We start from the raw sequence: 52,733 nt of genomic DNA on the forward strand, positions 1-52,733 counted from the left end.
AAGCGCCGGCACGGCCGCATCGTCTCCATCGCCTCCATCGTCGGCGTCACCGGCAATGCCGGCCAGGCCAACTACGCCGCCGCCAAGGCCGGCCTCATCGGGATGAGCAAGTCGCTGGCGCAGGAGGTGGCGACGCGCGGCGTCACGGTGAACGTCGTGGCCCCCGGCTTCGTCAAGACGGCGATGACCGACGCCCTGCCCGAGGCCGCCCGCACCAAGCTGCTGGAGCGCATCCCCGCCGGCCGCATGGGCACGCCGGAGGACATCGGCGCCGCCGTCGTCTACCTCGCCAGCGCCGAGGCGGCCTGGGTCACCGGGCAGACGCTGCACGTGAACGGCGGCATGGCGATGATCTGAGCGGCAGCGGCCCGCTCGCCCGTCGCTTTTTGTTGCGTCGCCGCCCGCGCAACCCGAGACTGCCTCGCCCGCTTCAGCCGCAGCAGCCGAGGCAGCGATGGTGCGTCTCAATCCGCCCCGATTCCCCCGCGACTCCCTGGTCGGCCCCTGGCCGGACGGGCCCTGGTGGCTGCTCGGCGCCGCCGCCGTCGCCGCCCCCTTCGCCGTGCTCGCTCAGGGCGCCGACCTACATCTGGCGATCGCCACCGGCCTCGCCTGCCTCGTCTCGCCCTCGGCCGCCATCGAGGCGATGATGGGCGTGGCCCGCCTGGCACAGCTGGCCGCCCCGCCGCGCTGATGCTGCGCCGCGTCATCCCTTCGGGCCGGGCGGAAGCCACCAAAGGGACTTGCCAGCATCGCCAACACCGCCTACGCCCCCTCCGGGTTCCGCGTTGACCAACCGACCGCCCCCGTGCGGCACGCCGCGATTCCGGGCATGGGCTGGTCGACGCCAGGGGCATGGCTGTTGATTTGGAGACTGGCACGCGATGAGCGAGACCGCCGAGAAGGTTAAGAAGATCGTCGTCGAGCATCTCGGCGTGGATGAGGCCAAGGTGACCGAGGACGCCTCCTTCATCGACGACCTGGGCGCCGACAGCCTCGACACCGTCGAGCTGGTCATGGCCTTCGAGGAGGCCTTCGGCGTGGAGATCCCGGACGATGCGGCCGAGAAGATCACCACGGTGAAGGACGCGATCGCCTATATCGACGGCCAGAAGGGCTGAAGCCCCCAGGGCGCCAGATCGAGACCGGGAAGAGGGTGTAGCGTGTTCGCACAGACTGCCGCGCCGCGGCGCGTCGTCGTCACCGGCATGGGCATCGCCAGCCCGCTCGGCCTCGGTGTCGAGCGGGTCTGGAAGCGCCTCATCGAAGGGCAGAGCGGCATCGCCGCCATCCAGTCCTTCGACGTGAAGGACCTGCCGGCCAAGGTCGCCGGCCAGGTGCCGGTCGGGACCCGGGCCGAGGGCGGGCTCGACCTCGCCGAATGGATCCCGGTCAAGGACCAGAAGAAGATGGACCGCTTCATCCAGCTCGCCGTCGTGGCGGCGGTGGAAGCGGTCGAGGATTCCGGCTGGATGCCGGAGGATGAGGAGGGCCGCTGCGCCACCGGCGTGATGATCGGCTCCGGCATCGGCGGCCTCACCACCATCTACGAGAGCTCGCAGCTCATCGCCCAGGGCAAGGGCAAGCGCGTCTCGCCCTTCTTCATCCCGAGCGCGCTGATCAACCTCGCCTCCGGGCATGTCTCCATCCGCTACGGCTTCAAGGGGCCGAACCATGCGGTGGTGACGGCCTGCGCGACCGGCGTGCACGCCCTCGGCGACGCTGCCCGGCTGATCGCCTTCGGCGATGCCGACGTGATGGTCGCCGGCGGCGCCGAGGCCGCGGTCAGCGAGATCGGCATGGCCGGCTTCTGCGCCTCCCGCGCGCTGTCCACCGCCTATAACGACACCCCGGCCGAGGCCTCCCGCCCCTGGGACGAGGGCCGCGACGGCTTCGTCATGGGCGAGGGCGCCGGCGTCGTCGTGCTCGAGGAGTACGAGCACGCCAGGAAGCGCGGCGCGAAGATCTACGCCGAGGTCATCGGCTACGGCATGTCGGGCGACGCGCACCACATCACCGCCCCCTCCGACACCGGCGACGGCGCCTTCCGCTCCATGCGCGCGGCGCTGAAAAGCGCCGGCGTCGCCCCGGGCGAGGTGCAGTATGTCAATGCCCACGGCACCTCGACGCCGCTCGGCGACGACCTCGAGCTCGGCGCGGTGGAGCGGCTCTGGGGCGTGGATGCCCGCGGCCTGGCGATGTCCTCGACCAAGTCGGCCATCGGCCACCTGCTCGGCGCGGCCGGCGCGGTGGAGGGCATCTTCTCCATCCTCGCCATCCGCGACGGCATCGCCCCGCCGACGCTGAACCTCGAGAAGCCCTCGAAGGACAGCCCGATCGACCGGGTCGCCAAGGTGGCACAGGAGCGGAAGATCGAGGTGGCGCTGTCGAACAGCTTCGGCTTCGGCGGCACCAACGCCAGCATCGTCTTCCGCGCGGCGCCCTGAGGCGGGGCCTGCGCATCGCCGGGGCGGCCCTCGCCGCCCTGGCCCTTCTCATCGTGGCCGGCGCCGGCTGGGCCTGGCATCGCTACCAAGCCCCCGGGCCGCTGGTTGAGCAGGCCCAGCTCGTCATCCCGCGCGGCGGGATTGATGTGATCGCCGCCACCCTCGACCGCGCCGGGGTGATCGACGAGCCCCGCCTCTTCGCCCTCGCCACCCTGGCGACGCGGGGGGAGGGGCCCCTGCGCGCTGCCGAATTCGCCTTCCCGCCCGGCGCCTCGATGGCACAGGTGCTCGGCATCCTCCGCCATGCCCGGCCGGTGCAGCGCCGGCTGACCATCCCCGAGGGCCTTACCGCCCGCCAGATCGCCGCCATCCTGAACGGCACCGAGGGCCTCACCGGCGAACTGCCCTCCCTGGCCGAGGGCATGGTCCTGCCCGAGACATATGCCTACCAGCTGGGCGACAACCGCGCCGCGCTGCTCCGCCGCGCCGAGGCTGCCATGCTCCAGGCCCTGTCCGAGGCCTGGACCGGCCGCGCCGAGAACCTGCCGCTGGCGACGCCGCGCGAGGCGCTGATCCTCGCCAGCATCGTCGAGCGCGAGACATCGGTGCCGGAGGAGCGGCCGCGCATCGCCGCCGTCTTCCTCAACCGCCTTCGGGCGGGGATGCCGCTGCAATCCGACCCGACCGTCGCCTATGCCGCCGCCGACGGCGCCCCGCTCGACCGCCCGCTGAGCCGCGCCGACCTCGACCGCGACCACCCCTTCAACACCTACAAGGTGAAGGGCCTGCCGCCGGCGCCGATCGCCGCGCCGGGCGTCGCCGCGCTGCGGGCCGTGACCCGCCCGGCCGCGACCGAGGATCTCTATTTCGTCGCCAATGGCAGCGGCGGCCACGCCTTCGCCCGCACCCTCGAGGAGCACAACCGCAACGTCGCCCGCTGGCGCGAGATCGAGCGGCGCCGCGGCGCGGGCCTGTAGCGCCTGCCGGCCGGGAGCCTGCCGCCCCCAGGCTAGGCCTAAAGCAAACTCCGATCAGGCGGAATCATTTGATCGGAGGTATTTGCTCCATCGAACAACAAGCTAGAGCGGGTTCCGTGAGCCTATGCGAACGGAAGCCGCTCTAGTCGATCACATCGCCCACCGCATGGATCGGCGCCCCGAGCGGCTTGCCCACCACCGGCACGACGGAGAGCACATCCCCCGTCACCCGGAAGGGCAGCGCCACCAACCCGCAGCCGGACAGCGACAGCGCCGCCAGCATCAGCATCACCACGCGCATCGGCCTCATCCTTATCCGTTCGCCGCCCGAACGCATCACCCCGGGGGCCGTTCAGCCCGGCAGGATCAACCCATCCTCCATACGGATCACCCGGTCGCACCGCCCGGCCAGCACCGGGTCGTGGGTGATCAGCAGCAGCGTCGTCCCGAGCCGTGCCCGGAGGCCGAAGAGCAGGTCCATCACCTGCGCGCCCGTCCCGCGGTCGAGATTGCCCGTCGGCTCATCGGCCAGCAGCAGCGCCGGCTCGGCGACCGTCGCCCGGGCCAGCGCCACCCGCTGCTGCTCGCCGCCCGAAAGCTCGCCCGGGTAATGCCCGAGCCGATGCCCGAGCCCGACATTCCGCAAGGCCTCCGTCGCGCGGGCGAAGGCATCCCGCCGCCCGGCGAATTCCAGCGGCACCGCGACATTCTCGAGCGCCGTCATGGTCGGGATCAGATGGAAGGCCTGGAACACGATGCCGATGGTCTCCCGCCGGAAGCGCGCCAGCGCATCCTCGTCCATCCGCCCCGGCTCCCGCCCCGCCACCACCAGGCTGCCGGAGGTTGGCCGCTCCAGCCCCGCCAGCAGCATCAGCAGCGAGGTCTTGCCCGAGCCGGACGGCCCAACCAGCCCCACCGCTTCCCCCTTCCCGATGCCGAGATCGACCCCGCGGAGGATGTTGACCGCACCGGCCGCCCCCGCCACCTTGAAGGTCAGGTCCTTGGCGGTGATGAGCGAGTCGTCCGCTGTGTTGCCGATCGAGGGGCGGGAGTGGCTTGCGATGGTGTCCATGGTGCCATGCGGGTTCCGGGATACCAGCCGATATGGGCGCAGAAGCGCGATCGGCCTAGCTCTATCGGGTATCGGAGTATTGCGGGCTCGCGCTGCGGAGCCCGTCCGCCTGCTCGCCCTGGGCGACAGCCTGACCGCGGGCTACGGACTGCCCCCCGGCGAGGGCTTCGTCCCCCGCCTCCAGGCGGCCCTCAAGGCCCGCGGCCGGCCGGTGCGCGTGCTCGACGGCGGCGTCTCCGGCGACACCACGGCCGGCGGCCTCGCCCGGCTCGACTGGGCCCTCGCCGACAACCCGCAGGCCGCGATCGTCGAGCTCGGCGGCAATGACGGCCTCCGCGGCCTGCCCCCCGCCGAGACCCGCCGCAACCTCGAGGCCATCCTCCAGCGCCTCGCCGCGCGCCGGATCCCGGTGCTGCTCTCCGGCATGCTCGCCCCGCCCAATCTCGGCGCCGACTATGGCCGCGAGTTCCGGGCCGTCTTCCATGACCTCGCCCGCGCCCATCCCGGGGTGATCCTCGACCCCTTCTTCCTCGAGGGCATCGCCGGCGAAGCGGCCCTGAACCAGGCGGATGGCATCCATCCCAACGCCCGCGGCGTAGAGCGTCTGGTCGCCCGCATCCTCCCCGCGGTGGAGGCCCTGCTGGACCGTGTTCCTGGCTGAGGAGTGTCCCCGATGATCCGCCTCTTCGTCGCCCTGGCCCTGCCGCCCGCCATCAAGGACCAGCTCGCTGACCTCGCGGGGGGCATCCCCGGCGCCCGCTGGGTGCCGCCGGAGAACTACCACCTCACCCTCCGCTTCATCGGCGAGGTCGAGTCCTGGCAGGCGCAGGAGGTGGACGACGCGCTCGCCAACATCCGCGCCCGCCCCTTCGAGCTGTCGCTCCGCGGCCTCGGCACCTTCGAGAAGGCTGGCCGCATCAGCGCCCTCTGGGTCGGGGTCGAGAAGACGGAGGCGCTGGCCTTCCTCCAGGCCAAGGTCGAGACCGCGCTGCAGCGCGTCGGCCTGGAGCCGGAGCGCAAGCGCTTCGCCCCGCATGTGACGCTGGCCCGCACCGACCGCGCCGCGCCGGACAAGCTGATCCAGTTCGTCCAGGCGCATAACCTCTTCCGCGCCCCGCCCGTGCCGGTCGAGAGTTTCACCCTCTATTCCAGCCTGCTCGGCAAGGAGCAGGCCTTCTACGTGCCGGAGGTGGAATACGCCCTGGCCGCCTGAGCCGGGGAGGGGGGCGCAACCGGATCGACTTCCCGGGCGGCCCCCGCTAGGGTCCGCCCGGTGACACGCCGGCTGCCCCTGCTGCTGATCGCCGCCCTGCTGCTGCAGGCGATCCTCGCTCCGGCGCATGGGCTGGCCATGGCCGGCCGCAGCCTGCCGCCGGCCCTCTGCACCGCCGGCGGCGCGAAGCCTGCGGATGGCGGCCCGGCCAGCCTGCCGCAGTCCGGCGCCTGCCTCGCCTGCCACGCCCTTCCGGCCGGCGCCGCGCTCGATCCGCCCGTCCTGCCGGCTCCGGCCTGGACCCTCATCGGCGACTGCGCCGCCATCCCCGCTCCAGCCCCGCGCGTGCAGGCCCGGCCCGGCCCGCCCGGCGGCGCCCGCGCCCCGCCCCACCCATCCTGACGCCCCGCCCCCTTACCGGACTCAGGAGAACCCCATGCCCACCCTCCGCCGCAGCCTGCTGGCCCTGGCCTGCCTCGCTCCGCTTCAAGCCCTCGCCCAGGACGTCGCCATCGGCGACATCCAAGTGACCCAGCCCTGGTCCCGCGCCGCCGGGGCCAACGGCACCGGCGCCGGCTTCCTCACCATCCGCAACACCGGCACCCAGCCCGACCGGCTAATCTCCGTCGCCTCGCCCGTCGCCCGCACCGTCGAGCTGCACACCCATATCCGCGACGGGGAGGTGATGCGCATGCGCCAAGCGGAAGGCGGCATCCCGATCCCGCCCGGCGCCACCGTCACCCTGGAGCCCGGCGGCTTCCACGTGATGCTGATCGGGCTGAAGGAGCCGCTGGCCCAGGGCAGCGAGGTGCCGCTGACCCTCCGCTTCGAGCGGGCCGGCGAAGCACGGGTGATGCTGCATGTCGGCAGCGCCGGCGCCCGCAGCCCGATGCGGCACTAAGCGCGCCGCCACCTCCCTGACCGCTGCTGTCGCCGCCTCGGCGACCGCCGCCACAGGGCGAGCGCCGATCGGGTCGAGCGACCTGATCGGCGGCATCGGCCCGCCCGACCAACCAGGGCAGGACCCGCAGGCCGGCGCGGGCGGACAGCGCCCGGAGCGGATCGCCGCGGGACGGCACCATCCGGAGGCGTGACGCTGCCCGGAGAACAACGGCCTGGAGCATGTCCGGCGAACCCGTGCGGACCGGATGGGCCATAGAGCGGTCTCCGCTCCCATCTATTGTCTGGCCGAGCGAATACCTCCGATCGGGTGTCTCCACCTGGTCGGAGTTTGCTCTAGCCCTCGCCCTCCAGCCGCGCGATATCCGCATCCGACAGGCCGAAATGATGCCCGATCTCATGGATCAGCACGTTTCGCACCAGGCCGAAGAGATCCTCGCCCGTCTCGATCCATTCCAGCAGGATCGGCTCCCGGTAGAGCAGGATCGTGTCCGGCTCCTGCGGCGTGTCGAGCACGCTCTTCTGCGTCAGCGGCACGCCGCGATAGAGGCCGGTGAGCTCCCAGGGCTCCTCGATCCCCATCTCCTCCAGCGTCTCGTCGTCCGGCATGTCCTCGACGATGATCGCCGTGCCGCGCACCTGCTCGCGCAACACGGCGGGCATGGCGGTGAGGGCCTGCTCGGCCAGTTCCAGGATATCCTCGAGGCTCGGCGGGGTGCTATGGCGCATCCCCCTAGCGGAAGCCCGCGGCGCCCCCAGGTCAAGCCGCACGGAGAGGACTGAGATGGTCGAGCCCCTCGATGCCGCCGCCCGCGCCGCCCTCGCCGCCGAGTTGCCCGCCTGGCAGCCGGTGGAGGGCCGTGACGCCATCCGCCGCGAATTCCGCTTCCGCGACTTCTCCGAGGCCTGGGGCTTCATGACCCGCGTCGCCCTGCTGGCCGAGGCGCAGGACCACCACCCGGAATGGTCCAATGTCTGGAACCGGGTCGAGATCCTGCTGACCACGCATGACGCCGGCGGCCTCTCCGCCCGCGACCTCCGCCTTGCCCGCGCGATCGACGCCCTGCGCGGCTAGGGCGGGTTCCCTTTGCCCTGGCCATGGAAGCCGCCCCGGACTGGCGTCCCGATGGGCAGACCGCGCCCGCAGGGTGGCTCCGCCTGACCGGAGCCTGCGCTAATCCGCCGCCTCGGCCGTCCGCTGCCGCGCCGCCTGCAGCAGGTCGGCGAGCGTCGTGCGGCCGAGATCGACCAGCATCGCCTCCTCCGCCTGGTCGAACCGGCGGCGCAGCAGGGGCGGGATGCTCTGGCCCAGCGGGCAGGCCTGCGGGCTCGCCCGGTGGACGCGGAGCATGACCTCCGGCGCCGGGTGGATCGCCTGCCAGACATCCCTGAGGCTGATCGCCTCCGCCGGCCGGGTGAGCGTCGCCCCGCCCGGCCCGCGCTGCACTGTGATCAGCCCCGCCCGCGAGAGCTGCCCGGCGATGCGCCGCACCACCACGGGGTTGGTGCCGATGCTGGCCGCCAGGCGCAGGCTGGTCGCCCCGCCCGGCGGGTCATTGGCGACGATGACGAGGATATGGAGGCCCACGGAGAAGCGAGTCGCTATCATGAGTGATCATTTGTCAGGGCAGGCCGGCCCGGGTCGCCGGGGCCCTTTCCATTGTTTCGCTGACGCCGGAGCCGTGAATTTGTGACCATTCTCCCATCAACGCCGGAGTTCACGCAGGGATGCACCTTGACGCCGGCGGAACGCACCAGCTCCGTCTGCCGCGCCGCCCAGCGCTTCGCCGGCCTCCGCGGCTGGGCGACGCTGGCCGAGATGCCCCTGCCCAACGGCCGCCGCGCCGATCTGCTCGCCCTTCTTCCCGATGGCGGCTTCGTTATCGTCGAGGTGAAGTCCTGCGCCCGCGATTTCCTGTCGGATCTGAAATGGCCCGACTACCGGGAGTATTGCGACCGGCTCTACTTCGCCGTCGACCTCGACTTCCCGCAGGCCTTGTTGCCGGAGGATGCCGGCCTGCTCGTCGCCGACGGCCTCGAGATGGCCGAGCTGCGCGCGCCCCCGGCCCACCCGCTGGCCCCGGCCCGCCGGCGCGCCCTGCTGCACCGCTTCGCCATGCTCGCCGCCGAGCGCCTCTCGGCCCTGACCGACCCCGCCGGGCGTGCCGAGCGCCGCGCCGCGCTCAAGGTTGAATAGGGACCCCTTGGGAATCCCCGCTCCCCTCCCGGTAGCGGTGGGTGGAGGCGCCGAAGGCCACCATCCGCCCCTCCGCGTCGAAGATCTCGGTGCGGGCGAAGAAGACGCGGCGCCCGGCCGTCGCCACCCGCCCCTCGGCAACCAATCGGCCGCCGATCGCCGCCTGGCCGGTGAAGCGGCAATCGAGGTCGAGCGTCACCGCCCGCCGGACCCGCCCGGGGACCGGGCAGTAGAGCCCCGCGAAGGCCGCCGCCTGGTCGACCATCGAGAGCAGCAGCCCGCCATGCACGATGCCCGAGCGGTTCGCATGGAAGGGCGCAGTCTCGCAGACGAGCCGCGCATAGCCCTCCCGCCATTCCTCGACCACGATGCCGAGATGCTCGTGATAGGGCGAATGCGACGGGTCCATGCCCGCATCGATGCCCGCGCCGCCCGCCCCGGTCAAGCGACCTGCACCTCCTGCAGCGCGCCCTCGAGCTCCTGGAAGCTCGGCATGGCATGGCTCGGCGCCGTCTTCCGCCCCGCCTCGACCGCCACCTGCGGCGCGTTGCCATGCAGGTGGCAGACGAGGACGGCGCGGATCACCTCGTAGAATTTGCAGTCCTCCTCGACGACGCCCTTCAGCCGCGCCGCCATCGGCCCCATCATCCCATAGGCCAGGAGGATGCCGAGGAAGGTGCCGACCAGCGCGCCGCCGATCATCGCGCCGAGCACCGCCGGCGGCTGGTCGATGCTCGCCATGGTCTTGATGACGCCGAGCACGGCGGCGACGATGCCAAGGGCCGGCAGCGCATCCGCGATGGACTGCATGGCGTGGGAGGCATGCATCTCCTCCTCGCGCAGCTTCTTCAGCTCGCGCGCCATGCTGTCCTCGATCTGGTGCGGGTCGTCGGCATTCATGCCGATCATCCGCAGGTAGTCGCAGATCATCGCGACGGCGACCTTGTCGCGGGCGATCTTCGGGAATTTCTGGAAGGCCGCGCTCTCCTCCGGCTTCTCGATATGCGGCTCGAGCGCCATCGCCCCCCGCTGCTGCGCCAGGCGGACGAAGAAGTAGAGCAGCGCCGGCAGCTCGAGGAACTCCGCCTTGTGGAACCGCCCGCCCCGGACGATCCGCCCGAAGCCGGCCAGCACATGCCTGATGTCGTGCAGGCTGTTCGCCATGACGAAGGCGCCGATGGCCGCGCCGCCGATGGTGAGCATCTCGTGCGGCAGCGCATGCAGGATGATGTCGAACTTGCCGCCGGCGAGGATGTAGCCGCCGAAGACGCAGGCGAGGAGGAAGACGAGGCCGCCGATCGTCGTCATCGCGCGGCGCTCTCCGGCAGCTGCCGGAGCAGGGTGATGGCGACACGCCGGTTGGCCGGGTTGGTCGGCTCCGCCGGCAGCAGCAGGTCGCGCTCGGCATGGCCGGTCACGCTCTGCAGCCGCGCCTCGGCGATGCCGCCCTCCACCAGCAGCCGCCGCACCGCATTCGCCCGCTCGGCCGAGAGCTCCCAATTGCTCCGCTCGCCGCCACGGAAGGGCGCCGCATCCGTATGCCCGGCGATGGCGAGGCCGTTCGGCAGCCGCGCCGCCACCCGCACCACCGCCTGCATCAGCGCCCGCGCCCGCTCGTTCGGCGCCGCGCTGCCCGTGGCGAACATCGGCTGCCGCTCCGCATCGAGGATCTGGAGGCGCAGCCCCTCCGGGACCTGCTCGACGACGAGCTGCCGCGCCAGCTCCGCCAGCGCCGGGTCGTCGCGCACCGCCGCGCGGATATCCTCCGCCGCCCGCTCCAGTGCCACCCGCTCCCGCTTGGCCACCTCCTCGCGGAGCGCGGCATCGGGGATGGCGGCGGGGTCGGGCTGCGCCGCATGCGGCACCTCCGTTTGGTCCGGCCGCGGCGGCAGGGGCGGGGAGGGCGGCGGCGCCGGCACCTCGCCATCCTCCTCGATGTCGAGGGTGAAGGGCGCCTGCCCCCGCTCCACCCGCACCGCGCCGCTGTCGGAGAGCGAGGTGCCGTCGGCATGCGGCGTCTTGCCGCCGAAGGGCTGGCCGCTGCCCGAATTGGCCCGCGCCAGCACGTTGTTCGGCGAGAAGAAATCGGCGAGGCCGCGCCTCTGCTCCTCCGAGGTGGCGTTCAGCAGCCACATCAGCAGGAAGAAGGCCATCATCGCCGTGACGAAGTCGGCATAGGCGACCTTCTAGGCCCCCCATGGTGCCCGTGCCCCACCGCCTCCTCCTTGCGGATGACGATGGTGACGCCGTCCTTCTTGCCCTTGCCTGCCATGCCTGCCGCTCCGGTCGCGCCACCCTGCCGCCATCCTCCTTAATTTCCGCCTAACCGGGGCTGGCACGCAGCTTGCTGTCCCTCTGGCCGCCAGACCGGGGAACCACGGCATGATCCTCTATTTGCTGCGGCGCATGCTCTATGCCGTGCCCATCGCCCTCGCGGTGGGCTTCGTCTGCTTCATGCTGGTGCAGATCGCCCCGGGCGACCCGATCAACGCCATCGTCCCGCCCGACGCCCCAGCCGATGTGGTGGAGCAGGTCCGCCGCGACTATGGTCTCGACAAGCCTCTGCCGGTGCAATTCGGCCTCTGGCTGTCGAAGGTCGTGGTCGGCGATCTCGGCCGCTCCCTGGCGACGGGCCGCCCGGTCTGGGCCGACCTCCGCTCGGCGATCGGCAACACGCTGATGCTCGCCTTCGCCGCCTCCGGCCTCGGCTTCGTCCTCGGCTGCATCCTGGGCGGGCTCGCCGGCACCTTCCGCGGCTCGGCGATCGACCGCGGCGCGACCGGCCTCGCCGTCGCCGGCGTCTCCGTGCCGCATTACTGGCTCGGGATGGTGATGGTCGTCATCTTCTCCGTGCAGCTCAACTGGCTGCCGGCGATGGGCGCCGGCCCCGGTGGCTCCGCCGACTGGGGCTGGGACTGGGAGCATGCCCGGCACCTCGTCCTGCCGACGATCACCCTCTCGGTCATCCCGATGGGCATCGTCACGCGCACCGTGCGCGGCATCGTCGCCGAGATCATGAACCAGGAATTCATCACCGCCCTGCGCGGCAAGGGGCTGACGCGCGCGGGCATCTTCCGCCATGTCGTCAAGAACGCCGCGCCCAATGCGCTGGCGGTGATGGGCCTGCAGCTCGGCTACCTGATGGGCGGCTCGATCCTGGTCGAGACCGTCTTCTCCTGGCCGGGGACGGGCCTGCTGCTGAACAGCGCCATCTTCCAGCGCGACCTGCCGGTGCTGCAGGGCACGATCCTGGTGCTGGCGATGTTCTTCGTCGCCCTCAACCTGCTCGTCGACCTGGTCCAGACCGCCCTCGACCCCCGCATCAAGCGCGCCTGAGGAGGGCATGACGATGAGCACCGCAACCACGCCCAGTGCCGCCGAGGCCGAGCTTGCCGTCCAGTCCCGCCAGGCGCCCGTCCGCTCGCAGGGCTACTGGGCCGGCGTGTTCAGGCGGGTGCGGCGCGACCCGGTGACGATCGCCTGCGCCGCCATCCTGCTGCTGATGCTGCTGGCGATCGTCTTCGCGCCCCTGATCGCCCCGCACGACCCCTACCAGGGCAGCATGATCCGCCGGCTGCGGGCGATCGGCACGCCGAACTACCCGCTCGGCACGGACGAGCTCGGCCGCGACATCCTGACGCGACTGCTCTACGGCGGCCGCCTGTCCTGGTTCATGGGCATCCTTCCCGTCGCCTTCGCCTTCGTCATCGGCACCACCCTCGGCGTGACGGCGGGCTATGTCGGCGGCCGCGTGAACATGGCGATCATGCGCGTCACCGACGTGTTCTACGCCTTCCCCTCGGTGTTGCTGGCCGTCGCCATCTCGGGCGCGCTCGGCGCGGGAATCTTCAACGCCATCCTCTCCCTCACCCTCGTCTTCGTTCCCCAAATCATCCGCGTGGCGGAGAGCGTGACCCAGGGCGTGCGCAGCCTCGACTTCGTCGATGCGGCGCGGGCCTCCGGCGCCTCGGGCTTCACCATCGTCCGCGTGCATGTGCTGGGCAACGTGCTCGGCCCCATCTTCGTCTATGCGACGGGGCTGATCAGCGTCTGCATGATCCTCTCCTCCGGCCTCAGCTTCCTCGGCCTCGGCACCAAGCCGCCGGAGCCGGAATGGGGGCTGATGCTGAACACGCTGCGCACCGCCATTTACGTCCAGCCCTGGGTCGCGGTGCTGCCCGGCGCCTGCATCTTCGTCACCTCGATCTGCTTCAACCTGCTGAGCGACGGGCTGCGCCAGGCGATGGACGTGAAGGGCTAGGGCAGACGCAGGTCGGGGCCATTCGCCCGGCCGAGCGACAAGCCAGAGCGCGTTCGGTAAGCCAGGCCGGACGGCTGCTCAGGCCGGGAACACCCGCGCCGCGACCAGCCTGATCCGGCATGCCTGCCCGCGCCGCGGCATCCAGCCTGGGGCGGGTACCGCCTCCAGCAGCAGGCCTGCCACTTCCACCGTCAGCCGCACGCCCCGCCCGTCCGGCCGCGCCGTCACGACCCGCGCCGGGCCATCCCCGGGCTCCGCCGCGACATCAACCGGGCGCAGGAAGGCGATCGCCTTGCCCTCCGTCACCCCCTTGGCGGCGACCGAGCCCAGGCCGGCGATCATCGCCTGCCCACCGCGTACCTCGCACTCCACCGGCACCGCATCGCCGAGGAAGCCCGCCACGCCGGAATCCGCCGGCGCCGCCAGCAGCGCCTCCGGCGTGTCGAATTGCACGACGCGCCCGTCGCGCATCACCGCCACGCGGTCGGCGAGCTCCAGCGCCTCGTCCTGGTCATGGGTGACGAAGAGGCTCGTCAGCCCCAGCCGGTCATGCAGCCCGCGCAGCCAGTGCCGCAGCTCCTTCCGCACCTTGGCGTCCAGCGCGCCGAAGGGCTCGTCGAGCAGCAACACCCGCGGCTCGATGGCCAGCGCGCGGGCGAGGGCCACGCGCTGCCGCTGCCCGCCCGAAAGCTGGTCCGGATGGCGCCCGCCCATCTCCGGCAGCCGCACCAGCGCCAGCAGCTCCTCCACCCGCCGCGCGATCTCGGCGCGCCCCGGCCGCAGCCGCCGCGGCTTGATGCGCAGCCCGAAGGCGATGTTCTCGAACACCGTCATGTGCCGGAACAGCGCGTAGTTCTGGAAGACGAAGCCGATCCCGCGCTCCCGCGCCGGGACCTGCGCCATGTCCCGCCCGCCGATCAGCACCTGCCCCGCATGGGGGAATTCGAGCCCCGCCAGGCTCCGCAGCAGCGTCGTCTTCCCGCTTCCCGAGGCGCCGAGCAGCGCCACGAACTCCCCCGTCCGGAGGGCGAGTTCCACCCCATCCAGCGCCGCCACCCCGCCATAGCGGAGATGCAAGCCCCTGACCTCGATCACCCCGCCCGCTCCAGCACCGCCTTGGCGGCGAGCGTCACCAGCGCCAGCAGCGCGAGCAAGCCCGCCACCGCGAAGGCCGCGACGAACTGGTACTCGTTGTAGAGGATCTCGACATGGAGCGGCATGGTGTTGGTCTCCCCCCTCACATGGCCGGAGACAACCGACACCGCCCCGAATTCTCCCATCGCCCGCGCATTGCAGAGCAGCACGCCCGAGAGCAGCGCCCAGCGGATGTTCGGCAGCGTCACGTGCCGGAACATCTGCCACCCATCCGCGCCGAGCGTCGCCGCCGCTTCCTCCTCCGTCCGCCCCTGGTCCTGCATCAGCGGGATCAGCGTCCGCGCCACGAAGGGGAAGGTGACGAAGATCGTCGCCAGCACCAGCCCCGGCAGGGCGAAGACCACCTGCACGCCCCGCGCCTCGAGCCAGGGCCCGAGCCAGCCCTGCGCCCCGAAGACCAGCACGTAGACGAGCCCCGAGATCACCGGCGAGACCGAGAAGGGCAGCTCGATCAGCACCGTCAGCAGACGCTTGCCGGGGAAGTCGAATTTGGCGATCGCCCAGGCCGCCGCCACGCCGCCCACCAGGTTGACCGGCACCGCGATCGCCGCGACCAGCAGGGTGAGCCGCACCGCCGCCAGCGCATCCGGATCGCCGAGCGCCGCGAGCGCCGGCCCCACCCCCCGCCGCAGCGCCTCGGCAAAGACGGCGACCAGCGGCAGCAGCAGGAAGGCGCCGAGCAGCAGCACCGCCAGCAGGCACAGCGCCCAGCGCAGCCAGGCCGGTTCCTCGGTCGGTCGCCTCACACCATCCCCCGCCGCAGCCGCCGCTGCATCGCGCCGAAGACCAGCAGGCAGAGGAAGGAGAGCAGCAGCATGGCGAGGCCCAGCGCCGCCGCCCCCGCATAGTCGTATTGCTCGAGCCGGGCGACGATCAGCAGCGGCGCGATCTCGCTCTCCATCGGCCGGTTGCCGGCGATGAAGATCACGCTGCCATACTCGCCGACGGCACGCGCGAAGGCGAGCGCCACGCCCGAGACCAGCGCCGACCCGAGCGCCGGCAGCACCACGCGCCGCCAGGCCTGCCAGCGGGTCGCGCCCAGCACCGCCGCCGCTTCCTCCGCCTCCGGCCCCAAGTCGCGCAGCACCGGCTCCACCATCCGCACGACGAAGGGCAGCCCGACGAAAGCGAGCGCCACCGCGACGCCGAGCGGGGTGAAGGCCACCTTCACCCCCATCGCCGCCAGCGGCGCCCCGAGCCAGCCATTCGGCGCATAGAGCGCGGTGAGCGCCAGCCCCGCGACGGCGGTCGGCAAGGCGAAGGGCAGGTCGATCGCCGCATCCAGCACCCGCCGCCCCGGGAAGCGGTACCGCACCACCACCCAGGCGACGAGCAGCCCGAGCGGCAGGTCGACCAGCGCCGCCAGCAGCGCCGCGCCGAAGGAGAGCCGCAGCGCCGCCAGCACCCTCGGCTCGGTGACGCTCGCCCAGACGCCCGCGGGCCCCAGCTCCCAGGGCCGCAGCACCAGCGCCGAGAGCGGCACCAGCACGATCAGCCCCAGCCACAGCAGAGCCACCCCGAGGGCGAGGCCGAAGCCCGGCAGCGCCGCCCGCCGCCTCATCGTCCCGGCTGGTACAGCCGGTCGAAGCTGCCCCCATCGGCGAAATGCGTCCGCTGCGCCTCCGCCCAGCCGCCGAACTCCGCATCCACCGTCACCAGCGGCAGGTCGGGGAAGCTGGCCCGCGCCGCCGCCAGCGCCGCCTTGTCGCGCGGCCGGTAGTAGTGCCGCGCCGCCAGCGCCTGCGCCTCGGCGGAGTAGAGATGCCCGAGATAGGCCTCGGCCACCGCCCGCGTCCCCCGCCGCTCCACATTGCGGTCGACCAGGGCGACCGGCGGCTCGGCGAGGATCGAGAGGCTCGGCACCACGATCTCGAACCCTCCCTCGCCGAACTCGGCGAAGGCGAGATGCGCCTCGTTCTCCCAGGCGAGCAGCACGTCGCCCTGCGCCCGCTGCACGAAGCTGGTCGTCGAGCCGCGTGCCCCGGTGTCGAGCACCGGCACGTTGCGCAGCAGCCGCCCGAGATACTCCGCCGCGCCAGCATCGCCCCCGGCATTCCGCCGCGCCCAGGCCCAGGCGGCGAGGTAGTTCCACCGCGCCCCGCCTGAGGTCTTCGGATTGGGGGTGATCACCCCGACGCCCGGCTTCACCAGGTCGCCCCAGTCGCGGATCGCCTTCGGATTCCCCTTCCGGACGAGGAAGAGGATGGTGCTGGTATAGGGCGCGCTGTTCTCCGGCAGGCGCCGCTGCCAGTCGCGCGCGATCAGGCCGCGCTCGGCGATCTCGTCGATGTCATAGGCGAGGGCGAGGGTGACGACATCCGCCGCCAGCCCGTCGATCACCGCCCGCGCCTGGCGCCCCGAGCCGCCATGCGAGGTGTTCACCCGCACCGCCTGGCCCGACTTCGCCTTCCAGTGCTCGACGAAGGCGGCGTTGTAGGCCCGGTAGAATTCCCGCGTCGGGTCGTAGCTGACATTCAGCAGCGGGCCCGCGCCCTGGGCCCGGGCGGGCGCGGCCAATCCCAGGGCAAGGCCAGGCAGCACGCGGCGGGCGAGGGGGTGGGACATGGCGGCCTCCGGCTCCTCTCGGCTCATGGCCAATGATTAACAATCCTTGATCGGTAAATTCAACCAACTTCCGCCGAGTTGAACGCTGCATCGTGACGGAATCATCCTTGCGTCCCGTCGTGCAATGTCCATTATGTTCATCTCGGATCGTGGATAAGCGCCATGACCAACAGGAAGATGTGTGGAATAGGGCGAAGCCGAGGGCCGGGGAACGAGCGAATGCGCTGTCGACGCTGACGCGCTGCCCTCTCCTCACCCTCTCCGCGGAACCACCTCCTCATGCAGATCCATCCCCTCCACCCGGCCTTCGCTGCCGAGGTGACCGGCCTCGACCTCGCTTCCCCGCTCGACGGGCCGACCCTCGAGGTCGTTCACGACGCCTTCCTCGAACATGCCGTGCTGCTGTTCCGCGGCCAGCGCCTCAGTCCTGCGGCGCAATCCAGCTTCGCCGCCGGCCTCGCCGCGGTGGAGGCGCCGCTGCTCGACCACCGCAGCATGCTGCTGCCGCCCGCGCTTCGCGTCGTCGCCGGCATACCGGAGGGCGAGGCCCCTCCCGGCGCTGCCTGGCATGCCGACCACACCCATGAGGCGGAGCCGAGCCTCGCCTGCCTCGCCCACGCGCCGGCCGCGGAGGCGACGGAGATCGCCTTCGCCGACCAACGCGCGGCGCTTGCGCTGCTGCCGCCCGCCCTCCGCCGCCGCGCCGAGGAGCTCCGCGCCGAGCACGCCCATCAGGGGCGCCTGGCGGAGCACCCCGTCATCCGCAGCCATCCGGTGACGGGGGAAGGGGCGCTCTTCGTCAACCCCGCCTTCACCCGGCGCATCCTGAACCTGCCCGCGGGCGAGAGCGACCGGCTGCTCGCCGCGCTCTTCGCCGCCGCGACCGCGCCCTCCGTCGCCTGGCGCCATGCCTGGCAGCCGGGCGACCTGATCCTCTGGGATAACCGCGCGGTGCTCCATACCGGCGCCCCGGCCGCCGCGTTGCAGCGGGTGCGGATCGAGGGGGACCGGCCGCTCGGCCTCGGCGCGCTGGAGATGCCCTGGGTCGTGGCCGGGTAGCGCCGGAGCGCAGAGCTAGAGCGGGTTCCGTTCGCATAGGCTCACGGAACCCGCTCCAGCTTGTCGTTTGATCGAGCAAATACCTCCGACCGGTGATTCCACCCGATCGGAGTCTGCTCTAGCGGCCGTCCGGTTCGACTTGCATGTCGAAGTGGAGGACGTCTTCCCGGATCCCGAGCTTCTCGTAGAGCGCAATGGCCGGATCGTCCCCATGGTCCGCCTGGACGAAGATCACCCAGGCGCCGCGCTCCGCCGCGATCCCGCGCAGCCGGTCGATCAGGGCCGTTGCCACGCCTTGCCGCCGGTGCGGCGCGGCGACGGCGAGGTCGTAGATGTAGACCTCGCTCCGCATCCTCTCGAACTTCTCGAGCTCGTAGGCAACGAGGCCACCCAGAACCGCCGTTCCGGCGATGGCCGCAAGGACGATGACATGGTCCTTCGCCAGGAGGCCTTGGAGATAGGCGCCGGTCGGCGGCGCCCCCCGGTAGGTCGCGTCATCGCCGAAGGCCTCGGCGAACATATCGTTCAGCGCCCGGAGCCGAGGGACGTCGCGGGGGCCGAGGCGGCGGATGGACATGGAGGGAGGCGTCATCCGCAGAGAATAACGCGGGCCGGGGCGGGAGCCCCATATCCTGTCGCGCACCCGGGGTCAGCCCTCGAGCTGTCGCTGGATCGCCTCCGGCATCGGCACCGCCCTAAGCCCCTGGCCCTCGTCCCGCCCCCAGATGCGCGTCTGCTCGCCCTCGGCGACCAGCGTCCCATCCTCCAGCAGGAAGCGATGCGCCAGCCTGAAGGACCGCCCGCCGGAGAAGGCCGGCGGCGCGATCCTGTGCTCCAGCATGTCGCCGAAGCGCGCCGGCGCGCGGAAGCCGCAGCGCAGGTCGACCAGTGGCGCGCCGCGGAAATGCGGGTCCGCCTCGGCCATTGCGCGGAAATCCACGCCGCGCGCCCGGGTCATGTCGGTAAAGCCCTCATCCATCCAGCGGATGAAATTGGCATGGAAGACGATCCTCGCCGGATCGCAATCATTCCAATGGACGAGGAAGCGCCTGACGAACTCGCTCACCCGACTTCGACCAGCACCGCCATGCCTTGCCCGCCACCCGCGCAGGCGCCGGCGATGCCCCGCTTCAGCCCGCGCCGCTTCAACTCCATCGCCACGGAGAGCACGCAGCGCACGCCGGTTGCCGCCAGCGGATGGCCGAAGGCGATCGCCCCGCCATTCACGTTGAACCGGTCGTGCGGCACGCCGAGCGCGCGCCTGACGGCCTCCGCCTGGGCGCCAAAGGCCTCGTTGATCTCGAACAGGTCGATGTCCTCGACGGCGAGCCCAAGCTTCCGCGTGAGCGCGATGGCCGCCGGCACCGGGCCAATGCCCATCACCTCCGCCGGCACGCCCGCCGCCGCGGCGGCGACCACCCGCCCGAGCGGCACCGCCCTGCCCTCGGCCGCGACCTTGTTCGTGGTCACGAGGACCGCCGCCGCCCCATCGACGATGGCGCTGCTGTTGCCCCCCGTCTGCACTCCGCCGAAGACGGGCTGGAGCTTCGCCAGCACCTCGATGGGCGTCGGCCGGATGTGGGTGTCGGCCGAGACGGCATCGACCTTGCGCGGCAGCTTCAGCCGCCGCGGCTTCAGCCCCGGCCCCTCGAAGGCGGCCTCCGTGACGGGCGCGATCTCTTCGCCGAGCCGCCCCACCGCCTGGGCCTCGAGCGCCCGGGCGAAGCTCGCCGCCGCATAGGCATCCGTCTCCGCGCGGCTGATGCCGTGCAGGCGGGCGAGGTTCTCCGCCGTCCCGCCCATCGCCGTGGCGCAGCCCGTGTCGTAGAGCGCCTCCCACAGGAAGTCCTTGAACTCCACCCCCCCGAGCGCGAAGCCGCCGCGCGAGGTGTAGCTGGCGACCGGCGCCCGGCTCATGCTCTCGGTGCCGACGGCGAGGGCGACATCGACCTGGCCCATGCTGGTCGCCCGCGCCGCCTGGGCGATGGCCTCGAAGCCCGTGGTGCAGAGCCGCTGCACGCCATGCGCCGGCCGGTCGTCCGGCATGCCGGCATAGAGGCCGACATGGCGCGCGAAGAAGAGCGCATCGAAGCTCGCCTGGGTGCAGTTGCCGGCGACGGTGGTGCCGATGCGCCTCGGATCGATCCCGGCCCGCGCCACCGCCGCCCGCGCCGCATGGATGCCGAGATCCGTCGGCGAGACGAGGGCCAGTGCCCCGTTCAGGTCGACGAAGGGCGTCCGCGCCCCGCCGGCGAGCACGGCATCCTGGAAGACCTCGACCATGGCGCCGGCTGCGTAGCGGCTCCAGTCCGGAGCTTCGGTCGTGGAAACGGGAGCATTCATGGCGTCAGCACCTCCGGATCGTTGTCGTCGTAGAGCCGCTCGAGATCGGCGGCCCGCCGCGCCTGGATGGCCCGGCCATTGAGCGAGCCTTTGTCCGTCACCTCCCCCGCATCGAGGGAGGGCGGCTCGAGCAGCACCATCGCACGGGCGACCCGGCGCGAGGAGCCACCCCCCGCCGCCGCATTGATTGCCGCGAGGTCCGCCCGCAGCCGTTCCCGCCACGCGGCATCGGCCGCTGCCGGATCGGCCGGGAAGACGAGCAGCCCCACATCCTCCCGGTCGGAGCCGACGACGACCGCGTCGCGCAGCATCCCGCCCAGCGCCGAGAGCACCCGCCCGCGCAATTCCTGCGCATTGATGCGCGTGCCGGAGGAGAGCTTGAAGTCCTCGACGATCCGCCCGTCGAAGCGCAGCCCCATCTCCGGCCGCGCTTCGTCCACCCAGGTGACGGCATCGCCGGTGCGGAAATAGCCCTCCTCGTCGAAGGCGGCCGCATCCGCCGCCGGCTCGTCGAGGTAGCCGCGGAAGACATTCGGCCCGCGCAGCCGGATCTCGATCTTGCCCTCGGCGGGCACCAGCTTGAGCTCGACGCCCGGCAGCGGCGTGCCGATGCCGCCCGGCGGCGCGGCCTCGGTATGCGTCGTGGTCGCTGCCGGCGCCGTCTCCGTCAGCCCCCAGGAGGAGACGACCGGCACCGGCCGCGGCGCGAACCGCGCGGCCAGCGCCTGCAGGCGGCGGAACTGCCCCTCCGGCAGCGCCGCCGCCGCGCTGAAGACGAGCCGCAGCCGGGCGAAGAAGCTCTTCGCCAGCGCCTCGTCCACCTCCAGCGCCGGCAGCAGCAGCGCATAGCCGCGCGGCACGTCGAAGCGGAGCGTCGGCGACACGTCGCGCAGGTTGGCGATGGTCCGCTCGAACAGCCCCGGCATCGGCCGCCCCTCGTCGATCGCCAGCGTCCCGCCAAAGCGCAGCACCATGTTGAGGTTGTGACTGGAGCCGAAGACATGGCTCCAGGGCAGCCAGTCGAGCAGCAGCGGCGGATCCTCGGCGAGGAAGGGCCAGACCTGCAGCATCTGCTGCTGGTTGACGGCCATCATCCGCTGCGTCGCCGGCACGCCCTTCGGCACGCCGGTCGAGCCGGAGGTGAAGAGGATTTTTACGGGTTGGTCGGGATCGAGCGAGGCGATCGCGTCCTCGACGCGCCCGTCGCACGTCTCGGCGACCAAACTCTCGAAGGGCGTCGCCCCGTCGCCCACCACTTCGATGCCCTGCGCCTCCTCGCATCCCAGCGCCCGGGCGAAGGCCGCGGCGTCCTCCGCCATGATGAGGCCGGGCCGAAGCTTCCGCAGGATGTGCCGCAGCTTGCCGAGATCGCCGCTCTGCAGGCTGTAGGGCGTCGAGACGGCGGTGTAGGGCACGCCCACCGCCTGGGCCGCGAGCCCGAGCAGCGCAAGGCGGATCGAGTTGCCCGAGAGCACCACCACCGGCCGGTCCTGGCCGAGCCCCCGCCGCAGCAGCGCGCCGCTGATGCGCCGCGCCTGCTCCGCCGCCTCGGCATAGGTGAGGCGCCGCCAGGCCCCGTCCGCCCCGCGTTCCTGCAGGAAGACCCGCTCCGGTGCCGCCTCCGCCCAGTGCCAGAGCCAGTCGGTGATGCGCGGCCTGTAGGGCGCCAGCGGATCGGCCGATCGCAGCAGCCAGCCGCCGCCCGGCAGGGCGCTGCGCAGCATCCTCGGTGCGGCGAAGAGTGTCATGAACGATCTCCCGGCATTCCGCTCTTGCGGCGGCGCTCGCATGCAGGATAGTGCAGGAAACGGACCTTGGGGAAGCGATATCCTTTCGGTCCATAACAATCCGGGAGGGCGGAGATGGACGCAAGCGGCAATGCGGCGAGCTGGTTCCTCGACCGGCAATTGGCGGAGGGGCGCGGCGGCGCCACCGCCTTCATCGACCCGGACCGCAGCCTGACCTATGCCGCCCTCGCCGAGGCCAGCGCGCGCTTCGCCGGCAGCCTCCAGACCGCCGGCATCGCCCGCGAGAGCCGGCTGCTGATGGTGATGCTCGACACGGTCGACTTCCCCATCGTCTTCTGGGGCGCGCTGCACGCCGGCGTGGTGCCGGTGCCGGTGAACACGCTGCTGCCGCCGGAGCAGCTCGCCTACATGCTGGCCGACAGCCGCGCGGCGGCCGTCTGCGCCTCCGCCCCGCTGCTGCCCGCCCTCGGCCAGGCGCTGGCCGCCACGCCGCCCCGCCTGCTGCTGGTGGCGGGTGAGGGCAGCCTGCCGCCCGGCGCCCGCAGCCTCGCCGGCTTCCTCGCCGAGGGGACCGCGCTCGACCGGCCGGTGCCGGCCAGCCCGGACGAGGTCGCCTTCTGGCTCTACTCCTCCGGCTCCACCGGCGCGCCGAAGGGGGTGAAGCATGTCCATGCCAGCCTCCGCGCCACCGCGGAGACCTATGGCGCCCAGGTCCTCGGCCTCCGCGCCGATGACCTGGTCTATTCGGCGGCCAAGCTCTTCTTCGCCTATGGCCTCGGCAATGCGATGACCTTCCCGATGGCCGTCGGCGCCGCCAGCGTGCTGCTGCCCGACCGGCCGACCCCCGCCGCGGTGCTCGACGTCCTCCGCCGCCACCGGCCGAGCATCTTCTGCGGCGTGCCGACGCTCTACGCCGCGCTGCTGGCGCAGGAGGGCCTCGGCCACGGCGCCGGCTCCGACCGGCTGCGCCGCTGCATCTCGGCCGGCGAGGCGCTGCCGGAGCAGATCGGCCTGCGCTGGCGCGAGCAGACCGGCTGCGACATCCTCGACGGCATCGGCTCGACCGAGATGCTCCACATCTTCGTCAGCAACCGGCCGGAGGCGATCCGCTACGGCACCACCGGCCTCGCCGTGCCCGGCTACGAGCTCCGCATCGTCGACGAGGGCGGGCGCGAGGTTCCGGATGGCGAGATCGGCGAGCTGCTGGTCCGCGGCCCCTCGGCGGCCGAGGGCTACTGGAACCAGCGCGCCAAGACCCGCCGCACCTTCGAGGGCGAGTGGACCCGCACCGGCGACCAGTACGTCCGTGAGGCGGATGGCTTCTACCGCTACCAGGGCCGCGCCGACGACATGTTCAAGGTGAGCGGCATCTGGGTCTCCCCCTTCGCCGTGGAGGCGGCGCTGATGACCCACCCCGCGGTGCAGGAGGCCGCCGTCATCGGCGAGGAGGACGCCGATGGCCTGGTAAAGCCCAAGGCCTTCGTCGTGCTGAAGCCGGACGCCGCCGAGGACAACCTGTTCGACGCGCTGCGCGACACCGCCAAGTCCCGCGCCGGCCCCTGGGCCTATCCGCGCTGGGTGGAGGTGCTGGAGGAGCTGCCCAAGACCGCGACCGGCAAGATCCAGCGCTTCAAGCTGCGCGCGCCATGAGGATCGAGCTCGCCGAGGGCGCGCTGGAAGCCGCCTGGTGGGGGAAGGGGCCCGAGGCGGCGCCGACCATCCTGCTGCTGCATGAGGGGCTCGGCAGCCTCTCCCTCTGGCGCGACTTCCCGGAGCGGCTGGCGGAAGCGACCGGCTGCGGCGTCATGGCCTTCTCGCGCTTCGGCTATGGCCAGTCGGACGGCATCGCCCTGCCGCGCCCGCTGGATGCCATGCAGCGCGAGGGGCGGGAGGTGCTGCCGCGGGTGCTGGACGCCGCCGGCATCCGCCGCTGCATCCTCCTCGGCCATTCCGATGGCGGCTCCATCGCCGTCATCCATGCCGGCTCACACCAGGACCAGCGGGTGAGGGGCCTCGTGCTGCTCGCCCCGCATGTCTTCGTCGAGGACTTCGCCCTCCCCGCCATCCGCGCCGCCCGCCGGCGCTGGGAAGAGGGCGACCTGCGCGCCCGCCTCGCCCGTCACCACCGCGACCCGGAGGCGGCCTTCCTCGGCTGGAACGACACTTGGCTGCATCGGGACTTCCCGCGCCTCTTCGACCTGCAGCCGGATGTCGCCCATATCCGCGTGCCCATCCTGGTGATCCAGGGCGAGGCGGACCCCTACGGCACGCCGGAGCAGGTCCGGGCCATCGAGCGGGAGGCCTATTGCCCGGTGGAGGCGCTGCTGCTCCCCGGCATCGGCCACGCCCCCCATCAGGAGGCGCCGGAGGCGGTGCTCGCCGCCGTGCAGGACTTCGCCGCGCGGCTCTTCGGTTCGCACGAGGCATTATAATGCATATGCCCTTGCTTAATGTCCTCTATGTGCATTATATAGCAGTCATAAGCCCCGAGGGAAAGGCGCGTCCATGATCGACTTCCAAACCGATCCGAGCCGCTACCGCCATTGGCGGCTGCAATTCGACGGCCCCATCGCCCAGATCGTCATGGATGTGGACCCGGCGGGCGGCCTCTTCGACGGGTATGAGCTGAAGCTCAATTCCTACGACCTCGGCGTCGACATCGAGCTGGCGGACGCCGTGCAGCGCCTGCGCTTCGAGCATCCGGAGGTGGGCGCCGTCGTCATCCGCTCTGGCAAGGAGAACGTCTTCTGCGCCGGCGCCAATATCCGCATGCTCGGCAAGTCGAGCCACGGTCACAAGGTCGGCTTCTGCAAATTCACCAACGAGACCCGCTGCGCGATCGAGGATGCCAGCGAGAACTCCGGCCAGCGCTACCTCGCCGCCATCAACGGCACCGCGGCGGGCGGCGGCTATGAGCTGGCGGTTGCCACCGACCACATCCTACTGATCGACGACCGCCGCTCCACCGTCTCCCTGCCGGAGACGCCGCTGCTCGCCGTCCTCCCCGGCACCGGCGGGCTGACGCGCGTGACGGACAAGCGCAAGGTGCGCCGCGACCTGGCCGATGTCTTCTGCTCCACCGAGGAGGGGGTGCGCGGCAAGCGCGCCGTCGAGTGGCGGCTGGTGGACGAGGTCGTGCCGCCCTCCGCCTGGGAGGGCCGGGTGATGCAGCGCGCCGCCGAGATCGCCGCGCGCTCCGACCGGCCGCGGGAGGCGCGCGGCGTCGCCCTCACACCGCTCGAGCGGCGGATCGAGGCGGATGCGCTGCGCTACGGCTTCGTCTCCGTCGCCATCGACCGGGCGAGGCGCCAGGCCGTCCTCACCGTCGCCGCGCCCCCTGGCCCGCCGCCCGAGGCGCTGGAGGCGGCGAAGACCGCGGCCTTCTGGCCGCTGCAGATGGCGCGCGAGCTGGACGACGCCATGCTGCATCTCCGCCTGAACGAGCCGGAGATCGGCCTCTGGGTGCTGCGGACGGAGGGTGATGCATCCCATGTCCTGGCGCATGACGCATGCCTCGATGCCCACGCCTCCGATTGGTTCATCCGCGAGGTTCGGCTGAACCTGAAGCGCGTGCTGAAGCGCCTCGACATGACCTCGCGCAGCCTCGTCGCGCTGATCGAGCCCGGCAGCTGCTTCGCCGGCACGCTCGCCGAGCTCGCCTTCGCCGCCGACCGCAGCGTGATGCGCCACGGCGCCGCGCTCGCCCTCTCGCCGCTCAACCACGGCGCCTATCCGATGGCGAATGGAATGACCCGGCTGCAAACCCGTTTCTACGGCGAGCCCGCCAGCCTCGACGCCGCCCGTGCCCGCACCGGTGCGATTGAGGCGGAGGATGCGGAGGCGATGGGCCTCGTCACCTTCGCCTATGACGAGGTGGACTGGGAGGACGAGGTCCGCATCATGCTGGAGGAGCGCTCCAGCTTCTCGCCCGATGCGCTGACCGGGATGGAGGCCAATCTCCGCTTCGTCGGGCCGGAGACGATGGAGACGCGCATCTTCGGCCGACTGACCGCCTGGCAGAACTGGATCTTCCAGCGCCCCAACTCGGTCGGCGAGCAGGGCGCGCTGAAGCTCTACGGCAGCGGCGTGCAGCCGAGCTTCGACCGCAACCGCGTGTAAATCCGAGGAGACGAGACATGCCCGACGGAATGAACGTCGACTATGACGGCCTGATCCCGAACAATGTCGGCTTGGCCGAGGATGCACGGGTGAAGAAGGCGCTGGAGACCTGGCACCCCGGCTATATCGACTGGTGGAAGGACATGGGGCCCGAGGGCTTCCAAGAGGCGCTGGTCTATCTCCGCACCGCCGTCAGCGTCGACCCGAAGGGCTGGGCCCGCTTCGACTACGTCAAGATGCCCGAGTACAAGTGGGGCATCCTGCTGGCGCCGAAGGTCGAGGGCCGCCTCATCGGCTTCGGCCAGCACAAGGGCGAGCCCGCCTGGCAGGAGATCCCCGGCGAGTACCGCGGCATGCTGCGCCGGCTGATGGTGATCCAGGGCGACACCGAGCCCGCCTCGGTCGAGCAGCAGCGCCATCTCGGCAAGACCGCGCCCTCGCTCTACGACCTGCGCAACCTCTTCCAGGTCAATGTGGAGGAGGGCCGGCATCTCTGGGCCATGGTCTACCTGCTGCAGAAATACCTCGGCAAGGACGGTCGCGAGGAGGCGGAGGAGCTGCTCAACCGCCGCTCCGGCAATGCCGACAGCCCGCGCATGCTCGGCGCTTTCAACGAGGCGACGCCGGACTGGGTGAGCTTCTTCATGTTCACCTTCTTCACCGACCGCGACGGCAAGATGCAGCTCGAGGCGCTGGCGCAGTCGGGCTTCGACCCGCTGAGCCGCACCTGCCGCTTCATGCTGACCGAAGAGGCGCACCACATGTTCGTCGGCGAGACCGGCGTGCAGCGCATCATCGAGCGCACCTGCGAGGCGATGAAGGCGGCCGGCATCAGCGACCCGACGGATGTGGAGCGCATCCGCGCGCTCGGCGTGGTCGACCTGCCGACGCTCCAGCGCAAGATGAACCTGCATTTCTCGCTGACCCTCGACCTCTTCGGCAACGAGGTCTCGACCAACGCGGCCAATGCCTACAATGCCGGGATGAAGGGCCGCTACCGCGAGGACAAGATCGAGGACGACCACCGCCTGCTCGACGCCACCTACCCCGTGCTGCGCTGCGTGGACGGGCAGATCGCGCAGGAGGCGGTGCCGGCGCTCTCAGCGCTCAACATGCGGCTGCGCGACGACTACGTGCAGGACTGCCAGGGCGGGGTGAACCGCTGGAACAAGGCGATCGAGAAGGCCGGCATCCAGTTCCGCCTGACCCTGCCGCATGTCGCCTTCAACCGGCGCATCGGCGAGTTCTCGCGCCTGCATGCCGACCCGGAGGGCCGCGTGATCGACGCCGCCACCTTCGCCGCCAACCATGACCGCTGGCTGCCAAATGCGGACGACAACCTCTACATCACCGGGCTGATGAAGCCGGTCGATGCGGCGGGTGCCTATGCCGGCTGGATCGCGCCGCCGAAGGTCGGCATCGACAACAAGCCGGGCCATTTCGAGTATGTGAAGATCTGGAACTGACCGGCCGCCAGGCGCGGGCCGGCCCGCGCCTGGCGAGTGTGGCGGAGGAAGCAGGCATGCTGAAGCAGCACCTCATCGACCCCGAGATCTGCATCCGCTGCAACACCTGCGAGGCGACCTGCACGATCGGCGCCATCACCCATGACGAGAACAACTATGTCGTGGACGCGTCGATCTGCAACGCCTGCATGGATTGCGTGGCGCCCTGCCCAACGGGCGCGATCGACAACTGGTTCCAGGTGCCGGCCGCCTTCAGCCTGGGGGAGCAATTCTCCTGGTCCGAACTGCCGCCGCGCCCGGCCGAGGAAGCGGCACCCGACGCCCTCGACGAGCAGGCCGAGGCGCTGATCGCGGCCGCCCATGCCGGCGCCGGCGGCAAGGCGCGCGCCCCGGCCTCGGCCAGCAAGCCGCGCGTCAACCTCTTCAACCGCGCGGTGCCGGCCGTGGCGAAGGTCGTCGGCAATATCCGCGTCACGCGCTCGGGCACCGGTTCCGACGTCCATCACATCATCCTCGATTTCGGCGCGACCGCCTTCCCGGTGCTGGAGGGCCAAAGCATCGGCATCACCCCGCCGGGTGCCACAGAGATGCGGCTCTACTCCATCAGCAGCGCGCGCGACGGCGAGCGGCCGAACACCAACAACCTGGCGCTGACGGTCAAGCGGGTGGAGGGCGGCCTCGCCTCCAACTATCTCTGCGACTTGCCGATCGGTGCGACGGTGCCGGTGACCGGGCCCTTCGGCGCCACCTTCCTGATGCCGGACGATGGCGACACCGACCTCGTCATGATCTGCACCGGCACCGGCGCGGCGCCCTTCCGTGGCTTTACCGAGCGGCGGCGCCGCCTGGCGCAACAGGGCAGGGGGCGGCTGCACCTCTTCTTCGGCGCCCGCACGCCGGAGGAACTGCCCTATTTCGGCCCGCTGCAGAAGGTGCCGGCGGCGCTGCTCGACCAGCATCTCTGCTTCAGCCGCGTGCCCGAGAAGCCGCGCGAGTACGTCCAGCACCGCATGCGCACCGAGGCGCCGGCACTCGCGGCGTTGCTCCGCAAGCCCTCTACCCATATCTATGTCTGCGGGCTGCGCGGTCTGGAGGCCGGCGTGGAGGAGGCGCTCGAGGCGATCGGGCGCGAGCATGGCATCGACTGGCCCGGGCTGCGCGGCCAGATGCGGGAGCAGGGACGCTACCACGTTGAGACCTACTGAGGCCTTCACCCATACCCGCCGCATCACCTGGGGCGAGACGGATGCGGCGCGCATTGCCTATACCGCGCGCTTCCTCGACTTCGCCATGGAGGCGGTGGAGCGCTGGTTCCAGGACCGGCTCGGCACCGGCTGGTACGAGATGAATGTCGACGAGGGCATCGGCACCCCCTTCGTGCATGTGCAGATGGATTTCCGCAGCCCCGTCACCCCGCGCGATACCCTCGCCAGCACGGTCCGGCTTGCCCGCCTCGGCGGCTCCTCCCTCCGCTTCGCCGTGACAGGCCGCGTGGGCGAGCGGCTGGTCTACGAGGCGGAGCTGGTCTGCGCCTTCGTCGATGCCGCGCGGATGAAGCCGATCCCGGCGCCCGAGCGCTACCGCCCCGCGCTGGAGGCGGAGGCGGCGCTCGCCTGAGCCTCCAGCAGCCGCGCAATGCGGTCGAAGCGCGGGTCCGGGTCCCCGGAGTGGCGGAAGGTGCCGCTGGCGCGCAGCACCGGTTCGCCATCCGCCGTCATCAGGCATTGGCCGAAGAGCATCCCGCGCGTCACCTTCAGCACCTCCGGCCGCGCCTCCACCCAGGCGCCGATGCGCGCCGGGCCGATGAAATCGGTCGCCAGGCTGACGGTGACCAGGAACCTCCTGAGCCGCGCCATATGGTTGCAGCCGCCGGTCAGCACGATGTCGGCGAAGGCGGTCAGCATCCCGCCATGGCAGAGCTCCATCGGGTTGCAATGCCTCAGCTCCACCCGGAAGCCGAGCAGGATGCCCTCGCCCTCCGGCTTCACCCAGAAAGGTCCGACCAGGCTGTTGAAGATCGGCAGCGCATGCTCGGGCAGGCGGAGATAGCCGGGCGGCGCAATGCTCATGTGCCAGAGGCCGCCTGCAGCCCGGCGAGCAGCGCCTCGAGGCTCGCCTCCGGCGCCTGGCCGGTGGTGTCGACCGTGAGGTCGGCCTTGGCATAGAGCGCCTCGCGGCTCGCCAGTATGGCGCGGAGGTCCTCCATAGCGCGGCGGTTGTCGCGCATCGGCCGCGTGTCGCCCTGCTCGACGACGCGGCGCATATGCTCCTCCGGCGAGGCGCGCAGCCAGACGGTGGTGCAGGTGCCGAGCAGGAATTCGAAGCTCGACGCCTCGGCGACGATCCCGCCGCCGGTGGCGATCACCGCCGGCTCGCCATCCTGCACCAGGCGCTGCAGTGCCTCCCGCTCCAGCCGGCGGAAGCCCTCCTGGCCATGGATGGCGAAGATGTCCGAGAGGTCCATCCGCCCCTCGCGCTCCACCTCCCGGTCCAGCTCGACGAAGCGGGTGCCGAGCCGCGCCGCCAGCATCCGCCCGAGCGTCGACTTGCCGGCGCCGCGCAGCCCGACGAGGGCGATCCGCTGCGCCCGGCGATCCGCCTCCCGCCGCCCGAGATGGCGCAGCAGCAGGCCGCGCGCCTCCGCCATCCGCGCCTCGGGCAGCTGCGCCACCACCTGCTCCAGCAGCAGCCGTTCCACCGTGCGCTCCGGCCGCTCCCCCACCAGCTCCTCCACCGCAAGGCCGAGCGCCCGGGCGATGCGCCGCAGCAGCAGGATGGAGATGTTGCCGTGCCCGGCCTCGATCTGCGCGATGTAGCGCTCCGAGACATGGGAACGGCGCGAGAGGTCCCGCCGCGTCACGCCGCGCCGCGCGCGCAGCAGGCGCAGCCGGTCGCCGAGCGCGGCGAGGAAGCCGCTGTCCTCCGGTTCGGCATGGGCGCGATCGGGCGTGGTCACGGCGAGACTGCTTGCATCGCTTTGTTCAGTTGCATAACAATGGGCGGCAGGGGAGGTGGTTGGGCAAAGCCTGAGGCCCGGCAAGCCATCCTGCCGAATCAAGAAGAGGCTGCGGTAGGGGCGGATTAGGCCCCGGGCCTGCGGCTGACAAGCGGGAACAGGAGGATCATCCATGCCAGCCATCACCCGCCGCGGCCTGATCGCCGGCGGCACCGCCCTCGCCGCCTGGCCGGCCCGGGCGCAGCAGCGGCCGCTGAGGATCGGCGTGCTGACCGACCTGTCCGGCCCCTTCCGCGACTATTCGGGCGGCGTCTCGGTCGCCGCGGTGCGGCAGGCGGTGGAGGATTTCGGGTCCGGCCTCAGCGTCGAGGTGATCCAGGGCGACCACCAGAACAAGCCGGACATCGCCGCCTCCCTCGCCCGGCAATGGTTCGACCGCGACGGGGTGGATGCGGTGGTGGACGTCGTCGGCTCCGCGGCCGCGCTGGCGGTCTCGGGCGTCGCGCGGGAGAAGGACAAGGTCTGTATCGTCACCGGCGCGGGCACCGCCGACCTCACCGGCCCGGCCTGCTCGCCCAACACCGTGCATGTCGCCTACGACACCTGGATGCTGGCGAAGTCGACCGGCACCGCCATGGTGCGCGCGGGCGGCGACAGCTGGTGCTTCATCACCGCCGACTACGCCTTCGGCCATGCGCTGGAGCGCGACACCTCCGCCATGGTGCAGGTCGCCGGCGGCAAGGTGCTCGGCAGCGCGCGGCATCCCTTCCCCGGTACGACCGACTTCTCCTCCTACCTGCTGCAGGCGCAGGCCTCGGGCGCCAAGGTGCTCGGCATCGCCAATGCCGGCAACGACATCGTCAACACCATCAAGCAGGCGGCGGAATTCGGCCTCACACGCCGCATGCGCCTGGTCGGACTGGTCATGACCATCGTCGACGTCCATGCGGTCGGCCTGCAGGCGACGCAGGGCCTCTACATGACCGAGACCTTCTACTGGGACCTCAACGACCGCACCCGCGCGCTCTCCCGCCGCCTTGCGCCCAAGGTGAACAACGTGCGGATGACGATGCTGCAGGCCGGCTCCTACAGCGGCGCGCTGCACCTGCTGAAGGCGGCGGCGGGCATGGATGCCGCGGCCCGCGCCTCCGGCCGCGCCGTCGTCGAGAGGATGAAGGCGATGCCGACCGACGACGACGCCTTCGGACCGGGGCGCATCCGCGAGGACGGCCGCAAGCTGCACCCCGCCTACCTGCTGCAGGTGAAGGCGCCGGGCGAGTCGGCGGGACCTTGGGACTATTGCCGCGTCGCGGCGACGACCGAGGCCGATGAGGCCTTCCGCCCGATGGCCCAGGGCGGCTGCTCGCTGGTCCGCGCCTGAGAAGGCGGCGGACTGCCCGCACCTTGGGCAGTTTCGGGCCGGGAACCGCGTCTTTACCCCACCCCGATGCTTGAAGCAGGGTGGGGTTCTGCCGCAGGCTCCGGGGCGAGGGGGACCTTCGCCTGCCCGACACCACGCTTCACCGCACCGGCCAGACCAGCCGCGGCGCCATCGAGTTCATCAAGGTGACCAAGCGCTTCGGCGGCTCGGTCGCGGTAGATGCGCTCGACCTTCGGATCGCTCCCGGCACCTATTGCTGCCTGCTCGGCCCCTCCGGCTGCGGCAAGACGACGAGCCTCCGGATGCTCGCCGGGCATGAGCGGCAGAGCAGCGGCGACATCCTGCTCGACAACCACGAAGTCAGCGGGCTGCCGCCGGCCCGCCGCGGCACGGCGATGATGTTCCAATCCTACGCCCTCTTCCCGCATCTCTCCTGCCTCGACAACGTCGCCTTCTCGCTCCGCATGCGCGGCGTCGCCAAGGCCGAGCGCCACGCCAAGGCGCACAGGATGCTGCGCCTGGTCGAGCTCGATGCCCTGGCGGACCGGCTGCCGGCGCAGCTCTCGGGCGGGCAGCAGCAGCGCGTCGCGCTGGCCCGCGCGCTGGTCACCAACCCCGCGGCGCTGCTGCTGGACGAGCCGCTCTCGGCGCTCGACCCCTTCCTCCGCGGCCGGGTGCGGGCGGAGCTCAAGCGCTTCCAGCGCGAGCTCGGCATCACCTTCGTCCATGTGACGCACAGCCAGGACGAGGCGCTCGCGCTCGCCGACCTGGTGGTGCTGATGCGGGACGGGCGGATCGAGCAGCAGGGCACGCCCTTCGAGGTCTTCGACGCCCCCCGCACCGCCTTTGCCGCGCGCTTCATGGGTGGGCACAACGTGATGGCGATGCCGCAGGGGCTCGTCGCGGTGCGGACGGACCGCACGCTGCTGCGCCCTGCAGGGCAGGGCTCGGCGCAGGCGACGGTGCGCGGCGTCGAATACACCGGCACCGGCTTCGCCGTGACGCTGGCCGGGCCGGCGGGCGAGGAATGGCAGGCGCTGGTCGGTGAAGCCACGCTGCGCGAGCGGCCATTGGAGCCGGGCGAGGCGGTCGGCCTCGGCTGGGACGAGAAGGATCTCCGCCACCTGGCGGACCGGACATGACGGAGAAGGAGACCCGAGGCATGGACAAGCCCATTCGCGCTGGCCGCCGCCAGCTTCTGCAAGGCGCGGCCGGCCTTGCCGCCGCAGGCCTCGCCGCCCCCGCCGTGCATGCGCAGGAGGCGGTGACGCTGCGCTATGTCGGCACGGCGGTGAACCAGCATGCCGGCATCAAGGAGAAGGTGAAGCAGGACCTCGGCATCACCCTCGAATACATCCCTGTCACCTCGGACGACGTGGTGCGCCGCGCAGTGACGCAGCCGAACAGCTTCGACATCCTCGATTCCGAGTACTGGATGCTGAAGAAGATCATCCCCTCCGGCAACCTGGTCGGGATGGATGCCAACCGCATCAAGCTCGTCAACGAGATCACCACCGTCTTCACCAAGGGCGAGGTGGCCGGCAAGAAGATCGGCGACCAGGGCACGGCGCCGATCAAGGTCAGCTACCTGCCCGCGCGCGACGGCAAGACCTTCGCCTCCGGCCAGACGCAATGGCTGACGCTGATCCCGACCACCTACAATGCCGACACGCTCGGCATCCGCCCGGACAAGGTCGGCCGCCCGATCGCCAGCTGGTCGGAGCTGCTGAACCCCGAGTTCAAGGGCAAGGCCAGCATCCTCAACATCCCCTCGATCGGCATCATGGATGCGGCGATGGCGGTGGAGGCGATGGGCCGGCACAAATACGCCGACAAGGGCAACATGACTCGCGCCGAGATCGACCTGACGATGCGGGTGCTGACCGAGGCGAAGCGCGCCGGCCAGTTCCGCGCCTTCTGGAAGGACTTCAACGAGAGCGTCAACCTGATGGCCTCGGGCGAGACGGTCATCCAGTCCATGTGGTCGCCGGCGGTGACGGCGGTGCGCAGCCGCGGCATTCCCTGTACCTACCAGCCGCTGAAGGAGGGCTACCGCGCCTGGGCCGCCGGCTTCGGCCTGCCGAGGACGCTGTCGGGCCGGAAGCTCGACGCCGCCTACGACTTCATCAACTGGTTCCTCTCCGGCTGGGCCGGCGCCTTCCTCAACCGCCAGGGCTACTACTCGGCCGTGCTGTCGACGGCGCAGAAGAACATGGAACCCTATGAGTGGGACTTCTGGATGATGGGCAAGCCGGCGGCGCAGGACATTAAGGCGCCCGACGGCACGGTGATGGAGAAGGCGGGGTCGGTGCGCGACGGCGGCAGCTTCGACGCGCGCATGGGCGCCGTCGCCTGCTGGAACGCCGTCATGGACGAGAACGACTACATGGTCAGGAAATGGAATGAGTTCATCGCCGCCTGACCGCCGCCCGATGGGCCGTCCTGTGGCGCCGCTGCTCCAGGCGGCGCCGCTGGCGCTGGTGCTGCTGCTCTTCTTCGTGTTCCCGCTGCTGGCGACCGGGGTCGTCAGCCTGTGGAATTACACGGAGTACTCGCTGGTGCCGGACGTCACCTCGCGCAACTATGTCGAAATGTTCGAGGGCTGCTCCAACATCTCGGAGGGGCTCTGCGCCACCTTCGGCACCTATCTCTCGACGCTCCGGCTCTGCGCGATGGTCTGGGCGGTCACGACGCTCTTCGGCTTCGGCATCGCCTATTTCCTCGCCTTCCATATCCGCTCGGACACGGTGCGGATGGCGCTCTTCCTGGTTTGCACCGCGCCCTTCCTCACCTCCAACGTCATCCGCATGATCTCCTGGCTACCGCTGCTGGGACGCGAAGGGGTGGTGAACCAGGCCCTGATCGCGACCGGCCTTGTCGACCAGCCGCAGGACTGGCTGCTCTTCTCCGACTTCTCGGTCGTGCTGGCCTTCGTCCACCTCTACACGCTCTTCGTCACCGTCCCCGTCTTCAACAGCATGATGCGGATCGACCGCCGCCTGCTCGAGGCGGCGCAGGATGCGGGGGCGAGCGGCTGGCAGACGCTCCGGCATGTAGTCATCCCGCTGACCAAGCCCGGGCTCGTCATCGGCTCCATCTTCGTCATCGTGCTGGTGATGGGCGACTTCGTGACCATCGGCGTGATGGGCGGGCAGCAGATCGCCTCCATCGGCAAGGTGATCCAGGTGCAGATGTCCTACCTGCAATTCCCGGCGGCCGCGGCCCAGGCGGTGGTGCTGCTCGGCCTGGTGCTGCTGGTGATCGCGGCGATGACCAGGCTCATCGACATCCGGCGGGAGCTGTGATGGACGAGGATCGCCGCCCGCTCTCCTTCTGGCTGCTCGGGGCCTTCTTCCTGCTCTTCGTCGTCTTCCTCTACGGGCCGACGCTCACCATCCTCGTCCTGTCCTTCCAGGGGCCGGAGGGCGGGCTGACCTTCCCGCTGCGCGGGGTCTCGACCCATTGGTACGAAACGCTCTGGCGCGGCGCCGGCGTCATCGACATCTGGTCCTCCTTCCGCCGCTCGCTGCGGCTCGGCCTCGTCGTCATGGTGCTGACGACGGTGATCTCGCTCCTCGCCGGCTATGCCTTCCGCCGGCGCTTCCCCGGCCAGGGGCTGCTCTTCAACCTGACCATCGCCAGCCTGATCGTGCCCTCCATCGTTGTCTCGCTTGGCATCGCCCTCGAATTCCGCCTACTCGACGATGCGGTGAAGGCCTTCGCCGAGGAGCATGGCGTCGCATGGCTGAACGAGGGCTACACCACGGCCATGGGCCTCTTCACCTCGGGGCTCGGGGCGCATCTCACCTGGACGCTGCCCTTCGGCCTGCTCATCATGTTCGCCGTGTTCAACCGCTTCCCAAACGACCTGGAGGAGGCCGCGCGCGACCTCGGCGCCTCGCCCTGGCAGGTCTTCCGCCACGTCGTGCTGCCGCTGGTGGCGCCGAGCCTGGTCGGCGTCGCGCTCTTCGGCTTCACCCTCTCCTGGGACGAGATCGCGCGGACCAGCCAGGCGATCGGCGATGCCAATACCCTGCCGCTCGAGCTCCAGGGCCTCACCAGCACGGTGACGACGCCGGAGATCTACGCCCTCGGCACCGTCGTCACCGGCGTCTCGGTGCTGGTGATCGCGCTCGCCTTCCTCGGCGTCTTCGTCGCCAGGCGGCGGGCGGCGAAGCGGCTGCTCGGATGACGGCGGAGGAGCTGCTGCGCGCCGCCCGCGGGGGCGGGGGGCTGCCGCCGCTCGGCGGGCCGCTGCGGGCGCTGGCCGAGGATGCGCGCGGCGACTGGGATGCCGCCCATGCGGCGGCGCAGGCGGGCGAGGATGCCGACAGCGCCTGGGTGCATGCCTACCTGCACCGCAAGGAGGGCGACCTCGCCAATGCCGGCTACTGGTACCGCCGAGCCGGCCGGGCGATGCCGGCCGGCACGCTTGAGGAGGAATGGCTGACCATCGCCCGCCACCTGCTCGCTCAGGCTGGCTGAGGCGAGCGCCGCCGGAAGTCCTGCGCCATCTCCTCCAGCGTGACGAAGCGCACGCCGGGGTGCTTCAGCATATGGGCGATCAGCCGCTCCAGCATCATCAGCACCTGCGGCCGGCCGGAGACGTCCGGGTGGATGGTCATCGGCACCACGGCATAGTCGTATTCGCGGTAGATGAAGTCGAAATGGTCGCGCCAGATCTGCTCGAGCTGGTGGGGCGAGACATAGCCGTGGCTGTTCGGGAATTTCTTGATGAACATCATCGGCGGCAGGTCGTCGAGATACCAGGAGGCCGGAATCTCGACGAGGCCGGTGGTCTTGCCGCGGGTGAAGGGCTTCATCCAGCTCTCGGCGGGCTTCGAGTAGTCGATCGGCGTCCAGCCGTCGCCAGTGCGGACATAGTAGGGCGTGCAGTCGTGGTGCATCAGCGAATGGTCGTAGGCGATGCCGCGCTCGACCAGGATCTCGATGCTGGTCGCGCTCACCTCCCACCAGGGCGCGACATAGCCGACCGGCTTCCGGCCCCAGTGCTTCTCGATCAGGCCGATGCACTTGTCGAAGATCGCCTCCTCCTGCTGGCGGCTGAGCGCCAGCGGATTCTCGTGGCTGTAGCCATGCAGGCCGATCTCGTGCCCGGCCTTGGCGACCATGTCGGTCTGCTCCGGGAAGCTCTCGATGGTATGGCCGGGGATGAACCAGCTCTGCGTCAGGCCGAAGCGCTCGAACAGCCGCAGGATGCGCGGCATGCCGACCTCGGCGGCGAAGACGCCGCGGCTGATGTCGCCCGGGCTGTCCTCACCCATGTAGCTGCCGAGCCAGCCCGCCACCGCGTCGCAATGGATGCTGAAGGCGCACAGGATTTCCTTGGCCATGACCGTCCCCCTTGCGTGACGGCGCCTAGCCGGCCTCGGCCAGCGCCCGCAGCACGATACCCTCGGTCAGCACCTGTGGCAGCACCTGCGGCGCCCCGCCGCCCGCGGGATAGAGCAGGTAGAGCGGCACCCCCTCCCGCCCGTGCTCGCGCAGCAGGGCGCCGATCGCCGGGTCGCCCTGGGTCCAGTCGCCGACGAGATAGGCGAGGTTCCGCCCGGCGAAGGCCGCCTGCACCGGGCCGCTCCGCAGCACCAGCTGCTCGTTGACCTTGCAGGTGATGCACCAGGCCGCGGTGAGGTCGACGAAGACCGGCCGCCCCTCCGCCTGCAGCGCCGCGACCCGCGTCGCCGACCAGGCATCCGCCCGCGCCTCGGTGCCGGCGGCCGGCGGCGCCGCGGCGAGCCCCGGCAGCAGGGCGAGCGCCCCGATCGCCGCCGCCGCCGCCAGCATCCGCCCGGCCCGTCCGCCGCCCCGCTGCGCCAGCCCCAGCGCCCAGGCGGCGAAGCCGATGAGCACCGCACCGCCGAGCAGCAGCAGCAGCCCGTCCGGCCCCGCCTGCTGCGCCAGCACCCAGGCGAGCCAGGCCGCCGCCCCGTACATCGGGAAGGCGAGGCCCTGCCGCAGCGCCTCCATCCACCCGCCCGGCCGCGGCAGCCGCCCGGCCAAGCCGGGGAAGAGCCCGAGCAGCGCATAGGGCGCCGCCAGCCCGAGGCCGAGCGCGGCGAAGACCAGCAGCGTCCCGGCCGGCGGCAAGGCCAGCGCTGCCCCGACCGCCGCCGCCATGAAGGGCGCGGTGCAGGGCGTCGCCACCAGCACCGCGAGCGCCCCGGTGAAGAAGCTCCCCGCATGCCCGCCGCGCGCGGCGAGCCCGGCCCCGGCCCCCGCCGGCCCGCCGACCGCATAGACGCCGGAGAGGTTGAGCCCGACCGCCAGCATCAGCCAGGCGAGGACGGCGACGAAGGCCGGCGCGGTGAACTGGAAGCCCCATCCCGCGGCGATGCCCGCCCCCCGCAGCCCGATCAGCGCCCCGGCCAGGGCGAGGAAGCAGGCGAGCACCCCCGCCGTGTAGCTCGCCGCATGCGCCCGCACCTCGCGCCGCGCCGCGCCGGAGAGCCTGGCGAGGGCCATGGCCTTCATGGCGAGGATGGGGAAGACGCAGGGCATCAGGTTCAGCAGCAGCCCGCCGAGCAGCGCCGAGCCGAGCACCTGCCAGAGCGGCAGGCTCCCGCCCTCGACCGCCCCGCCCACCGGTGCCGCCACGTCATAGGCCGAGCGCACGCCCGCCGCATCCACCAGCGCCACCACGCCGGTGAGCGTCGCCGGCATGGCGGCGCCCTCCGGCCGGCTGAGGCTGAGGGTCAGCGCCCCGTCCCGCGCCTGCAGCGCCTGCGGCGCGGCATTCTCGATCAGCCCCGGCGCGTCGGGGAAGAACTCCGCCTCCCGCAGCGCCGCCGCCGACAGCCCCTCGCCCGCAAGGGTGAGGCTGCCGCGCCTGCCCTCCAACGCCGCCCGCGCCGTCCAAGGCAGGGGCCGCGGCGCGGCCGCCTCCGCCGCGGCGAAGAGCGACGCCAGCGCCGGATCCGCCTGGCCGCGCGCCGCGACCGGCAGGCTCAGCCGGAACCGTCCCTCCTCCGGGATGCAGAGCTCTGCGCAGACCAGCCAGTTCGCCTCCGCCTCCACCGTGAACTCGCCCGTTGCCCCGGCCGGGACGGTGACGGCGACCGGCAGCAGCAGCTCGCCCTCATAGCCGAAGCTCATCAGCGGCCCGGTCGGGATGCGCCGCGGCGCCGGCCAGGCGACGCCGCCCGCCGCCGCCCCCTCGGGCAGGGTGAGGGCGATCTCCGGCGCCGCCCCCGCATCGCCCGCATGGCGCCAATAGGTGTGCCAGCCCGGCGCCAGCGCCAGCCTGAGGCCGAGCCGGAGGCTCTCGCCCGGCGCCACCGCCACCCGGTCCGCCACCAGCGTCGCCACCGCCCGCGGCGAGCGCTGCGCCGCGCTCTCCGCCGCCCGGCCGGCACCGGGCAGCAGGGTCAGCAGGAGCAGGAGGGCGAGCAGGCACCGCATGGGCGGATAAAGGGGGGAGGCCCGCGCCGGCCGCAAGCCCCCACGAAAAAGAAGGCCGGGGACGCCCGTAGCGCCCCCGGCCCCCTACCGGTCTCAAAACCTTGCTGAAATGCCTCCCCCGCCGCCAATGCTGCGGCGGGGCTGTTGCCTCAGGCCCGCGCCGCCACCGGGCGGCGGGCCAGGCGCCGCAGGTCGCGCAGCGCGGAGCGCAGCAGCGCGGTCTCGCCCTCGGGCATCAGGCCTTCCTCATCGGCCTCCACCCGGCGCAGCAGGGTGGCGAGCTTCAGCGTCACGTCCGCATGGCAGCGGGCCGGGGCGGCAGCGAGCGCGGCGAGCGCCGCGAGCTCCGCATCGACCAGCAGCTCCATGATCGACTCGTCCGCGCTCTCGCTGCGCTCGATCTTGCCCAGCCGGTCCGCGAGGGTGGCGACCTCCTCGCCGTGGCGCGGCATCCCCGGGGCGGGCGGGCGGGCGAGTGGGAAAACGATGATCTCGGACATGGGGGCGTGATCCGTCAGCGGGTCTCGGGGCCGGCCCGGAATCGGGCCTGCTGGATGGGTCAGCCCTGGCGCCCGGCGCCGTTCTGCACGGGCAGGACATAGGCAGGTGGGCAGGCGGTGACCGCGCCGCCGGCGGCGAGGAAGGCCTCCACCATGCTGGAGATGGTCGCGCTGTCCGGCAGGCCGGCATCGCGGCAGCGGCGCTTGTGGGCGATGATGGCGCTCAGCGACCGGCGCCGGCTGTCGGCGGCATCGGCGGTGGCGGTGGGCAGGCGGCGGGCCTTGCCAGCGGGGAGTTTGGTCTGCATGGCCATCCTCACTTTTGCGCGATAGGATAAGGTATACACTTCACGGAGCCGCGAGCAAACCTTTTTTCGCAACCAGCGCGTGTTTTCTGCGGCGGATCGACCCCCCTCGCGTCCATGCCACGAACGCGAGGTGGCAGTTCTGTTCTCGCGCTGCCGTGTCGCACCGGCATGTCGCGCCCCGGCGAATTGTCGCGCGACGGTGTCAAATCCGGCGCTTTGGCCTTATGCCCCCGCCATGCTTCCTCCCGACCTCCCTTGGGACCTCCCCGTCGCCGAGGCCCTGCCGGCGCTGACCGCCGCCCTCCGCGCCGGCCCCAATGCCGTGCTCATCGCCCCGCCTGGCGCCGGCAAGACCACGCTCGTCCCGCTCGTCCTGCGGGAGGAGCCCTGGGCCGCGGCAGGGAAGCTGCTGGTGCTCGAGCCGCGCCGCGTCGCCGCCCGTGCCGCGGCCCGCCGCATGGCCGAGCTGCTCGGCGAGTCCGGCCCCGGTGGCACCATCGGCCTCTCGACCCGCCTCGACCGCGCCGTCTCGGCGGCGACGCGGGTCGAGGTGGTGACCGAGGGCCTGCTCGTCCGCCGCCTGCAGTCCGATCCCGGCCTTGAGGGCGTCGCCGGCGTGCTCCTCGACGAGGCGCATGAGCGCAACCTCGACACCGACCTGGCGCTCGCCCTCTGCCTCGACCTCCAGCGCGGCCTCAGGCCCGAGCTGCGCCTGCTGGCGATGTCGGCGACGCTCGACGGCACCGCCTTCGCCGGCTTGATGGGCGGCGCTGCGACCATCGAATCCCTCGGCCGCGCCTTCCCGGTCACGGTGGAGCACCGGCCCCGCGACCTCGCGGACGCCCGCGACCTGCCCGAGGCGATGGCCGCCGCCATCCGCGCCGCGCTGCGCGAGCATGAGGGCGACGTGCTCGCCTTCCTCCCCGGCTGGGGCGAGATCCGCCGCACCGCCGAGCGCCTCTCCGGCATCGCGGCCGACGTGCTGCCGCTCCATGGCGAGCTTCCCCCCGCCGAGCAGGACCGCGCACTCGCGCCCGGGCCCCGCCGCAAGGTCGTGCTCGCCACCTCCATCGCCGAGACCTCGCTGACCGTCCCCGGCGTGCGCATCGTCGTCGATGGCGGCTTCCGCCGCGCGCCGAGGCTCGACCCGGCGACCGGCCTCGCCCGCCTCGTCACGGTCCGCATCAGCAAGGCCGCCGCCGAGCAGCGCGCCGGCCGCGCCGGCCGCACCGCGCCGGGTGTGGCCATCCGCCTCTGGTCGGAGGCGCTGCATCGCGGCCTCGCCCCGCAGGACCGCCCGGCCATCCTGGAGGAGGAGCTCTCCGGCCTCGCCCTCGACCTCGCCGCCTGGGGCGCCGCGCCCGGCGACCTCGCCTGGCTCGACCCACCCCCGGCCGGGGCGCTCGCCGCCGCCCGCGCCCTGCTCGGGGACCTCGACGCGCTCGATGCCGAGGGCCGCATCACCCCGACCGGCCGCCGCATGGCCCGGCTCGGCACCCATCCCCGCCTCGCCCGCATGCTGGCCGCGGCCGAGGGGGAGGGGGAGGGGGCGCTCGCCGCCGACCTCGCGGCCCTCCTGGAGGAGCGCGACCCCATCAGGGGCCGGGAGGCGCCGAGCGACATCGCCCTCCGCCTCGACCTGCTGCACGGCGCCGACCACCCGAATGCCGACCGCCCGACCGTGCAGCGCATCCGCCGCGCCGCCGCGCTGCACCGCCGCCGCCTCGGCCTGCCCGGCGGCGCGCAGCCCGAGGGCGATCCCGGCGCCCTGCTCGCCGCCGGCTTCCCGGACCGCATCGCCGCCAGGCGCGGAGTCATGGCCGGCGCCTTCCGCCTGGCCTCGGGGCAGGGCGCCCGCCTTCCCGCAACCGACCCCTTGGGGAAATCCCCCCTGCTCGCCGTCGCCGACCTCGAATTGCAGGGCACCGAGGCGCGCATCCGCATGGCCGCCCCGCTCGACCGCGCCGTGCTGGAGAGGCGCTTCCCCGGCCGCTTCCGCCGCGAGGAGGGCGCCGCCTTCGACGCCCGCGCCAATGCCGTCCTCGCCCGCCGCCGCCTCCGCTTCGGCCCGCTGGTGCTGGAGGAGCAGCCGCTCCCCAACCCCGACCCCGCGCTGGTCGCGGCCGCCCTCGCCGAGGCCGTCGCGCTCCGCGGCCTCCGCGACCTGCCCTGGACGCCGGCCGCCCGCCAGCTCCAGGCCCGCCTCCGCTGGATCCGCGCCGTCGAAGGCGAGGCCTGGCCCAACCGGTCGGAGGCGGCGCTGGTCGCCGGCGTGCAGGACTGGCTGGCGCCGCACCTGCACGGCCTTTCCCGCCTCTCGGAGCTGGCCGCGCTGAACCTGCCCGACCTGCTGCTGGCGGACCTCCCCTGGGAGCGCCGCCGGCGGCTCGACGCCGCGCTTCCGGCCCGAATCGACCTCCCCGCCGGCCGCAGCGCGGCCATCGACTACGCCGGCGAGACCCCGACGCTCGAGGCCCGGCCCCAGCACCTCTATGGCCTGACCCGCCTGCCGCCGCTCGCCGAGGGCCGCATCCCCCTGCAGGTCGCCCTGCTCTCGCCGGCCGGCCGGCCGGTCGCCGTGACCGGCGACCTCGCCGGCTTCTGGCGCGGCGGCTGGCTGGAGGTGCGGAAGGAGATGCGCGGCCGCTACCCGAAGCACCACTGGCCCGAGGACCCGGCCGCCGCCGCCGCCGACCCGCCCCGCCCCGGCCGCGGCGGATGAACCGACCGTCACCAGTCCGGAGGTTGAAGGATCGCATCCATCTTCCCAAACTGGGCTGCAGCCCCGACACGCCCCGCCCCGAGGACCGCGCCCCCTGATGTCCGCCACCCTGACGCGCCGCCACGCCGGCCTCGCCTGCGCCGCCCTGCTGACCGGCTGCGCCACCGCGCCCTACCCGGCCAGCGCCCAGCGCGGCCTGCTGCCCGACTTCGCGGACCTCGCAGAGCGCGTCCTCCCCGCCGTGGTCAACATCGCCGTCACCGGCGAGACCACCGTGGCCCAGCTCCCGCCCGAGCTGCGCGGCACCCCGCTCGAGCGCTACTTCCGCGACCGGCTGCGCAACCGGCGGCAGGAGGTCTCCGGCGCCGGCTCCGGCTTCGTCATCGACCCGGCGGGCTTCGTCGTCACCAACAACCACGTCATCGGCAATGCCAGCCGCGTCGTCGTCTCGCTGCAGGACGGCACGGAGGTCACCGCCCGCATCGTCGGCTCCGACGAGCTGACCGACCTCGCCCTGCTGAAGGTCGAGTCGCCGCACAGCCTCGTCGCCGTGCCCTGGGGCAGCTCCGGGACGACGCGCGTCGGCTCCTGGGTGCTGGCGGCCGGCAATCCCTTCGGCCTCGGCGGCACCGTCACCTCCGGCATCGTCTCGGCGCGCGGGCGGGAGATCGGCGCCGGGCCCTTCGACGACTTCATCCAGACCGACGCCGCCATCAACCCGGGCAATTCCGGCGGCCCGCTCTTCAACGCCGCCGGCGAGGTGATCGGCATCAACACGGCGATCTACTCGCCCTCCGGCGCCTCCGCCGGCATCGGCTTCGCCACCCCCTCCGACCTCGCCCGCCCGGTGATCGAGCAGCTGAAGCGCGACGGCCGGGTCGAGCGCGGCTGGCTCGGCGTCTCCGTCCAGGACCTGGTGCCGGAGGATGGCCGCCCCACCCGCCGCGGCGTGCTCATCGCCGGCGTCGAGCGCACCAGCCCCGCCGGCCGCGCCGGGCTGCGCCAGGGCGACGTCGTGGTCGCCATCAATGGCGACCGGGTGGAGACCTCGCGCGCCCTGGTCCGCACCGTCGCCGCCGTCCCGCCCGGCCAGACCGTCCGCCTGACCGTGCTGCGGGAGGGGCGGGAGCGCGAGCTGCCCGTCCAGGTTGGCCGCCGCCCCGGCCAGGGTTAATATCCCGCACCCACAAGGACACCCGCCGCCATGCGCATCCTGCTGGTCGAGGACGATGCCGAGGTCGCCCGCTTCGTGAGGAAGGGGCTGCAGGAGGCCGGCCACACCGTCGAGCACGCCACCAACGGCCGCGACGGCCTGTTCCTTGCCGCTTCCGAGCAGTTCGACATGCTGGTGCTCGACCGCATGCTGCCCGGCGGCGTCGACGGCGTCCGCCTGGTCGAGACGCTGCGCAGCCAGGGCAACCGCACCCCCGTGCTCTTCCTCTCCGCCCTCACCGCGGTCGACGAGAAGGTGAAGGGGCTGAAGGCCGGCGGCGACGACTACCTGACCAAGCCCTTCGCCTTCGCCGAGCTCCTGGCCCGCGTCGAGGCGCTCGGCCGCCGCCCCTCGGTCGACGCGCCCGCGACCAAGCTCCGCGTCGCCGACCTCGAGCTCGACCTGCTCTCCCGCACGGTGACTCGCGCCAGCAAGCGCATCGACGTGCAGCCGCGCGAATTCCGCCTGCTGGAGCACCTGATGCGCCATGCCGGCCAGGTGGTGACGCGCACCATGCTGCTCGAGAAGGTCTGGGACTACCACTTCGACCCGCAGACCAACGTCATCGACGTCCATGTCTCGCGCCTGCGGCAGAAGCTCGACAAGGGCTTCGACCGGCCGCTGATCCACACGGTGCGGAATGCGGGGTACATGATCCGGGCCGAGCCCTGAACGAGCTTTCCTCCCGCCTGCGGGCCGACCAGGCGCTGGCCCCGGGCCTGGCTGCCGGCCCGCCGCGGCTGCTGCGCAGCGCCGGCTTCCGCTTCGCCCTGCTCTTCGCGGCGATGTTCGCCTCCGCCGCCATCGCCCTCGTCGCCGTGCTCTGGTGGGCGACGGCGGGGGCGCTCGACCGCCAGACCGATGCCGCCATCCGCGCCGACGCCATCGCGCTCGCCGAGCGCTGGCGGGAGGCGGGCGCCACGGGCCTCGCCGAGGCGATCGAGGAGCGGCTGGCCGTCGATGTCGAGAACGACTCGATCTACCTGCTGATGGAGGCCGACGGCACGCGGCGCCTCGCCGGCAATCTCGACCGCTGGCCCGCCTCCTCGCCGGCGGAGGGCGCCTGGTTCCGCACCCGCGTGCTGCATGACGGCGTCGCCGCCGAGGCGCGGCTGCACCGGCTCGACCTGCCCGGCCTCCGCCTCATGATCGGCCGCGACGAGTCGGAGCGCGAGCAGCTCCGCCGGCTGCTGACCGAGGGCGTGTTCTGGGCCTCCGGCGCCGTGGTGCTCTTCGCGCTCCTCGGCGCCTGGCTGCTGCGCCATGCGCTGCAGGCCCGCATGCGCCCGGTCTTCGCGACCACGGCGGCGATCGCCGGCGGCGACCTTTCCTCCCGCGTCGCCCTCTCCGGCCGCGGCGACGAGTTCGACCGCCTGGCCAGGACCCTCAACACCATGCTGGAGCGCATCGCCACGCTGATGGCGGGCGTGCGCGGCGTCTCGGACGCCATCGCCCACGACCTCCGCACGCCGATCGCCCGCGCCCGCGCCAAGCTCGAGGATGCGCTCTCCGAGGCGCCCGAGGGCGCGCAGCCCGGCGCCCCGCCGGACGAGGCGACGCTCCGCGCCGCGATCGAGCAGGGCATCGCCGATCTCGACGGCATCAGCCGCATCTTCCAGGCCCTGCTGCGCATCGCCGAGGCCGAGGCCGGCGCCCGCCGCGCCGCCTTCGCCCCCTTCGACCTCGTCCCCGTCCTCGCCGATGCGGCCGAGATCTACGAGGTCGCCGCCGAGGCGCGCGGGCAGGAGCTCGTCATCACCCTGCCGGAGCGGCTCGACCTGGTCGGCGACCGCGACCTGCTGTTGCAGGCCGTCGCCAACCTGCTCGACAACGCCATCAAATTCACCGCGCCCGGCGGCAGGGTGCAGCTCATGGCGCGCGCCCTCCCGGCCGCGATCGAGGTCGCCGTCGCCGATGACGGCCCCGGCCTCTCGCCGGAGGACCGCGCCCATGCCGGCGAGCGCTTCTTCCGCGCCGACAAGGCGCGTGCCACGCCCGGCTCCGGCCTCGGGCTCTCCCTCGTGCAGGCGGTGATCCACCTGCATGCGGGCGAGCTGCGCCTGGAGGACGCTGCCCCCGGCCGCACCCCGCCCGGCCTCCGCGTCGTGCTGTGCCTGCCGAAGCCCTGAGCCAGCCATGACCGAAGCGTCATCCATCGCCCATCGCCGGATCAGGCCGCCGGCCGCATTGTGCCAGGCCATGCAAAGCCTCGTCACGCCACCCGCGCTGCTCCTGGCTCTGGCGATGTCCGCCTCGGCCGAGCCGGGCCCGCGCGTGACCACCGACACCATCGAGTATTGCGGCAGCCTCGCCGCGCGCCTGGCCGACATGCCGGCGGCGACGATGGAGCCCTCGCGCAGCCTGGCGGCCGAGGGCATGCGGCTCTGCGGCAACGGCCATGTCCGCGTCGGCATCGCCAAGCTGCGGCGCGCCGTCCGCGCCGCGCAGGCCAATACCGGCAATCGATAACGCCGCCCGGCTGGGCTAGCCTCTCCGCGGTGGCGGAGGGTCCGGGATGAGGCAGGCCGATGCGGCGGGGCTGCGGCGCGCAGTGCGCGCCTTCCTCGCCGCCGACGGGTTCGACCGGTCCCAGGGCAGCTTCGGCCCGGTCGATCCCGGCTTCGCCGCCCGGCTCGGAGCCCGCGGCTGGATCGGCACGGCCTGGCCGCGCAGCCTCGGCGGCGGGGAGAGCGGCGCCCGCGCCCGCCACGTCATCGCCGAGGAGCTGATCGCGCATGGCGCGCCGCTGCGGGCGAGCTGGGTAGCCGAGTGGCTTGCCGGCCCCCTGCTCCTCGCCGCCGGCACGCCGGAGCAGCAGCAGGAGATCCTGCCGCGCCTCGCCGCCGGCCGCCTCGGCGCCTGCATCGGCCTCACCGAAGCGGCGCTGCCCCATGGCGAGGCGGCGCGCTGCCTGGCCCGGCCGGACCGAGGCGGCTGGCGCCTCGGCGGCCGATGCCGGCTGGTCGGCGACCCGCTCGGCCGGCTGGTCCTGCTCGCCCGCACCGACGAGGGCGGGCTCGGCCTCTTCCTCGTCGATCTCGCCTTGCCGGGCATCGCCCCGCTCGGCGCCGGCCGCCTGACCTTCGACGGCGTCTTCCTCGCCGCGGACCGCCTGCTCGGCCCGCCGGAGGGGGGGCTGGCGATCTGGCAGGAGGTCGCCGGCATCGCCCGCGGGGCGCCAGGGGCCTGGCTCGCCCATCTGCCGCTGCTCGGCGCCCTCGCCGCGGCCGAGGCCCCGCCCGAGGCGGAGCCGGTGCTCGGCCGCCTCCTCGCCGGCTGCGCCACGCTGCAGGCCATGGGCCTCGCCCGCGCCGGCCGCGCCTCGCCCGGCTTCGCCGCCCTGGCCGCCGAGACGGCGGAGGCCATCCCCGCCGCCCTTCGCCGCCTCCTGCCGGAGGAGGCCCGCCCGGCTCCGGTCGAGCCGCCGCCCCTCCTGCCGCCCGTCCCCGCCATCCGCCGCGCCGCCCGCGCCCGGCATCCGCTCGCCGCCGAGACGGCGCACCTGCTCGCCGCCGGCCCTGCCTCCGGCTTCGATGCCGGGCTGTGGGCGGCGCTGGAGGATGGCCCGGTGCTCCGCGCCGCCCTCCCGCCCGAGCTCGGCGGGGAGGGGGAGGGGCTGCCGGGCCTGCTCGCCATCGCCGAGGCGGCCGGCGCCGCCGGGGCGCCGCTGCCGGTGGCGGAGACGCTGCTCGGCCACCATGCCCTGGCCCTGGCCGGCCTCGCCCCGCCCATCGGCCCGCTGACCATCGGCCCCGTCTTCCCCGGCGAGGCGCCCCGCTTCGCCGACGGGCTGCTCTCCGGCCACCTCCACCGCCTGCCCTGGGCGCGCGATGCCGCAGCCGCGGTCATCGTGCTGGAGGGCCGCCGCACCATCCTCGCCGGCCGCCCCGCCATCGGTGTCGAGGGCCGCAACGGCGCCGGCGAGCCGCGCGACCTCGTCCTGCTGGAGGAGATGCCCGTCCTCGCCGCCGGCGAGCCCGGCGCCGGCCTCGGCCCCGCCGGCCTCCGGGCGCTCGGCGCCCTGTTCCGCTCGGCCGCCATGCTCGGCGCCCTCGGCCGCCTCGCCCGCGGCCGCCGCGGCAGCGCGCTGCTGGCCGGCGCCCGCTTCGCCCTGCGCCGGGCCGCGCGCGAGCCGGGCCGCTTCGCCATCGCCTGCGCCCGCCTCCAGGCCCATGCCGCGGCCGAGGCGGCGCTCGCCATCCCCGGGCAGGATCCGGCGCTGGCCCGCCGCGTCACCGCCTGGTCCGGCGAGTTCGGCACCGAGTCCGACTGGGCAAGCCGGCTCGGCCGCCGCGCCCGCCGCGCCGGGCTTGCCGGCCTGTGGCCCCTCATCGCCGGCCAGGGCAGGATGCCGGACGAGACAGAGGACACGGACGATGAGTGAACTGCTCTTCGAAAAGGCGAACGGCATCGCCACCATCACCCTGAACCGCCCGGACAGCGGCAACGCCTTTACCACCGAGATGCTGGCGCAGTGGGAACAGGCCCTGCGGGAATGCATCCAAGACGACGCCGTCCGCTGCGTGGTGCTGACCGGCGCCGGCCGCATCTTCTGCTCGGGCGGCGACGTGAAGCGCATGGCGGCCAACACCGCCGGCGGCCAGCAGCCCTGGGACCGCGCCAAGTACCTCACCGACCATGTCCACCGCATCCCGCTGACGCTGATGGAGCTGGACAAGCCCTATCTCGTCGCGGTCAACGGCGCCGCCACCGGCGCGGGGATGGACATGGCGCTGATGGGCGACCTCCGCTTCGCCGCGGAGAGTGCGAGGTTTGCCGAGACCTACATCAAGGTCGGCTTCGTCGCCGGCGATGGCGGCGCCTGGATGCTGCCGCGCCTCGTCGGCCTGCCGCGCGCGCTGGAGATGCTCTGGCTCGGCGACTTCGTCTCCGCCGCCGAGGCGGAGCGTATCGGCCTCGTCAACAAGGCCGTCCCCGACGACCAGCTCATGACCCATACCTACTCGGTCGCCGAGCGCCTCGCCTCCGGCCCCACCGTCGGCATCCGGCTGATGAAGCGGATGGTGATGCAGGGCCTCACCAGCAGCTTCCGCGACGGGCTCGCCTTCGCCGCCAGCTGCGTCGGCGTCGTCAGCGCGACGGAGGACCACCGCGAGGCGACCGCCGCCTTCGCCGAGAAGCGCAAGCCCGTCTTCCGCGGTAAATAACCACCCCTCGTTCCGCGGCAGCGGCCGAACCATCGGCCTGGCTTGCGTTGGCCTCCATGGAGCATGGTCCGCGATCATGCTCCGGCCTTCTTGTGGCGCCGCGTGATCCGCGCCCCTGGCGATCACGCTCCGGAGGACCCGCGCATGCCCGACGACCGTCGCCCGCCGCTGCCCGAACAGCATCAGGACCAGACGCCCGGCCGCAACGCGCCGATGGACCCGCCTCCCGACTATGGCGAGGCCAGCTACCGCGGCTCCGGCCGCCTCGCCGGCAAGGCCGCGATCATCACCGGCGGCGACAGCGGCATCGGCCGCGCCGTCGCCCTCGCCTTCGCCCGCGAGGGCGCCGATGTTGCCATCGCCTACCTGAACGAGGAGGAGGATGCGGCGGAGGCCGCCCGCCTCGTCGAATCCGCCGGCCGCCGCGCCATCCGCATCGGCGGCGACATCGCCGACCCGGCGGTCTGCCGCCGCATCGTCGAGGAGACGGCGAGGGCCTTCGGCAAGATCGACGTGCTAGTCAACAACGCCGCCTACCAGATGACGCGCGAGAGCCTCGACGAGATCAGCGACGAGGAGTGGGACTACACCTTCGACGTCAACATCAACGCCATGTTCCGCATCACCAGGGCGGCGCTGCCGCACATGAAGCCGGGCGGGGCCATCATCAACACCGTCTCGGTCAATGCCGACACGCCGAAGCCGAAGCTCATCCCCTATTCGGCGACCAAGGCGGCGATCCAGAACTTCACCGGCAGCCTCGCCCAGCTCCTCGCCGAGCGGGGGATCCGCGCCAATTGCGTCGCCCCGGGCCCGATCTGGACGCCGCTGATCCCGGCGACGATGCCCGTCGAGCAGGTGAAGAGCTTCGGCTCCGAGGTGCCGATCGGCCGCCCCGGCCAGCCGGCGGAGCTCGCGCCCGTCTATGTCATGCTGGCCTCCGACGAGGCGAGCTACGTCTCCGGCGCGACGATCGCTGTGACCGGCGGCAAGCCGATCCTGTAGGCGGCGCCGCTCAATCGGCGGCGAAGGCGAAGCCCGGCTTCTCCCGCCGCTGCCGGTCGGCCAGGGCCAGCGCCCGCGCCGTGTCGATCAGCGCCTGGCGGACGGAGGCGTCGCCGATGGCGGTGAAGGCCTGGACGAGGCTCATCACCCCATCGCCGGCCGGATGGGCGAGGGCATGCCCCCGCGCCTGGCCGAGCAGCGCCTCGACCGAGGTGCCGGAGAGCGTCGCCCAGACCGGCAGCCGGTCGGCGCAGAGCCGGTTCTGCCCGCGCTCATATTTCAGCACCTGCTGCGGGCTGACACCGAGCGCCAGGCCCATCTGCGCGAGCGTCACCCCGGCGTCGAGGCGCGCCCGCTTCAGGCGATGATGGATCGGCTCGGCGGATGCCGGGCCGGTGCCGGGCTCCCGGCCAAGCGGCAGGACAGGGAGGGAGGTCGGAGCGATCCGCGGCATGGGCGTCAACCACCGGCAACTTGCGCTGTATCGTAATGTTTCCCGCACTGGTTGAGAAGACCTAATGAGTCGAACCGGCCGAGCTTTCACTCAAAATCGTCGCCGCCGCCTCATTTCTGGAACCGCCTCCGTTGCACCGGCAGGCGCCGGGGTCCCGCCATGCTGGACAGGATCGCCGATCGGGTGCGGGATACCGGCCGCGTCCGCAAAGGAAGAAGCGATGCTCGACGGCACCGAATACCGCATCCCCTCGCTGCGCCATAAGGTCAGCCCGGAGGAATGGCAGGCCCGCATCGACCTGGCCGCTTGCTACCGCCTGGTCGACCTCTACCAGATGAGCGACCTGATCGCGAACCACGTCTCCGTCCGCGTCCCGGGCGAGGACGCCTTCCTCATCAACGCCTATGGCTTGCTCTACGAGGAGATCACCGCCTCCTCGCTGATGAAGGTCGACTACGACGGCAACATCCTGCTGAAGCCGGACTTCCCCGACCAGGATTACGGCGTGAACCGCGCCGGCTTCGTCATCCACTCGGCGATCCACAAGGCGCGGCACGACCTGGCCTGCGTCGCCCATACCCATACCTGGGCCGGCATGGCGGTCTCGACGCTGGAATGCGGGCTGCTGGCGAACACCCAGACCAGCATGCGCTTCGCCCATATCAGCTACCACGACTTCAACGGCGTGGTGCTCGACCTCTCCGAGCAGGAGCGGCTGGTGCGCGACCTCGGCGACAACAACGCGATGATCCTCCGCAACCACGGCCTGCTCACCGTCGGCCGCACCATCCCCGAGGCCTTCAATGCGCTGCACCGCCTCGAACTCTCCTGCCGGACGCAGATCGCGGCGATGTCCTGCAACAGCCCAATGATCAAGGTGCCGGAGGATGTGGTCGAGAAGACCTACATGAACTACCAGCCGCATGTCCGCCGCCCCTTCGGCCTGCTCGACTGGCCGGCGCTGCTGCGCAAGCTCGACCGCATCGATCCCAGCTACCGGACCTGATGCGCATCCTGCTCTCGGATGTCGCCGAGGCCCGGCACGGCGCGCGCATCCGCGCCGCCCTGCCGGGCGCAGCGCTCATCCCCACAGCACCCGAGGGCCCGCTGCCGGGGACGGCAGGGGTCGAGACGGCCTTCGTCTCCCGCGACCTCTTCGAGGGCGGCACGCGCCACCGCCTCACCGCCCGCTTCCGGCGCTTCGTCGAGGTCGTCCTCGCTGCGCCCGACATCCGCCGGGTGCAGACCTTCTCCGCCGGCACCGACATGGCGCCCTACCAGGCGATGCGCGCGAGGGGGATCGAGGTGGTCGGCGCCAGCGGCGCGAGCGCCCTGCCGGTGGCACAGACCGCCATCACCGGCCTCCTCGCCCTTGCCCGGCGCCTGCCGCGGGTGATGGAGGCGCAGCGCCGCCATGCCTGGGAACCCCTCTACGGCGCCGGCGAGCCGCCCGACCTCGCCAGCCAGACCGCGCTCGTCATCGGCACCGGCCCGATCGGGCAGGAGATCGCCCGGCTCGCCGCCGCCTTCGGCCTCTTCCCCATCGGCATCCGCCGCGAGGCCGCGGCACCGCCCCCGCCGGACTTCGCTGCCGCCGCCCCCTACGCCGCCTTGCCGGAACTGCTGCCCCGCGCCGACTGGCTGATCCTCGCCTGCCCGCTCACCGAGACCACCCGCAACCTGATCGACGCCGCCGCCCTCGCCCTGCTCCCCGCCGGCGCCGGTCTGGTCAACGTCTCCCGCGGCGGCGTGGTGGAGGAGGGGGCGCTGCTCGCCGCCCTCCAGTCGGGCCACCTCTTCGGCGCCTTCCTCGACGTCTTCACCGAGGAACCCCTGCCGCCCGCGAGCTCCTTCTGGGGCCTCCCCAACGTCATCATCTCCCCGCACAGCGCCGCGGCGGGGGAGGGGCTGGCGGAGCGCGTCGCCGCCATCTTCTGCGACAACCTCCGCCGCTGGGCCGCTTGATCCAACGCTTCGGGCTCATGGCCCCGGCGCGGCTAATGCGGTTTCCGTTCGCATAGGTTCACGGAACCCGCTCTAGCAGCCTGTCGGATTCCCATCTGGTCTGAAATCGGCGAATCTGGC

58 protein-coding genes (1 of these 58 cut by a window edge) are annotated in these 52,733 nt (G+C 72.2%); 36 read left to right on the forward strand and 22 right to left on the reverse strand.

The annotated features are described in order from the left end of the window. From fabG to mltG, 5 genes are all read left to right on the forward strand, one after another. A protein-coding gene (gene fabG / locus AC5JJ1_RS16825; protein WP_495786254.1) for a 3-oxoacyl-[acyl-carrier-protein] reductase crosses the window boundary here: on the forward strand, positions 1–357 show its 3' end. The gene continues 381 nt to the left of window position 1, outside the view; the window shows 357 of its 738 coding nt (coding positions 382–738); the start codon falls outside the window, past its left edge; the stop codon is at positions 355–357. 97 nt (positions 358–454) lie between these two features. After that, a complete protein-coding gene (locus tag AC5JJ1_RS16830) occupies positions 455–694 on the forward strand; it encodes a hypothetical protein (protein WP_495786255.1) in 240 nt (79 codons plus the stop codon). Positions 695–884: 190 nt separating this feature from the next. After that, positions 885–1,121: an acyl carrier protein gene (locus tag AC5JJ1_RS16835; RefSeq protein WP_043338033.1), complete on the forward strand. Its 237-nt coding sequence runs from the start codon at positions 885–887 to the stop codon at positions 1,119–1,121. Between the two features lie 42 nt (positions 1,122–1,163). Then, positions 1,164–2,447, forward strand: a complete 1,284-nt coding sequence (gene fabF / locus AC5JJ1_RS16840) for a beta-ketoacyl-ACP synthase II (protein WP_495786256.1) — start codon at positions 1,164–1,166, stop codon at positions 2,445–2,447. Positions 2,448–2,500: 53 nt separating this feature from the next. After that, entirely contained in the window at positions 2,501–3,424 is a 924-nt protein-coding gene (mltG, locus tag AC5JJ1_RS16845; protein ID WP_495786257.1) for an endolytic transglycosylase MltG, read from the forward strand. Between the two features lie 142 nt (positions 3,425–3,566). Here the strand turns inward: mltG and AC5JJ1_RS16850 are convergent, their stop codons facing one another. Together AC5JJ1_RS16850 and AC5JJ1_RS16855 are read right to left on the reverse strand one after the other, a co-directional pair. Beyond that, positions 3,567–3,734, reverse strand: a complete 168-nt coding sequence (locus tag AC5JJ1_RS16850) for a DUF6726 family protein (RefSeq protein WP_495786258.1) — start codon at positions 3,732–3,734, stop codon at positions 3,567–3,569. A 42-nt stretch (positions 3,735–3,776) separates the two neighbouring features. Next, the gene (locus AC5JJ1_RS16855) at positions 3,777–4,496 is read right to left on the reverse strand and encodes an ABC transporter ATP-binding protein (protein WP_495786259.1); all 720 of its coding nucleotides are present in this window, start codon (positions 4,494–4,496) and stop codon (positions 3,777–3,779) included. A gap of 79 nt (positions 4,497–4,575) precedes the next feature. Here AC5JJ1_RS16855 and AC5JJ1_RS16860 point away from each other — a divergent pair, with 79 nt between their 5' ends. Genes AC5JJ1_RS16860 through AC5JJ1_RS16875 form a run of 4 tightly spaced genes read left to right on the forward strand, consistent with a single transcriptional unit; the run spans position 4,576 to position 6,610 of the window. Then, the gene (locus AC5JJ1_RS16860; protein WP_495786260.1) at positions 4,576–5,157 is read left to right on the forward strand and encodes an arylesterase; all 582 of its coding nucleotides are present in this window, start codon (positions 4,576–4,578) and stop codon (positions 5,155–5,157) included. Positions 5,158–5,169: 12 nt separating this feature from the next. Continuing rightward, positions 5,170–5,709 carry an RNA 2',3'-cyclic phosphodiesterase gene (gene thpR, locus AC5JJ1_RS16865; protein WP_495786261.1) on the forward strand — a complete coding sequence of 180 codons (540 nt, stop codon included), beginning with the start codon at positions 5,170–5,172 and terminating at the stop codon, positions 5,707–5,709. 60 nt (positions 5,710–5,769) lie between these two features. Then, on the forward strand, positions 5,770–6,111 hold the full coding sequence (locus AC5JJ1_RS16870; RefSeq protein WP_495786262.1) for a hypothetical protein: 342 nt from the start codon (positions 5,770–5,772) through the stop codon (positions 6,109–6,111). A gap of 34 nt (positions 6,112–6,145) precedes the next feature. Then, on the forward strand, positions 6,146–6,610 hold the full coding sequence (locus AC5JJ1_RS16875; RefSeq protein WP_495786263.1) for a copper chaperone PCu(A)C: 465 nt from the start codon (positions 6,146–6,148) through the stop codon (positions 6,608–6,610). Positions 6,611–6,945: 335 nt separating this feature from the next. Here the strand turns inward: AC5JJ1_RS16875 and AC5JJ1_RS16880 are convergent, their stop codons facing one another. Then, on the reverse strand, positions 6,946–7,338 hold the full coding sequence (locus AC5JJ1_RS16880) for a metallopeptidase family protein (RefSeq protein ID WP_495786264.1): 393 nt from the start codon (positions 7,336–7,338) through the stop codon (positions 6,946–6,948). Between the two features lie 55 nt (positions 7,339–7,393). Here AC5JJ1_RS16880 and AC5JJ1_RS16885 point away from each other — a divergent pair, with 55 nt between their 5' ends. Next, positions 7,394–7,684, forward strand: a complete 291-nt coding sequence (locus AC5JJ1_RS16885; protein WP_495786265.1) for a 4a-hydroxytetrahydrobiopterin dehydratase — start codon at positions 7,394–7,396, stop codon at positions 7,682–7,684. Positions 7,685–7,783: 99 nt separating this feature from the next. Here AC5JJ1_RS16885 and AC5JJ1_RS16890 read toward each other — a convergent pair whose 3' ends face one another. Continuing rightward, positions 7,784–8,218, reverse strand: a complete 435-nt coding sequence (locus AC5JJ1_RS16890; RefSeq protein WP_495786266.1) for an Rrf2 family transcriptional regulator — start codon at positions 8,216–8,218, stop codon at positions 7,784–7,786. A gap of 126 nt (positions 8,219–8,344) precedes the next feature. Here AC5JJ1_RS16890 and AC5JJ1_RS16895 point away from each other — a divergent pair, with 126 nt between their 5' ends. After that, the gene (locus tag AC5JJ1_RS16895) at positions 8,345–8,806 is read left to right on the forward strand and encodes an MmcB family DNA repair protein (RefSeq protein WP_495786267.1); all 462 of its coding nucleotides are present in this window, start codon (positions 8,345–8,347) and stop codon (positions 8,804–8,806) included. Here the strand turns inward: AC5JJ1_RS16895 and AC5JJ1_RS16900 are convergent. From AC5JJ1_RS16900 to AC5JJ1_RS16910, 3 genes are read right to left on the reverse strand one after another with little or no spacing between them, the layout of a single operon-like run. Further along, positions 8,793–9,251 (reverse strand): PaaI family thioesterase, encoded by a 459-nt coding sequence (locus AC5JJ1_RS16900; RefSeq protein ID WP_495786268.1) that lies wholly within the window; start codon positions 9,249–9,251, stop codon positions 8,793–8,795. The genes AC5JJ1_RS16895 and AC5JJ1_RS16900 overlap by 14 nt on opposite strands. Beyond that, positions 9,248–10,114 carry a flagellar motor stator protein MotA gene (gene motA, locus AC5JJ1_RS16905; RefSeq protein ID WP_495786269.1) on the reverse strand — a complete coding sequence of 289 codons (867 nt, stop codon included), beginning with the start codon at positions 10,112–10,114 and terminating at the stop codon, positions 9,248–9,250. The genes AC5JJ1_RS16900 and motA overlap by 4 nt, the downstream gene beginning before the upstream one ends. After that, positions 10,111–10,962, reverse strand: a complete 852-nt coding sequence (locus AC5JJ1_RS16910) for an OmpA family protein (protein WP_495786270.1) — start codon at positions 10,960–10,962, stop codon at positions 10,111–10,113. Before AC5JJ1_RS16910 ends, motA begins: the two co-directional genes overlap by 4 nt. A gap of 226 nt (positions 10,963–11,188) precedes the next feature. Between AC5JJ1_RS16910 and AC5JJ1_RS16915 the strand changes: the two genes are divergently transcribed. Both AC5JJ1_RS16915 and AC5JJ1_RS16920 read left to right on the forward strand, forming a co-directional pair. Further along, positions 11,189–12,142: an ABC transporter permease gene (locus AC5JJ1_RS16915; RefSeq protein ID WP_495786271.1), complete on the forward strand. Its 954-nt coding sequence runs from the start codon at positions 11,189–11,191 to the stop codon at positions 12,140–12,142. 13 nt (positions 12,143–12,155) lie between these two features. Next, the gene (locus AC5JJ1_RS16920) at positions 12,156–13,067 is read left to right on the forward strand and encodes an ABC transporter permease (protein WP_495786272.1); all 912 of its coding nucleotides are present in this window, start codon (positions 12,156–12,158) and stop codon (positions 13,065–13,067) included. Between the two features lie 78 nt (positions 13,068–13,145). Here AC5JJ1_RS16920 and AC5JJ1_RS16925 read toward each other — a convergent pair whose 3' ends face one another. From AC5JJ1_RS16925 to AC5JJ1_RS16940, 4 genes are read right to left on the reverse strand one after another with little or no spacing between them, the layout of a single operon-like run. Continuing rightward, positions 13,146–14,162: a sulfate/molybdate ABC transporter ATP-binding protein gene (locus AC5JJ1_RS16925; RefSeq protein ID WP_495786273.1), complete on the reverse strand. Its 1,017-nt coding sequence runs from the start codon at positions 14,160–14,162 to the stop codon at positions 13,146–13,148. Then, positions 14,159–14,968: a sulfate ABC transporter permease subunit CysW gene (cysW, locus tag AC5JJ1_RS16930; protein ID WP_495786274.1), complete on the reverse strand. Its 810-nt coding sequence runs from the start codon at positions 14,966–14,968 to the stop codon at positions 14,159–14,161. Before cysW ends, AC5JJ1_RS16925 begins: the two co-directional genes overlap by 4 nt. Continuing rightward, positions 14,965–15,783: a sulfate ABC transporter permease subunit CysT gene (cysT, locus tag AC5JJ1_RS16935; protein WP_495786275.1), complete on the reverse strand. Its 819-nt coding sequence runs from the start codon at positions 15,781–15,783 to the stop codon at positions 14,965–14,967. Before cysT ends, cysW begins: the two co-directional genes overlap by 4 nt. Further along, the gene (locus AC5JJ1_RS16940) at positions 15,780–16,814 is read right to left on the reverse strand and encodes a sulfate ABC transporter substrate-binding protein (RefSeq protein ID WP_495786276.1); all 1,035 of its coding nucleotides are present in this window, start codon (positions 16,812–16,814) and stop codon (positions 15,780–15,782) included. Before AC5JJ1_RS16940 ends, cysT begins: the two co-directional genes overlap by 4 nt. A gap of 252 nt (positions 16,815–17,066) precedes the next feature. Here AC5JJ1_RS16940 and AC5JJ1_RS16945 point away from each other — a divergent pair, with 252 nt between their 5' ends. Continuing rightward, the gene (locus AC5JJ1_RS16945) at positions 17,067–17,846 is read left to right on the forward strand and encodes a TauD/TfdA dioxygenase family protein (protein WP_495786277.1); all 780 of its coding nucleotides are present in this window, start codon (positions 17,067–17,069) and stop codon (positions 17,844–17,846) included. Between the two features lie 118 nt (positions 17,847–17,964). Here AC5JJ1_RS16945 and AC5JJ1_RS16950 read toward each other — a convergent pair whose 3' ends face one another. The 4 genes from AC5JJ1_RS16950 to AC5JJ1_RS16965 form a co-directional block, all read right to left on the reverse strand. After that, on the reverse strand, positions 17,965–18,423 hold the full coding sequence (locus AC5JJ1_RS16950; protein ID WP_495786278.1) for an AAC(3)-I family aminoglycoside N-acetyltransferase: 459 nt from the start codon (positions 18,421–18,423) through the stop codon (positions 17,965–17,967). Between the two features lie 72 nt (positions 18,424–18,495). Next, entirely contained in the window at positions 18,496–18,912 is a 417-nt protein-coding gene (locus AC5JJ1_RS16955; protein WP_495786279.1) for an acyl-CoA thioesterase, read from the reverse strand. After that, positions 18,909–20,189 (reverse strand): thiolase family protein, encoded by a 1,281-nt coding sequence (locus AC5JJ1_RS16960; RefSeq protein WP_495786280.1) that lies wholly within the window; start codon positions 20,187–20,189, stop codon positions 18,909–18,911. Before AC5JJ1_RS16960 ends, AC5JJ1_RS16955 begins: the two co-directional genes overlap by 4 nt. Next, entirely contained in the window at positions 20,186–21,937 is a 1,752-nt protein-coding gene (locus AC5JJ1_RS16965; RefSeq protein WP_495786281.1) for an AMP-binding protein, read from the reverse strand. Before AC5JJ1_RS16965 ends, AC5JJ1_RS16960 begins: the two co-directional genes overlap by 4 nt. Positions 21,938–22,051: 114 nt before the next feature. Here AC5JJ1_RS16965 and AC5JJ1_RS16970 point away from each other — a divergent pair, with 114 nt between their 5' ends. From AC5JJ1_RS16970 to AC5JJ1_RS16995, 6 genes are all read left to right on the forward strand, one after another. Then, entirely contained in the window at positions 22,052–23,587 is a 1,536-nt protein-coding gene (locus AC5JJ1_RS16970) for a benzoate-CoA ligase family protein (protein WP_495786282.1), read from the forward strand. Further along, positions 23,584–24,369: an alpha/beta fold hydrolase gene (locus tag AC5JJ1_RS16975; protein ID WP_495786283.1), complete on the forward strand. Its 786-nt coding sequence runs from the start codon at positions 23,584–23,586 to the stop codon at positions 24,367–24,369. Before AC5JJ1_RS16970 ends, AC5JJ1_RS16975 begins: the two co-directional genes overlap by 4 nt. 73 nt (positions 24,370–24,442) lie before the next feature. Continuing rightward, the gene (gene boxC, locus AC5JJ1_RS16980; protein WP_495786284.1) at positions 24,443–26,056 is read left to right on the forward strand and encodes a 2,3-epoxybenzoyl-CoA dihydrolase; all 1,614 of its coding nucleotides are present in this window, start codon (positions 24,443–24,445) and stop codon (positions 26,054–26,056) included. A 17-nt stretch (positions 26,057–26,073) separates the two neighbouring features. Further along, a complete protein-coding gene (gene boxB, locus AC5JJ1_RS16985) occupies positions 26,074–27,522 on the forward strand; it encodes a benzoyl-CoA 2,3-epoxidase subunit BoxB (protein WP_495786285.1) in 1,449 nt (482 codons plus the stop codon). 56 nt (positions 27,523–27,578) lie between these two features. Continuing rightward, on the forward strand, positions 27,579–28,727 hold the full coding sequence (gene boxA / locus AC5JJ1_RS16990; RefSeq protein ID WP_495786286.1) for a benzoyl-CoA 2,3-epoxidase subunit BoxA: 1,149 nt from the start codon (positions 27,579–27,581) through the stop codon (positions 28,725–28,727). Continuing rightward, a complete protein-coding gene (locus AC5JJ1_RS16995) occupies positions 28,714–29,139 on the forward strand; it encodes an acyl-CoA thioesterase (RefSeq protein WP_495786287.1) in 426 nt (141 codons plus the stop codon). The genes boxA and AC5JJ1_RS16995 overlap by 14 nt, the downstream gene beginning before the upstream one ends. On the opposite strand, the gene AC5JJ1_RS17000 is transcribed toward AC5JJ1_RS16995, so the two are convergent. Both AC5JJ1_RS17000 and AC5JJ1_RS17005 read right to left on the reverse strand, forming a co-directional pair. Continuing rightward, positions 29,100–29,591, reverse strand: a complete 492-nt coding sequence (locus tag AC5JJ1_RS17000) for a PaaI family thioesterase (protein WP_495786288.1) — start codon at positions 29,589–29,591, stop codon at positions 29,100–29,102. The two genes, AC5JJ1_RS16995 and AC5JJ1_RS17000, sit on opposite strands and share 40 nt — an antisense overlap. Then, the gene (locus AC5JJ1_RS17005; RefSeq protein WP_495786289.1) at positions 29,588–30,478 is read right to left on the reverse strand and encodes a helix-turn-helix transcriptional regulator; all 891 of its coding nucleotides are present in this window, start codon (positions 30,476–30,478) and stop codon (positions 29,588–29,590) included. The genes AC5JJ1_RS17000 and AC5JJ1_RS17005 overlap by 4 nt, the downstream gene beginning before the upstream one ends. Before the next feature lie 172 nt (positions 30,479–30,650). Here AC5JJ1_RS17005 and AC5JJ1_RS17010 point away from each other — a divergent pair, with 172 nt between their 5' ends. The 6 genes from AC5JJ1_RS17010 (at position 30,651) to AC5JJ1_RS17035 (ending at position 36,344) form a co-directional block, all read left to right on the forward strand. Then, positions 30,651–31,859 (forward strand): ABC transporter substrate-binding protein, encoded by a 1,209-nt coding sequence (locus AC5JJ1_RS17010; RefSeq protein ID WP_495786290.1) that lies wholly within the window; start codon positions 30,651–30,653, stop codon positions 31,857–31,859. An 80-nt stretch (positions 31,860–31,939) separates the two neighbouring features. After that, a complete protein-coding gene (locus AC5JJ1_RS17015; protein WP_495786291.1) occupies positions 31,940–33,001 on the forward strand; it encodes an ABC transporter ATP-binding protein in 1,062 nt (353 codons plus the stop codon). Positions 33,002–33,021: 20 nt separating this feature from the next. Next, entirely contained in the window at positions 33,022–34,281 is a 1,260-nt protein-coding gene (locus AC5JJ1_RS17020; protein ID WP_495786292.1) for an ABC transporter substrate-binding protein, read from the forward strand. A gap of 10 nt (positions 34,282–34,291) precedes the next feature. Next, a complete protein-coding gene (locus tag AC5JJ1_RS17025; protein ID WP_495786293.1) occupies positions 34,292–35,164 on the forward strand; it encodes an ABC transporter permease in 873 nt (290 codons plus the stop codon). After that, entirely contained in the window at positions 35,164–36,051 is an 888-nt protein-coding gene (locus AC5JJ1_RS17030) for an ABC transporter permease (RefSeq protein WP_495786294.1), read from the forward strand. Before AC5JJ1_RS17025 ends, AC5JJ1_RS17030 begins: the two co-directional genes overlap by 1 nt. Then, positions 36,048–36,344 carry a hypothetical protein gene (locus AC5JJ1_RS17035; RefSeq protein ID WP_495786295.1) on the forward strand — a complete coding sequence of 99 codons (297 nt, stop codon included), beginning with the start codon at positions 36,048–36,050 and terminating at the stop codon, positions 36,342–36,344. Before AC5JJ1_RS17030 ends, AC5JJ1_RS17035 begins: the two co-directional genes overlap by 4 nt. Here the strand turns inward: AC5JJ1_RS17035 and AC5JJ1_RS17040 are convergent. The 4 genes from AC5JJ1_RS17040 to AC5JJ1_RS17055 form a co-directional block, all read right to left on the reverse strand. Continuing rightward, a complete protein-coding gene (locus AC5JJ1_RS17040) occupies positions 36,332–37,213 on the reverse strand; it encodes a polysaccharide deacetylase family protein (protein WP_495786296.1) in 882 nt (293 codons plus the stop codon). The genes AC5JJ1_RS17035 and AC5JJ1_RS17040 overlap by 13 nt on opposite strands. A gap of 25 nt (positions 37,214–37,238) precedes the next feature. Further along, the gene (locus tag AC5JJ1_RS17045; protein ID WP_495786297.1) at positions 37,239–39,278 is read right to left on the reverse strand and encodes a protein-disulfide reductase DsbD family protein; all 2,040 of its coding nucleotides are present in this window, start codon (positions 39,276–39,278) and stop codon (positions 37,239–37,241) included. A gap of 149 nt (positions 39,279–39,427) precedes the next feature. Then, positions 39,428–39,778 (reverse strand): hypothetical protein, encoded by a 351-nt coding sequence (locus AC5JJ1_RS17050; protein WP_495786298.1) that lies wholly within the window; start codon positions 39,776–39,778, stop codon positions 39,428–39,430. Positions 39,779–39,837: 59 nt separating this feature from the next. Continuing rightward, positions 39,838–40,086, reverse strand: a complete 249-nt coding sequence (locus tag AC5JJ1_RS17055) for a hypothetical protein (protein WP_495786299.1) — start codon at positions 40,084–40,086, stop codon at positions 39,838–39,840. Between the two features lie 235 nt (positions 40,087–40,321). Between AC5JJ1_RS17055 and hrpB the strand changes: the two genes are divergently transcribed. The 8 genes from hrpB to AC5JJ1_RS17095 all read left to right on the forward strand — a co-directional run bounded on the left by hrpB (position 40,322) and on the right by AC5JJ1_RS17095 (position 50,194). Beyond that, positions 40,322–42,808 (forward strand): ATP-dependent helicase HrpB, encoded by a 2,487-nt coding sequence (hrpB, locus tag AC5JJ1_RS17060; RefSeq protein ID WP_495786300.1) that lies wholly within the window; start codon positions 40,322–40,324, stop codon positions 42,806–42,808. Positions 42,809–42,905: 97 nt separating this feature from the next. Then, the gene (locus AC5JJ1_RS17065) at positions 42,906–43,982 is read left to right on the forward strand and encodes a trypsin-like peptidase domain-containing protein (RefSeq protein WP_495786301.1); all 1,077 of its coding nucleotides are present in this window, start codon (positions 42,906–42,908) and stop codon (positions 43,980–43,982) included. Positions 43,983–44,012: 30 nt separating this feature from the next. Beyond that, complete coding sequence (locus tag AC5JJ1_RS17070) at positions 44,013–44,693, forward strand: winged helix-turn-helix domain-containing protein (protein ID WP_495786302.1); 681 nt, start codon at positions 44,013–44,015, stop codon at positions 44,691–44,693. 113 nt (positions 44,694–44,806) lie between these two features. Next, a complete protein-coding gene (locus AC5JJ1_RS17075; protein WP_495786303.1) occupies positions 44,807–46,150 on the forward strand; it encodes a HAMP domain-containing sensor histidine kinase in 1,344 nt (447 codons plus the stop codon). Positions 46,151–46,157: 7 nt separating this feature from the next. Continuing rightward, the gene (locus AC5JJ1_RS17080) at positions 46,158–46,490 is read left to right on the forward strand and encodes a hypothetical protein (RefSeq protein ID WP_495786304.1); all 333 of its coding nucleotides are present in this window, start codon (positions 46,158–46,160) and stop codon (positions 46,488–46,490) included. A gap of 46 nt (positions 46,491–46,536) precedes the next feature. Further along, entirely contained in the window at positions 46,537–48,405 is a 1,869-nt protein-coding gene (locus AC5JJ1_RS17085; protein ID WP_495786305.1) for an acyl-CoA dehydrogenase family protein, read from the forward strand. Beyond that, positions 48,398–49,189, forward strand: a complete 792-nt coding sequence (locus AC5JJ1_RS17090; RefSeq protein WP_495786306.1) for an enoyl-CoA hydratase/isomerase family protein — start codon at positions 48,398–48,400, stop codon at positions 49,187–49,189. Before AC5JJ1_RS17085 ends, AC5JJ1_RS17090 begins: the two co-directional genes overlap by 8 nt. Positions 49,190–49,333: 144 nt before the next feature. Next, on the forward strand, positions 49,334–50,194 hold the full coding sequence (locus AC5JJ1_RS17095; RefSeq protein ID WP_495786307.1) for a glucose 1-dehydrogenase: 861 nt from the start codon (positions 49,334–49,336) through the stop codon (positions 50,192–50,194). A 10-nt stretch (positions 50,195–50,204) separates the two neighbouring features. Here the strand turns inward: AC5JJ1_RS17095 and AC5JJ1_RS17100 are convergent, their stop codons facing one another. Then, positions 50,205–50,648, reverse strand: a complete 444-nt coding sequence (locus tag AC5JJ1_RS17100) for a helix-turn-helix domain-containing protein (RefSeq protein ID WP_495786308.1) — start codon at positions 50,646–50,648, stop codon at positions 50,205–50,207. Positions 50,649–50,868: 220 nt separating this feature from the next. On the opposite strand from AC5JJ1_RS17100, the gene AC5JJ1_RS17105 reads away from it, so the two are divergent. Next, positions 50,869–51,654 (forward strand): class II aldolase/adducin family protein, encoded by a 786-nt coding sequence (locus AC5JJ1_RS17105; protein WP_495786309.1) that lies wholly within the window; start codon positions 50,869–50,871, stop codon positions 51,652–51,654. Beyond that, a complete protein-coding gene (locus AC5JJ1_RS17110) occupies positions 51,654–52,613 on the forward strand; it encodes an NAD(P)-dependent oxidoreductase (protein WP_495786310.1) in 960 nt (319 codons plus the stop codon). The genes AC5JJ1_RS17105 and AC5JJ1_RS17110 overlap by 1 nt, the downstream gene beginning before the upstream one ends. The last annotated feature ends 120 nt before the right edge of the window (positions 52,614–52,733 follow it).

Source organism: Belnapia sp. (genome assembly GCF_059504005.1).

Coding starts and splice junctions, on each gene's coding strand:
- AC5JJ1_RS16830 (WP_495786255.1), top strand. CDS start 455: ATGGTGCGTCTCAATCCGCCCCGATTCCCCCGCGACTCCCTGGTCGGC.
- AC5JJ1_RS16835 (WP_043338033.1), top strand. CDS start 885: ATGAGCGAGACCGCCGAGAAGGTTAAGAAGATCGTCGTCGAGCATCTC.
- AC5JJ1_RS16850 (WP_495786258.1), bottom strand. CDS start 3,734: ATGAGGCCGATGCGCGTGGTGATGCTGATGCTGGCGGCGCTGTCGCTG.
- AC5JJ1_RS16855 (WP_495786259.1), bottom strand. CDS start 4,496: ATGGACACCATCGCAAGCCACTCCCGCCCCTCGATCGGCAACACAGCG.
- thpR (WP_495786261.1), top strand. CDS start 5,170: ATGATCCGCCTCTTCGTCGCCCTGGCCCTGCCGCCCGCCATCAAGGAC.
- AC5JJ1_RS16875 (WP_495786263.1), top strand. CDS start 6,146: ATGCCCACCCTCCGCCGCAGCCTGCTGGCCCTGGCCTGCCTCGCTCCG.
- AC5JJ1_RS16880 (WP_495786264.1), bottom strand. CDS start 7,338: ATGCGCCATAGCACCCCGCCGAGCCTCGAGGATATCCTGGAACTGGCC.
- AC5JJ1_RS16885 (WP_495786265.1), top strand. CDS start 7,394: ATGGTCGAGCCCCTCGATGCCGCCGCCCGCGCCGCCCTCGCCGCCGAG.
- AC5JJ1_RS16890 (WP_495786266.1), bottom strand. CDS start 8,218: ATGATAGCGACTCGCTTCTCCGTGGGCCTCCATATCCTCGTCATCGTC.
- motA (WP_495786269.1), bottom strand. CDS start 10,114: ATGACGACGATCGGCGGCCTCGTCTTCCTCCTCGCCTGCGTCTTCGGC.
- AC5JJ1_RS16910 (WP_495786270.1), bottom strand. CDS start 10,962: ATGATGGCCTTCTTCCTGCTGATGTGGCTGCTGAACGCCACCTCGGAG.
- AC5JJ1_RS16915 (WP_495786271.1), top strand. CDS start 11,189: ATGATCCTCTATTTGCTGCGGCGCATGCTCTATGCCGTGCCCATCGCC.
- AC5JJ1_RS16920 (WP_495786272.1), top strand. CDS start 12,156: ATGAGCACCGCAACCACGCCCAGTGCCGCCGAGGCCGAGCTTGCCGTC.
- cysT (WP_495786275.1), bottom strand. CDS start 15,783: ATGAGGCGGCGGGCGGCGCTGCCGGGCTTCGGCCTCGCCCTCGGGGTG.
- AC5JJ1_RS16940 (WP_495786276.1), bottom strand. CDS start 16,814: ATGAGCCGAGAGGAGCCGGAGGCCGCCATGTCCCACCCCCTCGCCCGC.
- AC5JJ1_RS16945 (WP_495786277.1), top strand. CDS start 17,067: ATGCAGATCCATCCCCTCCACCCGGCCTTCGCTGCCGAGGTGACCGGC.
- AC5JJ1_RS16950 (WP_495786278.1), bottom strand. CDS start 18,423: ATGTCCATCCGCCGCCTCGGCCCCCGCGACGTCCCTCGGCTCCGGGCG.
- AC5JJ1_RS16960 (WP_495786280.1), bottom strand. CDS start 20,189: ATGAATGCTCCCGTTTCCACGACCGAAGCTCCGGACTGGAGCCGCTAC.
- AC5JJ1_RS16965 (WP_495786281.1), bottom strand. CDS start 21,937: ATGACACTCTTCGCCGCACCGAGGATGCTGCGCAGCGCCCTGCCGGGC.
- AC5JJ1_RS16970 (WP_495786282.1), top strand. CDS start 22,052: ATGGACGCAAGCGGCAATGCGGCGAGCTGGTTCCTCGACCGGCAATTG.
- AC5JJ1_RS16975 (WP_495786283.1), top strand. CDS start 23,584: ATGAGGATCGAGCTCGCCGAGGGCGCGCTGGAAGCCGCCTGGTGGGGG.
- boxC (WP_495786284.1), top strand. CDS start 24,443: ATGATCGACTTCCAAACCGATCCGAGCCGCTACCGCCATTGGCGGCTG.
- boxB (WP_495786285.1), top strand. CDS start 26,074: ATGCCCGACGGAATGAACGTCGACTATGACGGCCTGATCCCGAACAAT.
- boxA (WP_495786286.1), top strand. CDS start 27,579: ATGCTGAAGCAGCACCTCATCGACCCCGAGATCTGCATCCGCTGCAAC.
- AC5JJ1_RS17000 (WP_495786288.1), bottom strand. CDS start 29,591: ATGAGCATTGCGCCGCCCGGCTATCTCCGCCTGCCCGAGCATGCGCTG.
- AC5JJ1_RS17010 (WP_495786290.1), top strand. CDS start 30,651: ATGCCAGCCATCACCCGCCGCGGCCTGATCGCCGGCGGCACCGCCCTC.
- AC5JJ1_RS17020 (WP_495786292.1), top strand. CDS start 33,022: ATGGACAAGCCCATTCGCGCTGGCCGCCGCCAGCTTCTGCAAGGCGCG.
- AC5JJ1_RS17025 (WP_495786293.1), top strand. CDS start 34,292: ATGGGCCGTCCTGTGGCGCCGCTGCTCCAGGCGGCGCCGCTGGCGCTG.
- AC5JJ1_RS17030 (WP_495786294.1), top strand. CDS start 35,164: ATGGACGAGGATCGCCGCCCGCTCTCCTTCTGGCTGCTCGGGGCCTTC.
- AC5JJ1_RS17035 (WP_495786295.1), top strand. CDS start 36,048: ATGACGGCGGAGGAGCTGCTGCGCGCCGCCCGCGGGGGCGGGGGGCTG.
- AC5JJ1_RS17040 (WP_495786296.1), bottom strand. CDS start 37,213: ATGGCCAAGGAAATCCTGTGCGCCTTCAGCATCCATTGCGACGCGGTG.
- AC5JJ1_RS17045 (WP_495786297.1), bottom strand. CDS start 39,278: ATGCGGTGCCTGCTCGCCCTCCTGCTCCTGCTGACCCTGCTGCCCGGT.
- AC5JJ1_RS17050 (WP_495786298.1), bottom strand. CDS start 39,778: ATGTCCGAGATCATCGTTTTCCCACTCGCCCGCCCGCCCGCCCCGGGG.
- AC5JJ1_RS17055 (WP_495786299.1), bottom strand. CDS start 40,086: ATGCAGACCAAACTCCCCGCTGGCAAGGCCCGCCGCCTGCCCACCGCC.
- hrpB (WP_495786300.1), top strand. CDS start 40,322: ATGCTTCCTCCCGACCTCCCTTGGGACCTCCCCGTCGCCGAGGCCCTG.
- AC5JJ1_RS17065 (WP_495786301.1), top strand. CDS start 42,906: ATGTCCGCCACCCTGACGCGCCGCCACGCCGGCCTCGCCTGCGCCGCC.
- AC5JJ1_RS17070 (WP_495786302.1), top strand. CDS start 44,013: ATGCGCATCCTGCTGGTCGAGGACGATGCCGAGGTCGCCCGCTTCGTG.
- AC5JJ1_RS17075 (WP_495786303.1), top strand. CDS start 44,807: ATGTTCGCCTCCGCCGCCATCGCCCTCGTCGCCGTGCTCTGGTGGGCG.
- AC5JJ1_RS17080 (WP_495786304.1), top strand. CDS start 46,158: ATGACCGAAGCGTCATCCATCGCCCATCGCCGGATCAGGCCGCCGGCC.
- AC5JJ1_RS17085 (WP_495786305.1), top strand. CDS start 46,537: ATGAGGCAGGCCGATGCGGCGGGGCTGCGGCGCGCAGTGCGCGCCTTC.
- AC5JJ1_RS17090 (WP_495786306.1), top strand. CDS start 48,398: ATGAGTGAACTGCTCTTCGAAAAGGCGAACGGCATCGCCACCATCACC.
- AC5JJ1_RS17095 (WP_495786307.1), top strand. CDS start 49,334: ATGCCCGACGACCGTCGCCCGCCGCTGCCCGAACAGCATCAGGACCAG.
- AC5JJ1_RS17100 (WP_495786308.1), bottom strand. CDS start 50,648: ATGCCGCGGATCGCTCCGACCTCCCTCCCTGTCCTGCCGCTTGGCCGG.
- AC5JJ1_RS17105 (WP_495786309.1), top strand. CDS start 50,869: ATGCTCGACGGCACCGAATACCGCATCCCCTCGCTGCGCCATAAGGTC.
- AC5JJ1_RS17110 (WP_495786310.1), top strand. CDS start 51,654: ATGCGCATCCTGCTCTCGGATGTCGCCGAGGCCCGGCACGGCGCGCGC.